This window comes from Kitasatospora sp. NPDC059812 (assembly GCF_042732075.1).
GTDB lineage: Bacteria > Actinomycetota > Actinomycetes > Streptomycetales > Streptomycetaceae > Kitasatospora.
The window spans coordinates 1-47,620 of the sequence record NZ_JBHWIO010000009.1; the positions used below are offsets into that span (position 1 = coordinate 1).

Annotated in this window: 55 protein-coding genes; 49 read left to right on the top strand and 6 right to left on the bottom strand. The window is 70.1% G+C overall.

The genetic code is table 11. From position 1 onward, the window contains the following. Nucleotides 1-395 precede the first annotated feature (395 nt). From ACFV6D_RS06955 to ACFV6D_RS06965, 3 genes are all read left to right on the top strand, one after another. Nucleotides 396-1,583, top strand: coding sequence for a sensor histidine kinase (locus ACFV6D_RS06955; protein WP_380423803.1), 1,188 nt, complete (start codon nucleotides 396-398; stop codon nucleotides 1,581-1,583). Then, entirely contained in the window at nucleotides 1,580-2,260 is a 681-nt protein-coding gene (locus tag ACFV6D_RS06960; protein WP_063348943.1) for a response regulator transcription factor, read from the top strand. The genes ACFV6D_RS06955 and ACFV6D_RS06960 overlap by 4 nt, the downstream gene beginning before the upstream one ends. Before the next feature lie 189 nt (nucleotides 2,261-2,449). Beyond that, nucleotides 2,450-3,061 (top strand): hypothetical protein, encoded by a 612-nt coding sequence (locus tag ACFV6D_RS06965; protein ID WP_380558797.1) that lies wholly within the window; start codon nucleotides 2,450-2,452, stop codon nucleotides 3,059-3,061. Between the two features lie 111 nt (nucleotides 3,062-3,172). Here ACFV6D_RS06965 and ACFV6D_RS06970 read toward each other — a convergent pair whose 3' ends face one another. Both ACFV6D_RS06970 and ACFV6D_RS06975 read right to left on the bottom strand, forming a co-directional pair. Further along, nucleotides 3,173-4,972, bottom strand: coding sequence for a hypothetical protein (locus ACFV6D_RS06970; protein WP_380369592.1), 1,800 nt, complete (start codon nucleotides 4,970-4,972; stop codon nucleotides 3,173-3,175). Further along, complete coding sequence (locus ACFV6D_RS06975) at nucleotides 4,969-6,033, bottom strand: ATP-binding protein (RefSeq protein WP_380489264.1); 1,065 nt, start codon at nucleotides 6,031-6,033, stop codon at nucleotides 4,969-4,971. Before ACFV6D_RS06975 ends, ACFV6D_RS06970 begins: the two co-directional genes overlap by 4 nt. A 177-nt stretch (nucleotides 6,034-6,210) precedes the next feature. Here ACFV6D_RS06975 and ACFV6D_RS06980 point away from each other — a divergent pair, with 177 nt between their 5' ends. From ACFV6D_RS06980 to ACFV6D_RS06990, 3 genes are all read left to right on the top strand, one after another. Continuing rightward, entirely contained in the window at nucleotides 6,211-7,425 is a 1,215-nt protein-coding gene (locus ACFV6D_RS06980; protein ID WP_063348948.1) for a cytochrome P450, read from the top strand. Nucleotides 7,426-7,474: 49 nt separating this feature from the next. Continuing rightward, on the top strand, nucleotides 7,475-8,473 hold the full coding sequence (locus ACFV6D_RS06985) for an ADP-ribosylglycohydrolase family protein (RefSeq protein ID WP_380489262.1): 999 nt from the start codon (nucleotides 7,475-7,477) through the stop codon (nucleotides 8,471-8,473). Between the two features lie 62 nt (nucleotides 8,474-8,535). Further along, nucleotides 8,536-9,864 (top strand): serpin family protein, encoded by a 1,329-nt coding sequence (locus ACFV6D_RS06990; RefSeq protein ID WP_380489260.1) that lies wholly within the window; start codon nucleotides 8,536-8,538, stop codon nucleotides 9,862-9,864. A gap of 108 nt (nucleotides 9,865-9,972) precedes the next feature. Here ACFV6D_RS06990 and ACFV6D_RS06995 read toward each other — a convergent pair whose 3' ends face one another. From ACFV6D_RS06995 to ACFV6D_RS07010, 4 genes are all read right to left on the bottom strand, one after another. Beyond that, the gene (locus tag ACFV6D_RS06995; protein WP_380489258.1) at nucleotides 9,973-11,085 is read right to left on the bottom strand and encodes an ADP-ribosylglycohydrolase family protein; all 1,113 of its coding nucleotides are present in this window, start codon (nucleotides 11,083-11,085) and stop codon (nucleotides 9,973-9,975) included. 42 nt (nucleotides 11,086-11,127) lie between these two features. Then, on the bottom strand, nucleotides 11,128-12,432 hold the full coding sequence (locus ACFV6D_RS07000; protein WP_380338826.1) for a DUF2786 domain-containing protein: 1,305 nt from the start codon (nucleotides 12,430-12,432) through the stop codon (nucleotides 11,128-11,130). A gap of 102 nt (nucleotides 12,433-12,534) precedes the next feature. Further along, nucleotides 12,535-14,166: a hypothetical protein gene (locus tag ACFV6D_RS07005; RefSeq protein ID WP_063348952.1), complete on the bottom strand. Its 1,632-nt coding sequence runs from the start codon at nucleotides 14,164-14,166 to the stop codon at nucleotides 12,535-12,537. After that, the gene (locus ACFV6D_RS07010) at nucleotides 14,163-15,050 is read right to left on the bottom strand and encodes an ABC transporter ATP-binding protein (protein ID WP_380423800.1); all 888 of its coding nucleotides are present in this window, start codon (nucleotides 15,048-15,050) and stop codon (nucleotides 14,163-14,165) included. The genes ACFV6D_RS07005 and ACFV6D_RS07010 overlap by 4 nt, the downstream gene beginning before the upstream one ends. A gap of 253 nt (nucleotides 15,051-15,303) precedes the next feature. On the opposite strand from ACFV6D_RS07010, the gene ACFV6D_RS07015 reads away from it, so the two are divergent. From ACFV6D_RS07015 to ACFV6D_RS07225, 43 genes are all read left to right on the top strand, one after another. Further along, nucleotides 15,304-15,885: a DUF1707 and DUF4190 domain-containing protein gene (locus ACFV6D_RS07015; RefSeq protein WP_380423799.1), complete on the top strand. Its 582-nt coding sequence runs from the start codon at nucleotides 15,304-15,306 to the stop codon at nucleotides 15,883-15,885. Between the two features lie 421 nt (nucleotides 15,886-16,306). After that, nucleotides 16,307-16,678 (top strand): 30S ribosomal protein S12, encoded by a 372-nt coding sequence (gene rpsL, locus ACFV6D_RS07020; protein WP_014144289.1) that lies wholly within the window; start codon nucleotides 16,307-16,309, stop codon nucleotides 16,676-16,678. A 2-nt stretch (nucleotides 16,679-16,680) separates the two neighbouring features. Then, nucleotides 16,681-17,151, top strand: a complete 471-nt coding sequence (gene rpsG / locus ACFV6D_RS07025; RefSeq protein ID WP_030055803.1) for a 30S ribosomal protein S7 — start codon at nucleotides 16,681-16,683, stop codon at nucleotides 17,149-17,151. Between the two features lie 39 nt (nucleotides 17,152-17,190). Continuing rightward, nucleotides 17,191-19,296, top strand: a complete 2,106-nt coding sequence (fusA, locus tag ACFV6D_RS07030; protein WP_363369328.1) for an elongation factor G — start codon at nucleotides 17,191-17,193, stop codon at nucleotides 19,294-19,296. A gap of 236 nt (nucleotides 19,297-19,532) precedes the next feature. After that, nucleotides 19,533-20,726 (top strand): elongation factor Tu, encoded by a 1,194-nt coding sequence (gene tuf / locus ACFV6D_RS07035; protein ID WP_063348956.1) that lies wholly within the window; start codon nucleotides 19,533-19,535, stop codon nucleotides 20,724-20,726. A 175-nt stretch (nucleotides 20,727-20,901) separates the two neighbouring features. Next, the gene (locus ACFV6D_RS07040) at nucleotides 20,902-21,891 is read left to right on the top strand and encodes a glycosyltransferase family 2 protein (RefSeq protein ID WP_380338817.1); all 990 of its coding nucleotides are present in this window, start codon (nucleotides 20,902-20,904) and stop codon (nucleotides 21,889-21,891) included. After that, the gene (locus ACFV6D_RS07045) at nucleotides 21,888-22,319 is read left to right on the top strand and encodes a GtrA family protein (protein WP_380423798.1); all 432 of its coding nucleotides are present in this window, start codon (nucleotides 21,888-21,890) and stop codon (nucleotides 22,317-22,319) included. Before ACFV6D_RS07040 ends, ACFV6D_RS07045 begins: the two co-directional genes overlap by 4 nt. A 182-nt stretch (nucleotides 22,320-22,501) precedes the next feature. Then, nucleotides 22,502-24,568: a hypothetical protein gene (locus ACFV6D_RS07050; protein WP_380423797.1), complete on the top strand. Its 2,067-nt coding sequence runs from the start codon at nucleotides 22,502-22,504 to the stop codon at nucleotides 24,566-24,568. Nucleotides 24,569-24,692: 124 nt separating this feature from the next. Further along, nucleotides 24,693-26,027, top strand: a complete 1,335-nt coding sequence (locus tag ACFV6D_RS07055; protein WP_380423796.1) for a hypothetical protein — start codon at nucleotides 24,693-24,695, stop codon at nucleotides 26,025-26,027. A gap of 103 nt (nucleotides 26,028-26,130) precedes the next feature. Further along, nucleotides 26,131-26,820 (top strand): glycosyltransferase family 2 protein, encoded by a 690-nt coding sequence (locus tag ACFV6D_RS07060; RefSeq protein ID WP_063348961.1) that lies wholly within the window; start codon nucleotides 26,131-26,133, stop codon nucleotides 26,818-26,820. Next, nucleotides 26,817-27,194 (top strand): DUF2304 domain-containing protein, encoded by a 378-nt coding sequence (locus ACFV6D_RS07065; protein ID WP_063348962.1) that lies wholly within the window; start codon nucleotides 26,817-26,819, stop codon nucleotides 27,192-27,194. Before ACFV6D_RS07060 ends, ACFV6D_RS07065 begins: the two co-directional genes overlap by 4 nt. Before the next feature lie 438 nt (nucleotides 27,195-27,632). Further along, on the top strand, nucleotides 27,633-28,526 hold the full coding sequence (locus ACFV6D_RS07070; RefSeq protein WP_063348963.1) for a glycosyltransferase: 894 nt from the start codon (nucleotides 27,633-27,635) through the stop codon (nucleotides 28,524-28,526). 333 nt (nucleotides 28,527-28,859) lie between these two features. Beyond that, nucleotides 28,860-30,680, top strand: coding sequence for a hypothetical protein (locus tag ACFV6D_RS07075; protein ID WP_380489246.1), 1,821 nt, complete (start codon nucleotides 28,860-28,862; stop codon nucleotides 30,678-30,680). 420 nt (nucleotides 30,681-31,100) lie between these two features. Next, a complete protein-coding gene (rpsJ, locus tag ACFV6D_RS07080) occupies nucleotides 31,101-31,409 on the top strand; it encodes a 30S ribosomal protein S10 (protein WP_012785157.1) in 309 nt (102 codons plus the stop codon). Nucleotides 31,410-31,423: 14 nt separating this feature from the next. Then, nucleotides 31,424-32,071 carry a 50S ribosomal protein L3 gene (rplC, locus tag ACFV6D_RS07085; RefSeq protein WP_063348965.1) on the top strand — a complete coding sequence of 216 codons (648 nt, stop codon included), beginning with the start codon at nucleotides 31,424-31,426 and terminating at the stop codon, nucleotides 32,069-32,071. A gap of 4 nt (nucleotides 32,072-32,075) precedes the next feature. Next, complete coding sequence (rplD, locus tag ACFV6D_RS07090) at nucleotides 32,076-32,753, top strand: 50S ribosomal protein L4 (RefSeq protein WP_063348966.1); 678 nt, start codon at nucleotides 32,076-32,078, stop codon at nucleotides 32,751-32,753. Then, a complete protein-coding gene (gene rplW / locus ACFV6D_RS07095; protein ID WP_063348967.1) occupies nucleotides 32,753-33,073 on the top strand; it encodes a 50S ribosomal protein L23 in 321 nt (106 codons plus the stop codon). Before rplD ends, rplW begins: the two co-directional genes overlap by 1 nt. Nucleotides 33,074-33,116: 43 nt before the next feature. Further along, nucleotides 33,117-33,953 (top strand): 50S ribosomal protein L2, encoded by an 837-nt coding sequence (rplB, locus tag ACFV6D_RS07100; RefSeq protein ID WP_063348968.1) that lies wholly within the window; start codon nucleotides 33,117-33,119, stop codon nucleotides 33,951-33,953. An 11-nt stretch (nucleotides 33,954-33,964) separates the two neighbouring features. Further along, on the top strand, nucleotides 33,965-34,246 hold the full coding sequence (gene rpsS / locus ACFV6D_RS07105; protein ID WP_030055821.1) for a 30S ribosomal protein S19: 282 nt from the start codon (nucleotides 33,965-33,967) through the stop codon (nucleotides 34,244-34,246). 50 nt (nucleotides 34,247-34,296) lie between these two features. After that, entirely contained in the window at nucleotides 34,297-34,644 is a 348-nt protein-coding gene (gene rplV / locus ACFV6D_RS07110; protein ID WP_030055822.1) for a 50S ribosomal protein L22, read from the top strand. Beyond that, nucleotides 34,644-35,468 carry a 30S ribosomal protein S3 gene (rpsC, locus tag ACFV6D_RS07115; protein WP_063348969.1) on the top strand — a complete coding sequence of 275 codons (825 nt, stop codon included), beginning with the start codon at nucleotides 34,644-34,646 and terminating at the stop codon, nucleotides 35,466-35,468. Before rplV ends, rpsC begins: the two co-directional genes overlap by 1 nt. Nucleotides 35,469-35,473: 5 nt before the next feature. After that, complete coding sequence (gene rplP, locus ACFV6D_RS07120; protein WP_030055824.1) at nucleotides 35,474-35,893, top strand: 50S ribosomal protein L16; 420 nt, start codon at nucleotides 35,474-35,476, stop codon at nucleotides 35,891-35,893. Continuing rightward, nucleotides 35,893-36,117 (top strand): 50S ribosomal protein L29, encoded by a 225-nt coding sequence (rpmC, locus tag ACFV6D_RS07125; RefSeq protein ID WP_063348970.1) that lies wholly within the window; start codon nucleotides 35,893-35,895, stop codon nucleotides 36,115-36,117. The genes rplP and rpmC overlap by 1 nt, the downstream gene beginning before the upstream one ends. Further along, nucleotides 36,117-36,389, top strand: a complete 273-nt coding sequence (gene rpsQ, locus ACFV6D_RS07130) for a 30S ribosomal protein S17 (RefSeq protein ID WP_030055826.1) — start codon at nucleotides 36,117-36,119, stop codon at nucleotides 36,387-36,389. The genes rpmC and rpsQ overlap by 1 nt, the downstream gene beginning before the upstream one ends. A gap of 102 nt (nucleotides 36,390-36,491) precedes the next feature. Beyond that, nucleotides 36,492-36,863 carry a 50S ribosomal protein L14 gene (gene rplN / locus ACFV6D_RS07135; protein ID WP_030393301.1) on the top strand — a complete coding sequence of 124 codons (372 nt, stop codon included), beginning with the start codon at nucleotides 36,492-36,494 and terminating at the stop codon, nucleotides 36,861-36,863. 15 nt (nucleotides 36,864-36,878) lie between these two features. Then, nucleotides 36,879-37,190, top strand: coding sequence for a 50S ribosomal protein L24 (gene rplX / locus ACFV6D_RS07140; RefSeq protein WP_030055828.1), 312 nt, complete (start codon nucleotides 36,879-36,881; stop codon nucleotides 37,188-37,190). After that, a complete protein-coding gene (gene rplE / locus ACFV6D_RS07145; RefSeq protein ID WP_030393302.1) occupies nucleotides 37,190-37,759 on the top strand; it encodes a 50S ribosomal protein L5 in 570 nt (189 codons plus the stop codon). Before rplX ends, rplE begins: the two co-directional genes overlap by 1 nt. A gap of 4 nt (nucleotides 37,760-37,763) precedes the next feature. Continuing rightward, nucleotides 37,764-37,949: a type Z 30S ribosomal protein S14 gene (locus ACFV6D_RS07150; protein ID WP_030393303.1), complete on the top strand. Its 186-nt coding sequence runs from the start codon at nucleotides 37,764-37,766 to the stop codon at nucleotides 37,947-37,949. Between the two features lie 270 nt (nucleotides 37,950-38,219). Then, on the top strand, nucleotides 38,220-38,627 hold the full coding sequence (rpsH, locus tag ACFV6D_RS07155) for a 30S ribosomal protein S8 (RefSeq protein ID WP_030055831.1): 408 nt from the start codon (nucleotides 38,220-38,222) through the stop codon (nucleotides 38,625-38,627). A gap of 22 nt (nucleotides 38,628-38,649) precedes the next feature. Continuing rightward, the gene (rplF, locus tag ACFV6D_RS07160; protein ID WP_063348971.1) at nucleotides 38,650-39,189 is read left to right on the top strand and encodes a 50S ribosomal protein L6; all 540 of its coding nucleotides are present in this window, start codon (nucleotides 38,650-38,652) and stop codon (nucleotides 39,187-39,189) included. A 3-nt stretch (nucleotides 39,190-39,192) separates the two neighbouring features. Continuing rightward, nucleotides 39,193-39,576 (top strand): 50S ribosomal protein L18, encoded by a 384-nt coding sequence (rplR, locus tag ACFV6D_RS07165; protein WP_030280785.1) that lies wholly within the window; start codon nucleotides 39,193-39,195, stop codon nucleotides 39,574-39,576. A 48-nt stretch (nucleotides 39,577-39,624) separates the two neighbouring features. Further along, entirely contained in the window at nucleotides 39,625-40,248 is a 624-nt protein-coding gene (rpsE, locus tag ACFV6D_RS07170) for a 30S ribosomal protein S5 (protein WP_030055834.1), read from the top strand. Beyond that, the gene (gene rpmD, locus ACFV6D_RS07175; protein ID WP_030251557.1) at nucleotides 40,248-40,430 is read left to right on the top strand and encodes a 50S ribosomal protein L30; all 183 of its coding nucleotides are present in this window, start codon (nucleotides 40,248-40,250) and stop codon (nucleotides 40,428-40,430) included. Before rpsE ends, rpmD begins: the two co-directional genes overlap by 1 nt. 2 nt (nucleotides 40,431-40,432) lie before the next feature. After that, a complete protein-coding gene (gene rplO, locus ACFV6D_RS07180) occupies nucleotides 40,433-40,885 on the top strand; it encodes a 50S ribosomal protein L15 (RefSeq protein ID WP_063348972.1) in 453 nt (150 codons plus the stop codon). Nucleotides 40,886-41,207: 322 nt separating this feature from the next. After that, nucleotides 41,208-42,518 carry a preprotein translocase subunit SecY gene (gene secY, locus ACFV6D_RS07185; RefSeq protein WP_063348973.1) on the top strand — a complete coding sequence of 437 codons (1,311 nt, stop codon included), beginning with the start codon at nucleotides 41,208-41,210 and terminating at the stop codon, nucleotides 42,516-42,518. Further along, complete coding sequence (locus tag ACFV6D_RS07190) at nucleotides 42,518-43,171, top strand: adenylate kinase (RefSeq protein WP_063348974.1); 654 nt, start codon at nucleotides 42,518-42,520, stop codon at nucleotides 43,169-43,171. The genes secY and ACFV6D_RS07190 overlap by 1 nt, the downstream gene beginning before the upstream one ends. A 108-nt stretch (nucleotides 43,172-43,279) precedes the next feature. After that, nucleotides 43,280-44,119, top strand: a complete 840-nt coding sequence (gene map / locus ACFV6D_RS07195) for a type I methionyl aminopeptidase (RefSeq protein ID WP_063348975.1) — start codon at nucleotides 43,280-43,282, stop codon at nucleotides 44,117-44,119. A gap of 152 nt (nucleotides 44,120-44,271) precedes the next feature. Further along, entirely contained in the window at nucleotides 44,272-44,697 is a 426-nt protein-coding gene (mscL, locus tag ACFV6D_RS07200; protein ID WP_380423795.1) for a large conductance mechanosensitive channel protein MscL, read from the top strand. 205 nt (nucleotides 44,698-44,902) lie between these two features. Continuing rightward, the gene (gene infA, locus ACFV6D_RS07205; RefSeq protein ID WP_014047798.1) at nucleotides 44,903-45,124 is read left to right on the top strand and encodes a translation initiation factor IF-1; all 222 of its coding nucleotides are present in this window, start codon (nucleotides 44,903-44,905) and stop codon (nucleotides 45,122-45,124) included. 32 nt (nucleotides 45,125-45,156) lie between these two features. Then, nucleotides 45,157-45,270, top strand: a complete 114-nt coding sequence (gene rpmJ, locus ACFV6D_RS07210; RefSeq protein WP_003956441.1) for a 50S ribosomal protein L36 — start codon at nucleotides 45,157-45,159, stop codon at nucleotides 45,268-45,270. Nucleotides 45,271-45,448: 178 nt separating this feature from the next. After that, nucleotides 45,449-45,829, top strand: coding sequence for a 30S ribosomal protein S13 (gene rpsM, locus ACFV6D_RS07215; protein WP_063348977.1), 381 nt, complete (start codon nucleotides 45,449-45,451; stop codon nucleotides 45,827-45,829). A 72-nt stretch (nucleotides 45,830-45,901) separates the two neighbouring features. Further along, nucleotides 45,902-46,309 carry a 30S ribosomal protein S11 gene (gene rpsK / locus ACFV6D_RS07220; protein WP_030232513.1) on the top strand — a complete coding sequence of 136 codons (408 nt, stop codon included), beginning with the start codon at nucleotides 45,902-45,904 and terminating at the stop codon, nucleotides 46,307-46,309. A gap of 145 nt (nucleotides 46,310-46,454) precedes the next feature. Further along, nucleotides 46,455-47,477 carry a DNA-directed RNA polymerase subunit alpha gene (locus tag ACFV6D_RS07225; RefSeq protein WP_030232516.1) on the top strand — a complete coding sequence of 341 codons (1,023 nt, stop codon included), beginning with the start codon at nucleotides 46,455-46,457 and terminating at the stop codon, nucleotides 47,475-47,477. The last annotated feature ends 143 nt before the right edge of the window (nucleotides 47,478-47,620 follow it).

Here is a 47,620-nt window from a genome sequence, read left to right on the forward strand (position 1 = left end):
CATAACCCAGAGGTCGCAGGTTCAAATCCTGTCCCCGCTACTCAGTAGCAACGAAGGGCCCGGAGGCATCAAGCCTCCGGGCCCTTCGTCGTTCCCGGGAGTCGTCCCCGGGAGCGGCCCCTCCCTCGTGCGGGGGAGGGGCCGGAACCGCTCTGGTGAGGGAGGCGGGGGAGGAGGCGGCCGGGGGAGGCTTCGCGTGTCGGGACGACGGGGCTTTCGAAGGGGGCCGGGCATGAAGCGGGTACTGGGCGCGGTGGCGATCACGGAGGCGGTGCGTTCGGGCGCCGGCGGGGTGTCGGTCGACGGTGTCTGACCGGGCCGTTCCGGAGGTCCTGCCGGTAGGGCATGATCTTCTCCGCGGGGGCGGCGCCCCCGGACACGGGGGAGGGGCTGCGGTGGTGCGAGCGGCGCGCTGGCGGAGCTGGTCGGCCGGGCTGAGTCCGTACGTGCTGGACTCGCTGCTGGCCGTGGCATCGGCCGGGATCTCGGTCTGGGCGGTCGGCAACGACGACAGGGCCTGGCCGTGGTGGGTCTACCTGGTGGCGGTGTCCACCTCGCTGTCGCTGCCCTGGCGGCGCCGGGCGCCGCTGGCCGCGCTGGCGGCGGGCAGCGTGGCCTTCATGACGCTGTCCGTGGTGGCGCACTCGGCGAGTCCGCAGGTGCCGCTGGCCGGTGTGATCGGCATCTACACGGTGGCGGAGCGCTCCCCGGACCGGCAGCGCTGGACGGTACTGGCGGTGGTGGTGGTCGCCAACGTGATCGGCACCCACTCGCCCAACGGCATGCTGTTCAGCCTGCTCACCTCGGTCGGCTCGTTCGTCTTCGGCTCGCTGGTGCGCGCCCAGCGGCGGCTGGCCCGGCTGGAGGCCGAGCGGGCCCGCGAGGCCGGGGAACGGGCGGCCAGTGAGGCGGGCCGCGCGGTGGTGGAGGAGCGGGCCCGGATCGCCCGGGAGATGCACGACATCCTGGCGCACGCCGTCTCGCTGATGATCATCCAGGCCGAGGCCGGGCCGCTGGTGGTGCACGCCAACCCGGACCGGGCGATCCGCGCCTTCGACACCATCGCCGACGCGGGCCGCGACGCGATGGTCCAACTGCGGCGCGTCCTCGGAGTGCTGAAGGAGGAGGGGGCCGGTCCTGAGCTGGCCCCGCAGCCCCGGCTGGCCGAACTCGCCGACGTGGCCGAGCGGGTGCGCCGGGCCGGACCGGCGGTGGAGCTCGAACTGGCCGACGGGCTGGGCGCGGTGCCCGCCGACCTCCAGGCCGCGGCGTACCGGATCGTGCAGGAGGCGCTGACCAACACGGTCAAGCACTCCGGCGCCGACCGGGTGGCGGTCCGGGTGCGGCGGTCCGGGGACACCCTGGAGGTCGTGGTGTCCGACAACGGGCGCGGGCTGCCGGTGACCGTCGGCGGCGTGGTGAACGGCTGGTCCGGCGGCCGCGGGCTGGTCGGCATCCGGGAGCGGGCGGCGGCCTGCGGCGGGCGGGCCGAGGCCGGACCCGGACCGGAGGGCAAGGGCTTCCTGGTGAGTGCCCGGCTGCCGTTGGGGGTGGCGGGCTTGGTGGAGAAGGCGGGCGGATGAAGCCGATTCGGGTGGTCGTCGCGGACGACCAGGAGCTGGTGCGGGCGGGGTTCGGGATGATCCTGGACGCGCAGCCCGACATCGAGGTGGTGGCCGAGGCCTGCGACGGCGCCGAGGCGGTCGAGGCGGTCCGCGCCCACGGCCCGGACGTCCTGCTGCTGGACGTCCGGATGCCGGTCATGGACGGGCTGGAGGCGGCCCGCCGGGTCTGCGCCGAGTTCCCGTCCACCAAGGTGATCATGCTGACCACCTTCGACGCCGACGACTACGTCTTCGACGCGCTGTACGCGGGCGCCAGCGGCTTCCTGCTCAAGGACGTCCGGCGGGACGACCTGGCGCACGGGGTGCGGATGGTGGCCTCCGGGGAGGCGCTGCTCGCGCCCTCGGTGACCAGGCGGCTGATCGGCGAGTTCGCCGCCCGCCGCCCGGGCTCGCCCGAGCGGGCGCTGCGACCGCCGTCCAAGCTGCTGGAGCAGCTCACCCTGCGTGAGCAGGAGACCCTGCGGCTGCTGGCGCGCGGGCTCTCCAACGCGGAGATCGCGGCCGAGCTGGTGGTCAGCGAGCACACGGTGAAGACGCACGTCAGCAATGTGCTGAGCAAGCTGGGGCTGCGGGACCGGGTGCACGCGGTGGTGTTCGCGTACGAGGCCGGCGCGGTGGTGGCGGGGGAGGCGTAGGGGCTCTCTTGCGGATCACGCCGGGCGCGGGGCCCCTGGTCGGGGCTCCCCCGTGCGGGGGAGGCGGCGGGTTCGCCGGTGCGGGCGATCCGCGACGAGGGGTGCGGCGGACAGCATCTGTGGTGTCGGAACGGACCACGGGCCACCAGCTACCTGCCGGGGCCGCGGATCACCACAGGAGATCGTCGGATGAACACCCCGCAGGAGAACCGCCGCACCGCCTACGCCGTCGTCGGCGCCCCCGCCCTGATGGCCCTCTACGGGGGGATCCGGCTGATCCCGGGCTCCCGGGAACCCGGCCTCGGCTGGACGGCCGGCCACACCGCGATGTTCGCCGGGCTGCTGCTGTTCGCCCCGGTCCTGCTCGCCCTGCGCGGGCTGCTCGCCCCGCGCGGCACCACGGCCGGGCGGCTCGCGGCCGGTGCCGCGCTCGGGACGGCGTTCGCCGGCCTGGCGGCCTCGCTGGTGCAGATCGGGATCGATCTGTACGTCGGCCTGGCGGCGGTGGACAAGGCCGGGCAGTCGCGGATGTTCGACCGCGTCCAGGGCGTCCCCGGGGTGCTGCCGGCGGTCTACCAGATCGGCCCGCTGCTGTTCTACGTCGGCCTGCTGGCCCTGCTGGTCGCCGCCGCGGTGGGTGCGGCCCGGACGCTGCCCTGGTGGAGCCCGGTGCTGATGCTGGTCGGCACCGCTGCCTCGGGGGCCGACCTGGCGCTGATCCCGGTGGCCGCGGTCTGCTACCTGGCGGCGCTGGCCCCGCTGGCCCGCCGCGCCGCCGGGCCCCGCCCGGCACTGGTCTGACCGGTACTGGTCTGACCGGTGCTGGTCTGACCGGTGCTGGTCCGCCCGGTGCTGGTCTGGCTGGGCGGTACGGACGGGCGGCCGCTCCCGCAGGGGAGGGGCGGGCGCCCGTCAGCTCATCCGGAACACCGGTCCGCGCGGGGTGAACGGCAGCCCGGCGCCCCGGGGGACCAGGAAGGCGTGCTCGCGGCGTACCCGCAGCACGTCGCACGCGCCATCGGTGATCACCAGCACGGGCGCCCCGCGCGGGAAGTCCTCGGCCCGCTCCAGCAGGTCGACGCCCGGCTGCAGCTCGGTGCCGCCGCGCCCGCGCACCCGGACCCGGCCGGCGATCTCGCCGACCGGGACGTACCCAGCGTCGTGCGGCGCGGCGTCGCAGTGCACCACCCGGGCCGCGGGCACGTCCCGGGCGGCCGCGTACGAGGCGATCGCGCCGAGCGCCTTGCCGAGCAGGACCCGGTTCATCGAGCCGGAGGTGTCCAGGACGACGCCGAAGGTGCAGCGCGGCACCTCCTCCGGCGGGTGGTAGCGGCCGGCCCGGGGGATGTCCGGGGTGGCGGACTGCCGACGGGCCGGGCGGGAGTAGCTGCGGACCGGCTCCGGACGGGGCACGAACTCGTCGAACCAGCGGGCCAGCCGGGCGTCCCAGGGCAGCGGCGGGTGGGCGAGGGCGCGGATCTCCTCGACCAGTCCGGCGGGCAGCAGCCCGCGGTCGCGCTGGTGCAGCTCGAAGCCCTGCTGGAGACCGCGGCGGTAGAAGTCGTCGAGGTCCACGTAGTCGCGCGGGCCGCGGTCCAGCGGTGCGCCGAGGATGTCCGGGCGGTTCTTGCCGGCCAGAGTGGCGAGCCGGCGGATCCGGCGCTCGTCGCGGACGATCCGGTCGTACACCTCCTCGGCCGACAGCCCCTTCAGCTGCGGGTCGTGCAGCAGGCCTTCCGGCATGTCGCCGACGCCCATCTCCAGCAGCCAGCCGTTGATGACGTAGTCGGCGGCGACGTTGAAGAGGAACGGGTCCCGGCCGCCGCGGCGCTCGCCGTGCCGCAGGGCGGCGTGCAGCATCTCGTGGCCGAGGATGAACCGCCACTCCTCGTCGGTCTGCTGGCGCAGCGGGTTGATGTAGACCTCGCCGGCCTCGGCGTTGACGGCGGCGATGGAGATGCCGTGGGCGCGGGCCAGTTCGGCGTCGGCGACGACGGTGAGGCCGGCCGCGATGCCGCCGAGCAGCGGGTAGGAGGAGACGAACCAGCCGAGCGCCCTGGTCCACGGCCGTACGGGCAGGCGTTCGCCGGTCTCCCGGTCGAAACGGCCGCCGGCCCGGTCCATCGCGGCGGACATGGTGCGGGTGAGGGCGGCGGCGAAGGCCGCCGACCAGTCCTTCGGGGTGTGGCCGTAGTCCTGCCACTCGACCAGCAGCTGGTCGTGGTCGGCGGTGCCGGCCGTCCCGGCGGTGACGGCGGGCGGCAGGCCGTCGCGGCGCCAGCGGGCGGCCAGCTCCTCCTCGTCGCCGCCCGGGTACTCCTGCGGGAGGGCGACCGGGGGGCGGCCGACGGGGAAGGTCGCGAGGAAACGGTTCACCACCGCGCAGCGGGCCGCCTCCTCGTAGGCGTCGGGCTGGACCCGGACACCCTTGGCGGCCGGGACGTGGCCGAAGCCCAGGTGCAGCAGGCAGTGCGCCAGCACCCAGGCCCACTCGTCCGGCTCGGCCCGGCGGCGCGGGTTGACGTGCACGGTGCCGTCGGAGTCGACCACCGCCCAGCCGCCGGTCGGGGCCAGCCCGCAGTCGTCCCGGCGGCAGAAATCGGCGGGCACGGCGTCGAAGGCCGGGTTCTGGCGCAGCAGCCGGACCCCCTCGGCGAAGACCTCCGCGCCCGGGTCCGGCTTCTTCGCACCCTTCTGGACGGAAGGGCTCACCGGCGGGCCTCGACCAGCCGGGGCATGTCCCGGGCCGCCTCGATCAGGAACCAGGAGGGCAGCACCGGATTGCCGTCCGCGCCGTCGGCGATCACCGTCTGGGCGACCTCCACCGAGATCTCGGCCAGCTGCACCAGCAGCGACTTGGCCCGGAAGGCGGTCTGCCGCTGCGTCCCCGAGGCGTGCTCCTTGCTGGCCGGAAGCTCCTTGACGAGGCGGCCGCGGAAGGCGTCGGCCAGGTAGTAGAGCAGGTCGCGGTCCTCCAGCCGGTGCGGCCAGCGGGCGTCGCCCTTGAGGATCGCCTCCAGGCCGTAGGCGTTGCGGACGATCTTGGCGTAGCCGCAGAAGGCGATCGCGTGCTGCGGGGTGAGCAGCCCGTACGCGAGCACCTTGAGGGTCTCCTCGTCCAGGGTGGGGCCGAAGGAGTGCAGCGCGTCGGAGAGCATGTGCCAGGCGCGCGGGGTGGAGAACGGCTCCTCGGTCTTCGGCGGGGCGGACCACAGGTGGTCGGGGCGGTCGGTGACGTAGTCGACGACCCAGGGGTGGATGCCGGCGCCGGCCGCCCAGCCCAGCCAGTCCGCGGCGCTGGCCCGCAGGTGCACGTGGACCATGCGGTTGACCAGCGCGGACGCCATCGGTCGGGCGAGCGCGCCGTCGGTGGCGCGGTTCCCGGCGCCGATCACGATCGAGCCGGGCGGCAGCTCGTACGAGCCGATCCGGCGGTCCAGGATCAGCGAGTAGAACGCCTTCTGGACGTCCGGGGTCGCCGCGTTGAGCTCGTCCAGGAACAGGCAGTACGGCTCATCGCGGGCGATCTGCTCGGGCGGGCAGAACCGGGAACGGCCCTCCGGGGTCAGCTGCGGGACACCGATCAGGTCCTCCGGGGCGAGCTGGGTACCGACCAGGCTCACGCACTCCAGGCCGAGCGACTCGGCGAACTCCCTTACCAGCGAGGACTTTCCGATCCCGGGCGCGCCCCAGAGGAACACCGGCCGGACGGTGGCCAGCCCGAGCAGCAACTCGGGAATCTGGACGGGCGAGACGCTGACTGCTCCCTGCACGGGGCTCCTTGGCAAGTGGTGGGGTGACCGGCCCAGTCTGCGGCGGGAGTTGACGCGGCGCACCCGGATTTTCGGGTGGTCGCCGGGAGGCCTGAGGAAAGGGGCTTAAAAACGGGTGAACCGCATGCGTACGATGATCCTTCCGGCTCCCCCCTCATGGCCTGGAGTGATCGAGCGATGACGACGACGGCGAAGTTCGACCCCTGGTCGGCGGCGTTCGTGGCCCACCCGTACGACGCGTACGCCGAGTTGCGCGAGCACGCGCCGGTGACGTACTTCGAGCCGACCGGGCAGTGGCTCGTCTCGCGGCACGAGGACGTCAGCGCGCTCCTGCGCGACCGGCGGCTCGGGCGCACCTACACCCACCGCTTCAGCCACCAGGAGTTCGGCCGGCCCGAACCCGACCCGGCGCACGAGCCCTTCCACACCCTCAACGACTTCGGGCTGCTCGACCTGGAGGCCCCCGACCACACCCGGATCCGCCGGCTGGTCTCCAAGGCCTTCACCCCGCGCATGGTCGAGGGCCTGCGGCCGACCGTCCAGCGGCTCGCCGGAGAACTCGTCGACGGCCTGCTCGCGGCCGGCGGCGGCGACCTGATAGCCGCCGTCGCCGAGCCGCTGCCGGTCGCCGTGATCGCCGAGATGCTCGGCGTGCCGGAGAGCGACCGGCACCTGCTGCGGCCCTGGTCCGCCGACATCACCGGCATGTACGAGCTCAACCCGAGCGAGGAGGCCGCCCGCAAGGCCGTCACCGCGAGCACCGAGTTCTCCGACTACCTGCGCGCCCTCATCCGCGAACGCCGCACCGCCCCCGGCACCGACCTGATCAGCGCGCTGATCCAGGCCCAGGAGGGCTCCGACGCGCTCAGCGAGCAGGAGATGATCTCCACCTGCGTGCTGCTGCTCAACGCCGGCCACGAGGCGACCGTCAACACCACCGGCAACGGCTGGTGGGCGCTGTTCCGCAACCCCGGTGAACTCGCCCGGCTGCGCGGCGCGACCGACGCGCTCCTGCCCACCGCCATCGAGGAACTGATGCGCTGGGACACCCCGCTGCAGCTGTTCGAACGGTGGGTCCTGGAGGACATCGAGCTGCGCGGCGTCACCATCCCGCGCGGCTCCGAGGTCGCCCTCCTCTTCGGCTCCGCCAACCGCGACCCCGAGCGCTTCACCGACCCCGACCGCCTCGACCTCGGCCGCACCGACAACCCCCACATCACCTTCGGCGCCGGAATCCACTTCTGTCTCGGCGCCCCGCTCGCCAGACTGGAACTCACCGAGTCCTACGGCGCCCTCCTGCGCCGCGCCCCCGGCCTGCGCCTGGCCCGCGAACCCGAGTGGAATCCGGGCTACGTGATCCGGGGCCTCAGGGAACTGGTGGTCGAGGTCTAGATCGAGGTCGGGGCCAGGTCGGGGTCGGTTCGAGGAACGGGGGAGAGCTGTGGGCAAGGCGACGGGGTCACTGCTGGGGCTGGCGATCGGGGATGCGATCGGCCGGGTGACCGAGTTCAAGACGGTAGAGATGATTGCCGACGACCACCCGGACTGGCGGCAACTTCCGCTGCCCCCAAGGGCGCTGGTCACCGACGACACCCAGATGACCCTCGCCCTCGGCCGTGGTCTGAGCATTGCCCTGGAGCGCGGGCCGCTCACCCCGCTACGGCTGGAGCGGCCCGTTCGCGAGGAGTTCGTCGACTGGTGGCGCTCCCCGCAGAACAACCGTGCTCCCGGCATGACCTGCCTGCGAGCCTGCGAGCGGCTGAGCCGCCCCGCGTACCGCTGGCAGCAGGCGAGCGACGTCGGTTCCAAGGGCTGCGGCGCCAACATGCGGGTCGCTCCGGTCGGACTGATCCGCGAACTCGACGCCCGCCAGCTCGCGGGCGCCGCGCAGCTGCAGTCCGCGCTCACCCACGGGCACCCGACCGCACTCGCCGCCAGTGACCTCACCGCGTACGCCATCCGCAAGCTCGCCGAGGGCGTTCCGCCGGCCGGCCTGCCCGCGGTGCTGCGGGCGTACGCGCTGGCGAGCCGCGAGCGGTACGACGAGTTCTGGCTCGGCGACCTCTCCGCGCGCTGGTACGGTCGCTCGCCGCAGGACGTCATCGCACGCGGCTGGGACGACTGCCTGGCCGTGCTCGACCAGTTGGACGCCGCGCTCGCCGCGCCCGACGTCGAAGCGGACCCGTGTCTGGCCACCGGTGAGGGCTGGGTCGCCGAGGAGGCCTTCGCCACCGGCCTGCTCTGCTTTCTGCTGCTGCCGGACGACCCGGTGTCCGCCGTCCGCCGGGCCGCCTACTCCAGCGGCGACTCGGACTCCCTGGCCTGTCTGACCGGCGCCTTCGCCGGGGCCCATCACGGGGAGTCGGTCTGGCCGCAGGAGTGGGTGGAGCGGATCGAGTACCGGGACGAGCTGCTCGCGCTCGGGGCGCTCTGGGACTGAGCTCCACACCTGCGTTCCGGGCCCGGGTGGAACCGGGTTCGGGGGTGGTGCGTCGAAGGGCCATGACGAAGCGCAGCACCGCAGGGCATCGCCGTTCCCGCCGTCGGGTGGGGCTGCTCCTCGCCGCCGGGTTGGCGGTCGGCCCGGCGCTGGCCGGGTGCGGGAGTGCGGCGGGCGGGGGGCCCGTGGTGGTGCGGGCCTCGGCGTCGGGGAGCCGGGCGGCGGTGGATCCGGGGCAGGTGGCGGCGGTGGCGGCCGGGACCAGCGCCTTCGGGCTGGACCTGCTGCACGCGCTGACCGCGACGCCGGACGGGGCGGGGCGCAACGTCGTGGTCTCGCCGGCCGGGCTGGCGAGCGTGCTCGGGATGCTGCTGCCGGGGGCGCGCGGTGCCACCGCCGAGGAGCTGGCCAAGGCCCTGCACACCGGGCTCGACCCGCGGCAGTACGCCCTCGCCGTCGGCGCGCCGGACCGCGGGAGCCGGGCCGGCGGCGACCAGGTCGTCCTGCGCCGCTCCGACGCCCTGTGGACGCAGCTGGGCCTGGCCGTCGCCCCGGAGTACCTGGACACGCTCGCCGCCGCCTTCGACACCGGCGTGCACCCCGTCGACTTCGCCAGGGACCCGGCCGGCGCCCGCGGGAGCATCAACGCGGCGGTGGAGAAGGCCACCGAGGGGCGGATCAAGGAGCTCTTCGGCCCGCGGCAGATCACCGCCGACACCCGGCTGGCACTCACCGACGCGCTCTACCTGAAGGCGGCGTGGGCCTCCGGGTTCAAGCCCGCGAACACCTCCGAGCGCCCCTTCCACCGGCTGGACGGCTCCACCCCGTCGGTGAGCACGATGAGCCGCACCGGCACCCTCCGGTACGCCGAGGGCTCCGGCGGCATCGTCGGCGAACCCTGGCAGGCCGTCGAACTCCCATACGTGGGAGGTGGGTTGGCGATGGATCTGATCGTCCCCGCGCAGGGCGGGTACGCGGCCTTCAGCAAGGGCCTGGACCAGGCCCAGCTCGACCGGATCCTCGGCGGGCTCGGCGAGCGGTCCGTCGACCTGACCCTGCCGCGGTTCCACTTCGACACGGCCAACGACCTCGTCCCCGCCCTGCGCTCACTCGGCGTCAAGGCGGCCTTCGACGCGCCCGACTTCACCGGCATCACCGCCAAGGAGCCGCTCGGCCTGGGCGCGGTGGTGCAGAAGGCCACCGTCGAGGTGAACGAGGACGGTACGGTCGCGGCGGCCGGCAGCGGCGCCGGGGTGGCGGCGATGGCGGCGCCGGCCGCGCCGGAGTCCGTCCAACTGCACATCGACCGGCCGTTCCTGTTCCTGATCCGCGACACCGCCGACGGGCGGCCGCTGTTCCTCGGCCAGGTCACCGACCCGCAGGCCTCCTGAGCCGACCCGCAGGCGCCCTGAGCCGACCCGCAGGCGCCCTGAGCCGACCCGCAGACGAAGCAGGCGAAGCGGACGAAGCAGGCGAAGCAGCCGGAGGAGGACCGGGCGTCACCAGGCCGGGTAGCGCCCGCCGAGCGCCGGGTGGGCCGGGTCGCGGCTGCCGAACAGCACCAGCAGGTCATCCGCGACCCGCAGCAGTTCGGCCCGGCCCTCGACCGCCCCCGCCCACTCGGCGGGCAGCGCCGAGGCGCCGTACGCGGCGCCGACCAGGTTGCCGCAGACCGCGCCGGTGGAGTCGCTGTCCCCGGAGTGGTTCACCGACAGCAGCAGCGCGCTGCGCACCGGGTCGGGTTCGAGGGTGGTCGCCAGCAGCGAGTACACCGCGATGGCCAGGCACTCCTCGGCGATCCAGCCGAGGCCGACCCGCTCCACGGACTCCGCCGTCGGCTGCGACTCCTGGGCCACCCGGACGGCCCGGGCCAGCGCCTGCACCGTCTCCTTGGACCCCGGCAGCTCGCGGATCTGCTCCACGGTCTCGCCGACCGCCGCCCACGGCTCGGTCCCGTTGGCGAGCCGCTCGACCAGTGCCGCGAAGGCGCCTGCCGAGAGGTAGCCGGTCGGGTGCCCGTGGGTGAGCTGGGCGCACTGCACGGCCAGCCCGAAGGACAGCTCGACGCCCAGCCGGGCCAGCCCGAACGGTGCCGAGCGCATCACCGTGCCGCAGCCCTTGGACTCCGGGTTGATCGGCCCCGGCTGCCCGATCACGGACGGCGACTCGAACTCCGGGTGCTCGGCCACCCCGCTCATGCAGGCGTTGCCGGGCGCCCGCGACGCGTACAGGAAGGGCCTGGTCAGCAGCCAGCCGTCGTACGGGCGGGGCTGCGGCGCGGTGTCCGGCGAGTCCTGGCGCTGGGTCAGCAGCCAGCGCCGGTACGCGGCGTGGACGGCCTCCGGCACCGAGCCGCCGCCGCCCGTCCAGCCGCGGACGAACGCGCGGATCAGGCCCTCGGCGGTGAACAGGGTCATCTGGGTGTCGTCGGTGACTTCGACCGGCCCGGTACCGGCCGGCAGCCCGGTCACGCCGTCCGGCCCGTACCGCTGCTGGATCTGGTGGAGCTGCTGGAACTCCACCGGCCAGCCCAGCGCATCGCCGACGGCCCCGCCGAGCAGCGCCCCGCGCACCCGGTCGCGGTATCCCGATTCGGCCGCCGACTCCGTCACGTCGATCCCCCTTGGTTCATGGCGGGATACGTTCTATCAGGTCTACCGGCGGATCTGCCCGGCGCGCCCGTGCAGCGCGGCGCGGTCGGCGGCGGCGCGCCCGGCCGCCCAGCCCACGCCGTCGCTCACCCGGACCCGCTGCGAGACCAGCTTGGGGAACAGCCGGCCGACCTCGTCGTCCACCGCCTCGGAGCGGGCGGCGAGCGCGGGCAGCAGCCGCTCGTCGGGCAGCAGCTGCTCCTCGGTGCCGTCCTCGCGCAGGTGCCGGCCGGCCGCGGCGGCGCTGGTCGCGCGCTCGGTGGCGGCGGTCAGCCGCTCGCGGATCCGCGCCGCGTACGCGACCAGGAAGGAGTGCCGGAACGCCTTGCTGCGCGAGTCCCGGCGGGAGCCGGCCTTGTTGAGCGCGTGGGTGGCCTGCACCAGCAGCGAGGTGTAGAGCAGCTCGACGCCGTCCAGGTCGCCGTCGAAGCCGACGACGGTGCAGAAGCCGAACTCCTTGGCCCACACAGCCCGGCACCGGTTGGCCGCCGCGACGGCGTCCAGCAGCATCGTCTTGGGGCTCTCGTACGGGTTGTCCACGCCGATCCGCAGCGCCGCCGGGGTGTTCCGGTCGTCGCCGGTGGCGGCCAGCAGCGCGTCGTCGATGCTGTGCTGGGCCATCAGCTGCTGGGCCTTGGTGGTGAGCGCCTCGGCCTCCTCCGGGTACTCGGTGGACTCGGCCTTGGCCAGCAGCGCCCGGATCCGGGCCAGCATCCGCGGCTCGCCGGTCAGCGGGCCGGCGGCGCGTTCGGCCTGCGGGCCCGTGGCGCGCTCGGTCTGCGGCCGCCGGCCGGGCGCGGGGCCGACCGGGGAGATCGGCGGCAGCCGGCCCCAGGTCCGCAGCAGCTCCAGGGCGGCGGTGGCGAGCGCGAAGCGGTCCAGCCGGTGCCGGTCGGCGAAGGCGCCGAGGTACTGCTCGTCACCGGGCCACCAGACCTCGGCCTCCAGCTCGCGCAGCTGCTCGTGCCAGCGCCGGTCGAGGGCGGCCGCGGGGTGCCGACGGCCCTCGGCGGCGATCAGGTCCACCGCGAGGGCCAGGTGGACGGGCTTCAGCCCGCGCCGGACCACCCGGGCCAGGTCGGCCGGGCGCCACCCGGCGGACCAGCAGCGGCCGACGGCGGTGTCCGCGTACCCCAGCAGCGCCCGGCTGACCGCCGGCCACTGCCCGGCCGAGGCGGCGAGCAGCGACGCCCCGGTGTCGAGGGCGAGGTCCAGCGTTTCGTCCGGGGCCGTCAGCACCGATCGCACCGCCTGCTCCAGCAGTGGGCCGGCGCCCCCGTCCCCGTCCTGCTGCGCGCGCTTGCCCACGGTGTGTCCCTGCTCTCCTCGACGGCCCGGCCCTCCCGCCCATGATGCCGGAGCGCCCGGCCCCTTCGACGGGACCGGGCGCTCCGGGGTGACGCAGGCGACTCAGCGCTCGACGGCCTTGGCCAGGATCTCCGGGGCGCGCTCCAGCAGCCGCCCGGCCGCGAAACGGATGCCGAGGGCGGCGATCAGGGCGCCGTAGAGCGGGCCGACCACCAGGACCGGCCAGGTCGGGCCGGCGGAGAGCAGCGCCCAGCCGAGGTAGCCGCTCACCGGCAGGGAGAGCAACGCCACACCGAACAGCGAGCCGAACTGGTTGACCAGCACCAGGCCGCCCTGCCCGGGGGCGGCGTTGCGCATCGGGTTGCTGTCGGCCGGCATGGTGTACGGCGCGAGCACGCTGAGCGTCGCGCCGAGCGCGACGCCGCAGCCGAGCAGGGCGAGCGCGAGGCCGAGTGCGGACGGCAGGCCGGCCCAGTCGCCGGTGGCGGCGGCCAGCACGGGCCCGAGCACCAGCGTCACCGGGATGGCGTACGACAGCACCGCGTAGGCCCGGCCGCGCAGCTCGTCCCGGGCGTCGGCCGGGGTGAGCAGGGTGGCGGCGACCATCCAGAACGCCGAGCCGTCCATGCCGAACAGGTTGAGCATCTGCAGCCCGAGGAACATCCCGGTCATCGCCAGCAGGTAGACGCTCGACCAGCCCTGGACCATCGACAGCACGCAGATCACCAGCGTCATGCCGATGCTGGTGAACACCGCGGCCTTGGCCCGCGGCTCCCGCCAGGCGTACCGGAGGTGGCGCTGCATCACCGCGCCGGCCCGGCCCTCGGGCAGGAAGCTCCAGCCGCGCGAGCTCTGCACGCCGCGGGCCACCTCCAGGGTGGAGGAGTCGGCGGTGACCATCAGCTCCTGGAGGCTGCCGCGCCACCAGCGCAGCAGCAGGGCGAGCAGCGCCGCGGCCGCGGCGAGCTGGAACAGCGCCAGCCCGTACCGCCCCTCGCCGGCGGTGCGGGCCGCGTCGGCCGCGCCGACCGGCGGCAGCCAGCGCAGCACGGAGGCGATCGGCGCCAGCGGGCTGAGGTCGAGGTGGTCCCCGGGCCGGCCGAAGACGCTCTGCGAGCCGACGTTGGCGGCCTGCACGAGCAGGGCGAACAGCAGTCCGCCGAAGATCGCGAAGTCCTTGCCGCGCCGGCTGGAGAGCATCCGGGCGTTGCCGGCGGCGACCGCCCGGGAGAGCGTGACCAGGCAGAGCACGGCCAGCGGGACGCCGACCAGTGCGGCCGCGGCCGAGGCCCCGCCGTTGGCGCCGGACAGCGCCGCGCCGGTCACCAGCACCAGGCTGACCAGCGGGCCGGGCCCGATCAGCGCGGCCAGCAGCGAGCCGCGCAGCAGCGGTCCGGGCCGCAGCGGGAGCATGGTGAGCCGGGTCGGGTCGGCGCTCTCGTCGCTGGAGAAGAGGAACAGCGGCAGCGCCGCCCAGCCGAGGGTGAGCACGCCGAGCAGCATCACCCCGGCGTCCCCGGAGCCGTCGAAGCGCCCGTTCATCATGGCGAGGGCGAAGGCGATGCCGGCCGCGAAGGCCAGGCCGAGGACGCCGCCGATGACGTACACGGCGGTCCGGCCGGGGCTGCGCCGCAGGCCGTTGCGCAGCAGCCGCAGCTTGAGTGCCACCAGGGCGCGGACCACCGTCCGCCCGTCGGGCACCGGGGTGCGGGCGGCTGCGGGGGCGGTGCTCACTGCCCGCCCCCGAGCTGCGCGCCGGCCTGCCCGCCGGCCTGTCCGCCGAGCTGCCCGCCGCCGGCCGGAGCGTTTCCGGCCGCTCCGCCGCCGAGCCAGCCGAGCGCCTGGCCGTCGTCCTCGCGGACGCCGATCAGGCCGAGGAAGGCCTCGTGGAGGCTGCGCCCGCCGCGCACGGTGTCCAGCGGGCCGTGGGCGATCACCCGGCCGGCGTTGACCACGGCGACCCAGTCGCAGAGCTGTTCGACCAGTTCCATCACGTGGCTGGAGAAGACCACCGTGGATCCGGCCGCCGCGTACCGCTTGAGCACGCCGCGGATGGTCTGCGCGGAGACCGGGTCGACGCCCTCGAAGGGCTCGTCGAGGAACAGCACGTCGGGGTTGTGCAGCAGCGCGGCGGCCAGACCGATCTTCTTGCGCATGCCGGTGGAGTAGTCGGCGACCAGCTTGTCGGCGTCGCGGGCGAGGTCCAGGACGGCCAGCAGCTCCTCGGCGCGGCGGTCCACCTCGGCGCCGGGCAGGCCGCGCAGCCGCCCGTTGTACTGCAGCAGTTCGCGGCCGCTGAGCCGCTCGAACATCCGCAGCCCCTCGGGCAGGATGCCGATCCGGGCCTTGACCGCGACCGGGTCGGCCCAGACGTCGCCGCCGTGGATGAGGACGGTGCCCTGGTCGGGCCGGAGCAGGCCGGTGGCCATGGACAGCGTGGTGGTCTTGCCGGCGCCGTTCGGGCCGACCAGGCCGATGAAGGAGCCGGCCGGCAGCTCCAGGCTGAGTCCGGCGACGGCGGCCTGGCCGCCGAAGTGCTTCCACAGCCCCTGGATGCTGACGGCGGAGGGGGGAACGGGTGCGGGGTGGTCGGACGGCGGCGGCGCTGACGCCTGCATGGCGGCCTTCTCTGTTCGCTGGCGGATGGGTGTCTCGGACTCAGCCTGTCACTGCGGAAACGGGCTGTCTCCCGAGTTGAGGATCCCCTGAGCGAGTGGGCCGAACGGGTGAGGCGCGCCGTCCGGACGGCGCGTTACGGCGGGTGCCGGGCTGGAATTGGCAACTACTCAGCTCCGCCGTTCGTCCTGCACTATGAGGGGCAGTGAGGGACAGCGAGGGGCGCGGGGCCGCGCCGGGTGCCGGGAGGTGCGGATGGCCGTTCAACCGTGGGGAGCCTCGGACCCCGGCGAGCCGGATCGCCGCCCGGCCGGGGGCTGGCAGCCCCAGCCCGTACCGCAGTCCGTCCCGCAGCCCGTCCCGCAGCCCGGGTTCCACGCGGGGATGCGTGCCGGGTACGCGGACCGGGACCGGACGATCGACGTGCTGAAGGCCGCGTTCGCCGAGGGCCGGCTCTCCGCCGAGGAGTACGAGCAGCGCCACGAGCAGGCCTCCGTCGCGCAGACCTACGGCCAGCTGGCCGGGCTGGTGTCCGACCTGCCCTCCGGCCCGATGCCGGCGCCGATGGCCTTCGCCGCCCCGCCCGTCCCGGCGACCTTCCTCCCGCCGCCTCCGCCGCCGGTTCGCTCCACCAACGGGCTGGCGGTCACCTCACTGGTCTTCGGTCTGACCGGCCTCTCGCTGCCCGCGGTGGTCGTCGGGCACGTCGCGAAGGCCCAGCTGAGCCGCCACGACCGGGCCGGCGACTGGGTCTCCACCCTCGGCCTGCTCTTCGGCTACGCGGGCTGCGCGCTCTGGACGCTGCTGCTCCTGGTGGTGCTGCAGGTGCCGGTCTGAGCGGGTCGCCCCGGGCGTGTCCCGCCCCGGTGGCGGCGGTCGGCGGGCTGTGGTAGAGCGGGTGGAGGGCGGTCCGACACCGGGTGGTCGCGTCCGGGACACTCCTGGGACATCCGGCCGAAGGTCGCGACCTGCGGCGTTGCATTTGTTTTGACCGCGCCCGATGCGCTAGGTACGCTCTGACCTTGTGCCTGGGGTGTCCCCGGGTCCTTGTGCGTGCATGCACACCGGTCGCCGCGCCGAGCCGGAGCGCCTTCCAGCGCCCCGCGCGTTGAGCGCCGTCGCTGTACATCAGCTCATGGGATTCCGTGTCGGAATAAGCCCAACACACCCGACCGCGTGGGTCGACCACGGGGCCGTGTGCGGGGGATCACCGCAGGTTAGTTTTACCAAGCCTTGGCACACAGAAAACGGAGAAACGGTGCCTACGATCCAGCAGCTGGTCCGAAAGGGCCGGCAGGACAAGGTCGAGAAGAACAAGACTCCCGCGCTGAAGGGTTCCCCGCAGCGTCGTGGGGTCTGCACGCGTGTGTACACGACCACCCCGAAGAAGCCGAACTCGGCTCTCCGCAAGGTCGCCCGTGTGCGCCTCACCAGCGGGATCGAGGTCACCGCTTACATCCCGGGCGAGGGCCACAATCTGCAGGAGCACTCCATCGTGCTGGTGCGCGGTGGTCGTGTGAAGGACCTTCCTGGTGTCCGCTACAAGATCATCCGCGGTTCGCTTGACACCCAGGGTGTCAAGAACCGCAAGCAGGCTCGCAGCCGCTACGGCGCCAAGAAGGAGAAGTAAGAATGCCTCGTAAGGGCCCCGCCCCGAAGCGCCCGGTCATCATCGACCCGGTTTACGGCTCCCCGGTCGTCACCCAGCTGGTCAACAAGATCCTGCTGCACGGCAAGCGCTCCACCGCCGAGCGGATCGTCTACGGCGCCCTTGAGGGCGTCCGTGAGAAGACCGGCTCGGACCCGGTCGTGACGCTGAAGCGCGCGCTGGAGAACGTCAAGCCGGCCCTCGAGGTCAAGTCCCGCCGTGTCGGTGGCGCGACCTACCAGGTTCCGGTCGAGGTCCGTCCGGGCCGCGCCAGCACCCTGGCGCTGCGCTGGATGGTCGGTTACTCCCGCGCCCGTCGCGAGAAGACCATGACCGAGCGCCTGATGAACGAGATCCTCGACGCCAGCAACGGCCTGGGCGCTTCCGTGAAGCGTCGCGAGGACACCCACAAGATGGCCGAGTCCAACAAGGCCTTCGCGCACTACCGCTGGTAGTCCCTACCCCGTCACTAGACAGAGAGAGAACGAGCCACCATGGCTGCAACCTCCCTTGACCTCGCCAGGGTCCGCAACATCGGGATCATGGCGCACATCGACGCGGGCAAGACCACCACCACCGAGCGGATCCTGTTCTACACCGGCGTCTCGTACAAGATCGGTGAGGTCCACGATGGCGCTGCCACCATGGACTGGATGGAGCAGGAGCAGGAGCGCGGCATCACGATCACGTCGGCCGCGACGACCTGTCACTGGACGGTCGACGACGTCGACAACACCATCAACATCATCGACACCCCGGGTCACGTCGACTTCACCGTAGAGGTGGAGCGTTCGCTGCGCGTCCTCGACGGTGCCGTGACGGTGTTCGACGGTGTCGCCGGTGTCGAGCCCCAGTCCGAGACCGTGTGGCGGCAGGCTGACCGCTACGGCGTCCCGCGCATCTGCTTCATCAACAAGCTGGACCGCACGGGCGCGAACTTCTTCTTCTGCGTCAAGACCATCGTGGACCGCCTCGGCGCGACCCCGCTGGTCATGCAGCTCCCGATCGGTGCCGAGGCGGACTTCAAGGGCGTTGTCGACCTTGTCCGCATGAAGGCGCTGGTCTGGTCCGCCGAGGCCGCCAAGGGCGAGATGTACGACATCGTCGACATCCCGGCCGAGCTGCAGGAGCAGGCGAACGAGTACCGCGAGATGCTCCTGGACGAGGTGTCGAACGTCAGCGATGACGTGATGATGCTCGCCATGGAGGGCGAGGACGTCCCCGAGGAGCTGCTGTACGAGGCGATCCGCAAGGGCACCCTGGAGTCGGCCTTCACGCCGATCTTCTGCGGTACCGCGTTCAAGAACAAGGGCGTTCAGCCCCTGCTCGACGCGGTCGTCAAGTACCTCCCGTCGCCGCTGGACATCGAGTCGGTTGAGGGCACCAAGCCCAACGACCCGGAGACCAAGATCACCCGCAAGGCCTCGGACGACGAGCCCCTGGCCGCGCTGGCGTTCAAGATCATGTCCGACCCGCACCTGGGCAAGCTCACCTTCGTCCGGATCTACTCCGGCCGCCTGGAGTCCGGCACCTCGGTGCTGAACGCCGTGAAGGGCAAGAAGGAGCGCATCGGCAAGATCTACCGCATGCACGCGAACAAGCGTGAGGAGATCGAGTCGGTGGGCGCCGGCGACATCGTCGCCGTCATGGGCCTGAAGCAGACCACCACCGGTGAGACGCTGTCCGACGAGAAGAACCCGGTCATCCTGGAGTCCATGGACTTCCCGGCCCCGGTCATCCGCGTCGCGATCGAGCCCAAGTCCAAGGGTGACCAGGAGAAGCTGGGTGTTGCCATCCAGCGTCTCGCCGAGGAGGACCCGTCCTTCCAGGTCAACACGGACGAGGAGACCGGCCAGACCATCATCGCGGGTATGGGCGAGCTGCACCTTGAGGTGCTGGTCGACCGTATGAAGCGTGAGTTCAAGGTCGAGGCCAACGTCGGCAAGCCGCAGGTCGCGTACCGCGAGACGATCCGTCAGGCCGTCGAGCGCATCGACTACACCCACAAGAAGCAGACCGGTGGTTCCGGTCAGTTCGCCAAGGTGCAGATCGCGATCGAGCCGCTCGAGCAGGCCGAGGGCTACGAGTTCGTCAACCAGGTCACCGGTGGCCGCGTGCCGCGGGAGTACATCCCGTCGGTCGACGCCGGTTGCCAGGAGGCCATGGAGTTCGGCATCCTCGCCGGCTACCCGCTGCAGGGTGTCCGCGTGAAGCTGCTCGACGGCCAGGCGCACGACGTCGACTCGTCCGAGCTCGCGTTCAAGATCGCCGGTTCGATGGCGTTCAAGGAAGGCGCGCGGAAGGCCAAGCCGGTCCTCCTCGAGCCGATGATGGCCGTCGAGGTCACCACGCCCGAGGACTACATGGGCGACGTGATCGGTGACATCAACTCTCGCCGTGGCCAGATCCGGTCCATGGACGAGCGTCACGGTGCCCGCGTCGTCACGGCGCTGGTGCCGCTCTCCGAGATGTTCGGCTACGTCGGTGATCTGCGCAGCAAGACCTCTGGTCGCGCGAGCTACTCGATGCAGTTCGACTCGTACGCCGAGGTTCCGAAGGCCGTGGCGGAGGAGATCATCGCCAAGGCCAAGGGCGAGTAAGGACCGGCTCCAGCCGGTTCCCTACGAGGCCGCGGCCGTCCCGATATTTCGGGACGATTGTGAACCCTTAGGCTATTAGGAGGCGTCCCGGGAGAATCCGGTCGGATTCTCCCGGGGGGCCTCCGGCCCCCACCCCGCGGGACGGTGCGAGGTGCTTCCGGCACCTCGGGCCCAAACCCGATCAAAGACCAACTGACGTCAGCACGGCGTACAGAACTGTCCTCAGGAGGACTGCAGTGGCGAAGGCGAAGTTCGAGCGGACGAAGCCCCACGTCAACATCGGCACCATTGGTCACATTGACCACGGTAAGACGACCCTTACCGCGGCCATCACCAAGGTGCTGCACGACGCTCACCCGGAGATCAACCCCTTCACGCCGTTCGACCAGATCGACAAGGCGCCGGAGGAGCGGCAGCGCGGTATCACCATCTCGATCGCGCACGTCGAGTACCAGACCGAGGCGCGTCACTACGCCCACGTCGACTGCCCGGGTCACGCGGACTACATCAAGAACATGATCACCGGTGCGGCCCAGATGGACGGTGCGATCCTCGTCGTCGCCGCCACCGACGGCCCGATGCCGCAGACCAAGGAGCACGTCCTCCTGGCCCGCCAGGTCGGCGTCCCCTACATCGTCGTCGCCCTGAACAAGGCCGACATGGTGGACGACGAGGAGATCCTGGAGCTCGTCGAGCTCGAGGTCCGCGAGCTCCTCTCGGAGTACGAGTTCCCGGGTGACGACCTGCCGGTCGTCCGCGTCTCCGCGCTGAAGGCGCTGGAGGGCGACAAGGAGTGGGGCGAGAAGCTCCTCGGCCTCATGGCCGCCGTGGACGAGGCCATCCCGACCCCGGCCCGCGCCGTGGACCAGCCGTTCCTGATGCCGATCGAGGACGTCTTCACGATCACCGGTCGTGGCACCGTCGTCACCGGTCGTATCGAGCGTGGCATCCTCAAGGTCAACGAGACTGTCGACATCATCGGCATCAAGGAGACCAAGACCACCACCACGGTCACCGGCATCGAGATGTTCCGCAAGCTGCTCGACGAGGGCCAGGCCGGTGAGAACGTCGGTCTGCTCCTCCGTGGCATCAAGCGCGAGGACGTCGAGCGCGGCCAGGTCATCATCAAGCCGGGTTCGGTCACGCCGCACACCGACTTCGAGGCCCAGTCCTACATCCTGTCGAAGGACGAGGGTGGCCGTCACACCCCGTTCTTCAACAACTACCGCCCGCAGTTCTACTTCCGTACCACGGACGTGACCGGCGTCGTGACCCTCCCCGAGGGCACCGAGATGGTCATGCCGGGCGACAACACCGCCATGACGGTCGCGCTGATCCAGCCGATCGCCATGGAGGAGGGCCTGAAGTTCGCCATCCGTGAGGGTGGCCGCACCGTGGGCGCCGGCCAGGTCACCAAGATCATCAAGTAATTGATGTTCTGACCTGTCTGTCCCGCACAGGCGAACCGAAGGGCTCCGCACACCCAGGTGTGCGGAGCCCTTCGGCCTTCATCAGGCCTTCACCCGCTCTCACAGCCTGCTCATGGCCGGCTGTTATTGTCGGGCGACCGTCCAGCCCGCCGTCGCGGAAAGTGGGATCCAACGCATGCCAACGGCACCACTGTTGTCGGTCGTGATGCCGATCTACAACGAGCAGGAGGCGCTCCCGCTGACCGTCGAGCGGCTGCGGCCGATCCTGGACGGGCTCGCGGTCGACTACGAGGTCGTGGGCGTCGACGACGGCAGTACGGACGCCACCCCCGTCGTCCTGCAGAAGGTCCGGCAGGACTGGCCGGAGTTCCGCATCGTCCGCTTCGCCCGCAACTCGGGACACCAGGCCGCGCTCACCGCCGGCATCCACCGGGCGCGCGGCGACTACGTGGTGAGCATCGACGCCGACCTCCAGGACCCGCCGGAGAAGATCCCGGAGATGCTCGACCTGGCCCGCGAGCAGGGCTTCGACGTCGTCTACGGCGTGCGCGGGGACCGCGCCACCGACACCGCCTTCAAGCGCCGGACGGCCGGCGCCTACTACTGGCTGATGCGCAAGCTGGTCGGCAAGCGGATGCCCAACCAGGCCGGCGACTTCCGCCTGCTCAGCCGTGCGGCCGTGGAGGCCCTCAAGCAGCTGCCCGAGCACCAGCCGGTCTACCGGCTGCTGGTGCCGTGGCTCGGCTTCCCCAGCGGCGAGGTGGTGTACGTCCGGGAGGAGCGGGTGGCTGGCGGCACCCACTACCCGCTGTCCAAGATGGTCCGGCTCGCACTGGACAGCGTGACCAACTTCTCCGCCGCCCCGCTGCGGCTGGCCACCTGGCTGGGCCTGGTGAGCTTCGTGGTCTGCCTGGCCCTCGCGGTCTACACCACTCTCTCGTACGCGCTCGGTGCGACCGTGCCCGGCTGGTCCTCGCTGTTCATCGGCATGCTCTTCATCGGCGCCGTGCAGCTGATCTGCGTCGGACTGTTGGGGGAGTACGTCGGCCGGATCTACTCGGCGGTGCAGGCCCGCCCGACCTACTTCGTCGGCTACGACTCGGCCGACGACGAACTGGCGCAGGACGACGCGGCGCACGGCGACGCGCGGGGCCCGGGCCGGTGACCGTCACCGAGGAACCGGCGGAGCCCGCCGAGCCGGCCCCGTCGACCCGCCGCCAGCTGCCGTCCTTCCTGGTCATCGGCGTGCTCAGCACCGTCTTCTACCTGGTGCTGTTCGTCGCCGCGCGATGGTTCACCGACCCGCAGGCGGCGAACCTGATCGCGCTGGCCGTCAGCGCGGTGGCCAACACCGCGGCCAACCGCCGCTTCACCTTCGGGGTCACCGGCTCGCAGGGCATGGTCCGGCACCAGCTGCAGGGCGCGGTGGCCTTCCTGATCGGGCTCGGCCTCAGCGCGGGCGTGCTCGCCCTGCTGGACCAGGTGGCGCCGAACGCCTCCCGGCCGGTGGAGGTCGCCGGACTGGTCGCCGCCAACGGCCTGGCCACGGTGGCCCGGTTCGTGCTGCTGAAGATCTGGGTCTTCCGGGGCTGAACCGGCGCTCGACGGCGCCCGTTACCGGCCGTTCGCGGACCGTCCACCCGGCCCCCTCAGCCCGTCGTGCCGACGGGCCCCTCGGTATGCTGTGGCTCGTAGCCTGCCCGCTGACGGTAGTGGAAGTCCGCACCCGGCCGGGGAGACGGGCGGCAGGGACTTGACCGAAGGGGCACGGCACCGTGTCGACCGTACATTCCTCGCCTGAGCGCGAGCTTCAACGTCCGACCGCACCGCCGGGGCCGCCGCCCGAGCCGATCACCAGTGGACGGTCCAGGCGCAACCCGCTCGTCCTGGCCGGGGGGCTGGCCCTGTCCTGGCTGGTGCCGACCGGGCTGGTCGCGCTGGACCTGGGCGTCCTGCTGCTGCCGCTGCTGCTGTTCTCCATAGCCGCCGTGCTCCGGGTCGGCGGCGTGCTGCTCGACCGGCTGTTCGTCGCCGGGCTGGTGCTCGCCGGTTCGGTGCTGACGTTCGGCCTGCTCTTCTCGCTCTGGCCGTGGGGCCTCTCGCCGGTCGCCACCAGCGGCCTGATGTTCAGCGTGGTGACGGTCGCCGCCTGGGCCGCCCGCCGCGGCCCGCGCCTGCCGTTGCGCTTCCGCTGGTCCGACCTGCTGGTCCTGGGCACCGGCTACGGCGTCTGGCACTACCTGTTCCACCCGATCGCGGGAACGTCGGCGGCCGAGCGGGTCGCCTACTTCGCCACGTCGGAGGACCGGCTCGCGCACTTCTCCTTCTTCTCCGGCATCCAGAACGTCGGCGGCTTCAACTTCCTCCACCAGGAGGCGGCCCGGTCCTACCTGATACCGCCGTCCGAGGTGACGTACCCGCAGGGCTCCCACTTCCTGCTGGCCTGGACGGACACCCTCGTCCACTCCGCCGCCGACTCCGGCGACATGCTCTACACCATGAACCGGTACTTCCTGTACCTGCTGGTGGGGTACGCGCTGTTCTGCGCCGCACTGGTCTGGGCGGCCCGGTGGATCGGCGGGCCGCGGCTGCGCGGCTGGCGCTGCGCGGCGGTGTGCGCGACCGTCGGCGCGATCATGTTCGCGAGCAACTACATGGACCTGATGGTCCACGGCTTCGACTCGACCTTCATCGGGCTGCTGCTGATAGCACTCGCGCTGGCCGTGATGATCCGGCCGGCGATGGGCACCACCGAGTTCGTGCTGGCCGCGTCGGCCGGGCTGATCACCGTCACCTACGCGTACAACATCTACGGCGCCTTCGTCGGCGTGGCACTGCTGGGCGCGCTGGTGGCGCACCGGCGCAAGTTCGCCGGGCGCTGGTGGTGGACCGCCGGCGCGCTGGCGTGCGCGCTGGGCGTGGCCGCGCTGCCGAGCGTCCTGTCCGTGCTGGGCAACCTCGACGTGGCCAGTGCCTCGAACATGAACGGCCCGAGCGTCGGGGCCGACCGCTCCATACTCATCGGCGGCGGGCTGCTCGGCCTGCTGGCCGCGGTCATGCCGCGCAACCGCCGGACGGCCGTCGGCCAGGCGCACCTCGCGGTCCTGCTCGGCACCGGCGGGCTGCTCAGCGCCTTCGCCGCCTACCAGCTGCACACCATCGGCAAGTACTCGTACTACTTCCACAAGATGACGGCCGTGGGCGTCGTGGTCAGCCTGATATCCCTCGGCGCCGTCGGGGTCATGCTGCAGAGCCCGTACCGGGGGACGGGCCGCACGCTGCCGAGCCGCCTCGGCGAGCTGGCGATATCCGGCCTCGCCGTCGCCGCCGCGCTCAGCCTCTTCGCCAACGTGCAGTGGGGCTTCCTGACCACCAAGGACAACCCGTCCGCCTGGTCCGGCAACCCGCTGGTGGCCTGGGGACGCGGCGAGTTCAAGGGGGACATGGGCCCCAAGGGCGCGCAGGCGCTCGACATATCGAGCAAGGGCCCGGTGATCGCGCTCTTCGCCAACGACGACTACAAGAACCTCAAGGCCACCTGGCTCGCCTCGCTGCTGAACCGGCGCGGGGGCGACATGACGGCGCTGTACGACATCCACTGGGTGTCCATCGGCGGCCCCCAGGTGAAGGAGGAGGACTACCAGAAGTCTCTGGGCCGCCTCAAGGGAGCCATCGACAAGCTCCCGGCCGCGCCCGTCCCGCCGACCGTCCTGACCGCCGACCGCTCCGTGGGCGACCGGATCAAGCGGGACCTGGCGGCGCAGGGTGTCACGGTGACGGTGCTGAGCGATCCTCAGAACCTGTGGACGGAGCCGTGGTCCCGTACCTTCCCGGGGGTCTGAGGGTGGGGCCCACCGTCATCGGACGTTCACGGCTACCCGCTACTATTCACAGCAATCGCACGGCCGGGCCGGCCTCGTGCGGAGACGTGTGGCAAGGTCGGCCGGTTAATTCGGTGATCATGTGATGAAGAACCCGATCGCCAAGCTGCTCGGGGTGCTACCCCCGGGGGCCCGGCTCGTGGTCGGTGGGACGGTCGTACTCGGGGCCTCGGCGTACGTCTACATGGCGCTCGTGGGCTACAGCCTGGGCACGGCCGGCGCAGCCAGGGTGACGATGCTCTGGACGATCGTGATGTCCGTCGGGTGGGGCCTGTTCCAGCCCGTCGAACTGGAGCTGACGCGGCTGGTCGCCGCCCGCAAGGTGTCCGGGGCGGGGGCACTGCCCGCGGTACGGCGGATGCTGCTGCTCGCCCTGGCGATCCTGGCCGCGGCCTGCGCCGTGCTGGCGGCCGCCGCCGGCCCGATCGCCGACCAGCTGTTCGGCGGCGACCGGACCCTCGTGGTGGCCCTCGCCGGCGGCATGGCGGGCCTCGCGGTGAGCTCGGTCTCCCGCGGTGCGCTGGCCGGCCTCGGGCTGTTCGGCCCCTACGGCACCCAGCTGGCCGTCGACGGTGCCCTGCGCATCGGGCTGGCCGCGCTGACCGCCGTCCTCGGGCTGCACTCGGCACTGGCCTTCGGCCTGATCCTGGTGGTCGCCCCGGTCGCCGCCTCGCTGATCGGCCTGCGCGGCATCCTCGCCGACCGCGCCCCCGGGCCGGAGGTGTCCTGGCGCCAGCTCACCAGCGGGCTCGGCCTGCTGATCGGCTCCGTGATGCTCAGCCAGCTGGTGGTGAACGCGACCGTCGTCTGCGTGCGCCTGCTCGCGCCGAAGCACTCCGAGGCGTCCGACGCCCTGGTCTTCGCCCTCGGCCAGGCCGTGGTGATGGCCCGCGTGCCGCTCTTCGCCTACAGCGCCCTCCAGGCCTCCATGGTCTCCGCGCTCTCGGGTGCCACCGCGGCCGGCGACCACGCCGAGTTCCGCAAGGTGCTGACCCGCACCACGGCGATCGTCGCCGCCATGTGCATCGGCGGCGGGCTGCCGGTCATCGCGCTCGGCGCCTGGCTCAACCCGCTGCTCTTCAACGCCAAGGACCTGCTCAACCCGCTGGACTTCACCTGGCTCGTCCTCGGCACGCTCTGCTACGTCCTCGCGACGGTCTTCGGCCAGGCGCTGATGTCGAGCGCCCAGCACCGCCGACAGCTGGTGGGCTGGACGGCCGGTTCCGTAGCATTGGTTGCGGTCGCCCTCTCCCCGGGCGACGTCGGTCTCCGTGCCGAGCTCGCGTACCTGGCCGGCGCGCTGATCAGCGCCGTCCTGATGCTGTGGGCGCTGTACCGCGCGTTCCCCTCCAGCCCTGCCGCCTCCGGGCGCTCCGGGCTGGACAACAGGAGCGCGGCCGAGCCGCTGCGGACCTCGTGACGGTGGGGGACCGGACTGTGATTGGCCGACGACGCCCGTGATCACCACCGACAGACAGACCGAGGCACGCGACGCCGTGCCGTTCGCCAAGCATGGAGCCCCTGTGTCCGACTATGACAACGTCTGGCTGGTGATCCCGGCCTACAACGAAGGCCAGGTGATCGCCGAGGTCGTGGAGGGGGCACGCAAGACCTTCCCCAACATCGTGGTGATCGACGACGGCTGCACCGACGACACGGCGAAGCACGTCATGACGACCGGCGCCCACCTGGTGCGGCACCCGGTCAACCTGGGCCAGGGCGCAGCGCTGCAGACCGGCCTGAAGTACGCGCTGGAGCAGGAGGGCGCCGAGTACTTCGCCACCTTCGACGCGGACGGCCAGCACCAGACCGCCGACGTGGAGAAGATGGTGGCGCTGCTGCGCCAGGACGAGGCCGACATCGTGCTCGGCTCCCGCTTCATCGAGCAGACCGGCCAGGTGCCGTGGATCAAGCGGGTCGTGCTCCGCACCGCCGCCGCGGTCAGCCCGACCGCCCGCAAGCTCAAGCTCACCGACGCGCACAACGGTCTGCGCGTGATGAACCGGGAGGCGGCCAGCCGCATCCGGATCACCATGAACGGCATGGCCCACGCTTCGGAGATCGTCTCCTTCCTCGCCGGCTCGGACCTCCGGGTGGCAGAGGTGCCGGTGGACATCCTCTACACCGACTACTCGCGCGCCAAGGGCCAGTCCCTGATCAACGGCGTGAACATCCTCTTCGACATCTCGCTGCGGGAGCGTAACCGCCGATGAATCACCTCTGGATCCAGCTGATCCTCGTCCTGGCCGCCGTGGGCATGGCCCTCCTGTTCGTCCGGCGCTGGGACGCCGCGAACACCCGGGCGTGGAAGCGCATCGCCTTCTCGCTCTTCGTCGTCGCCAACGTCATCGCGATCCTGTGGCCGGCCGGCGTGACCAAGCTGGCCACCGCGCTGGGCGTCGGCCGTGGCACGGACCTGGTGCTCTACCTGATGGTCATCGCCATGGGCTTCCTCACGCTCAACACCTACCTGCGCTTCCGGTCGCTGGAGAAGAAGCTCACCGACCTGGCCCGTACGGTCGCCATCACCGAGGGCGTCCGTCACAACAACGACCGCCTCGACGCTCCGGTCGGCTCCGACCACTGATCGCGCTCCACGCGACAGGGCACGAGGCCTGAGGGCCGGCACCCCCGACGGGGTGCCGGCCCTCAGCCGTGCGTGCGGGCGAGCGCGCCGCCGGAGAGGCCGGCGAACGATCCCGTCGACCGTCGGCCACCGAGCCGAACGGTGACGCCCGTTCATCCGTTGTGGAAGAAGGGGGCGCCAATAGGTGCCGCCTTTTTGGGCTCCGGAAAATCCGGACATTACCGAGTTCATTCATCCCCCGGCCGCCCGGCGGACGTATTTCCTTGTGTCAGAATTTCCGATTGGCGGCCTCTGTACACCCGATCTCCGCCCCCCGGAGCCGGTGTGGGCCGACCGGCTGACGCACGGGCCCGGCAAAGCTGGTTGACTTGGGGCGCCCGCTGGCCGCGGCCGGGCGGCACCGAAGCGTGATCCAGGACCAGGAGGTGCGGCGCCGTCATGAGCGTCGATTTCGTCATCCCGTACTACGGCGATCCGGAGTACCTGTTCGCCACCATCGACAGCATCCGGGCCCAGCACCAGCAGGACTGGCGGCTGACCATCGTGGACGACCAGTACCCGGGCTTCCGGGCGCCCCAGTACATCGAGAGCCTGAACGACGAGCGGATCCGGTACATCCGCAACGCGGAGCGGCTGGGGCCCAACGGCAACACCTACAAGGCCTCCACCCTGGCCGAGCGCGAGTTCGTCTCGATGATGGGCGCCGACGACCTGCTGGAGCCCGACTACCTGGACGTCGTCCTGGAGCGCCTGCGGGCCGACCCGAACGCGATCGCCGTCCAGCCGGGCGTGCGGGTGATGGACAGCGACGGGACCCTGGTGCCCTCGCTCGGCATCGGCGACAAGGTCAAGCGCCGGATCAGCGCGCCGGCCCGCAAGGCCGGGGTGATCAGCGGCGAGGCCGCGGTGAAGAGCCTGCTGTCCGGCAACTGGCTGTACACGCCGTCGCTCACGTACCGCCAGTCCGCGCTGTCGAAGATCCCGTACCGCCCGGACATCGACGCCATCCACGACCTGGCGTTCATGGTCGACATGCTGATGGAGGGCGGCAACCTGCTGGTCGACGAGCGCGAGGTGTTCCGCTACCGGCGCCACCAGGCCAGCGACTCCTCGAACCGGGTCAAGGACGGCAAGCGCTTCGACGAGGAGCTGCGGTACTACTCGCTGATCTCCAAGGAACTGCGCGCCAAGGGCTGGACCAACGCTGCGCGCTCGGCCGACCTGCACCTCTCGTCCCGCCTGCACGCCCTGATGGTCGCCGCCGGCCGGCTCGGCGCGGGTGACTTCTCCCACGCCGGCGCCATGGTCGGCCGCGCGGTCCGCAGCAGCTGACCCGAGCGGGTCCGAGGGCGGTGCCGGCAGCCGGCCGGACGCCCCCGGGTCACGGCGCCCCCGAGGCGCCCGGCCGAATTCGACGGGGCGGGAGTAAGCGCTTCGGTCGGCCGCTGGGCTCTGGATGGGTGAGGGGGTGCTCATGGGGAGCACCGACGACCGACCGGGCGGATCCTGCTGAACCACCACGCCCCAGCCCCGACACGGCCGGAACGGGGTTCTTGCCCGAGGCCTCGGCTTCTGGTAAGCGCCCTATGATGGCCGCTGATCGCCGGTCCACTGCGCCATTCTTCGCCACTCATCGGACGTGGCCACTGCACGGAAGTGACTGACATGACTGATCTGGCCACCAGCCCGGTCGGCGGCTCCCGCAAGGGGTCGCTCGAACCGGAGGGCGCGATCGCGCCCCGCCCCGGACGGCTCGACGGCCTGCTGGAGCGCCCCTGGGCGGTCCGCTCGGCCGAGGCCCTGGTCTCGATCGTGGCGGCGTTCGGCTTCGCGCTGCTCTGCACCCGCATCGACGTCAACCCGCTGAACCGGGTGGGCCAGGTCAGCGGTCTGGCCATGCTCCAGAAGTACGCCGCCATCGTGGGCCTGCCCATCCTGGCGGTGCTGCTGTACGCCGCCTACCGGGGCAGCCTGGCCCGGTACCAGCTGGCCCAGCGGCTGGTCTGCGCGGCCGTCGCGGGACTGGCCACCGGCGCGGTCGCGGGCGGGATCGCGGTGGCGCTGAACGGCACCCAGTGGGGCCTCGGCGGTCAGGAGGGCGACCCGGGCAACCTCATGGGCATGGCCAACGACATGCTGCGCGGCAAGGGCCTGCCCGGCGTCTACCCGCCCGGCTTCCCGGCGCTGCTGGCGGTCTGGTCGAAGCTGTTCTACGGCGGCGTCGGCGGCGTCGGCTACGCCATGAAGGACGTCCAGCTGATCTGCAGCGCACTGGTCGGCCCGATGGCGTACCTCTCCTGGCGGCTGATGCTGCGGCCGGTCTGGGCGCTGCTGATCGCCGTCCCGTCGGCGATCCTCTTCCTCGACCCGATCCGGCCGTACAGCCACGTCACGATGCTGGTCATGGTGCCGATGCTGGCCGCCGCCCTGCGGGAGCTGCGCCGGTCGCACGAGCTGTCGACCCGGTCCACGGTGCTGCGCGGCCTCGGCTTCGGCGTCTCGTTCGGCCTGATGTTCCTCTGGTACTCGGGCTGGTTCGTCTGGGCCGCGCCCGGCGTCCTCGTCCTGACGCTGTTCGTCATCCCGTGGCGCCAGGGCGCCGCCCGGATCAAGCGGGTGCTGCTGTTCCTCGGCGTGACGCTGGTGAGCGCCGGCGTGGTCGGCTCGCCGCTGCTGTACGAGCTGGTGCGGCTGGGCGCCCAGGCCAAGGACCGGTACGCGTACCTCTCGGTGTACATCGACCCGGCGTACATCATGGGCTGGGCCTCGGACCGCAACGGCGACCTGAACTACCACGACTTCCCGTGGCACGGTGAGCTCGCCGGGCAGAGCGCCTACACCCTGCTGCTGCTCGCCGGGGTCGCGCTGGCGCTGGGCCTCGGACTGCGCAGCATCACCGTCCGGACCGTGACGGCCACCCTGATCAGCGCCTGGCTGCTGCGCTTCTGGTTCGCCTCCCAGATGGCCCAGACCAAGTCCATCCAGCTGTACCCGCGGACGACCTGGATCATCCTGTACGCGCTGATGATCCTCGCGGTGCTCGGCCTGATGTTCCTCGTCCAGCGGGGCGCCGGCTGGCTGCGCACGGTGCAGCGGGTAGGCACCGACGGGCGGCCGGCGCCGCTCACCCTGCGGCCCGCGGTCACCGGCCGGCTGGTCGCCGGCGCGGTCTGCGCGGTGGCGCTGTTCGCCACCATGGCCGCCTCCTGGTCGGCGGACCGCTACATGCCGACCACGAAGCCCGAGTACGTGCCGGTCGCCGGGGCCAAGGGCATCGACATGGGCGCGGACGCCTGGCGCGCCCACATCCTGGTGAACCGCGACGGCAAGTGCCCGAAGTACGACCCGGCCGGGCCGACCGACTGCGCGCCGGTGAACAAGGAGCTCAAGGAGTACAACAACGAGCCCGACAAGGGTCAGCTGTGGTGCGCCAACGTGACCGGCGACGAGTGGGCGCTGACCTGCGGGAGCAAGCGACCCTGGTGACGCGGGTCCGCGGCGGTGCGCGCCGCGGGTGAGGACGGTCACCCGATCGGGGCCGGTGAGGGCGACCTCACCGGCCCCGATTGGCATCAGGGCTGCTCCATGTGGCAGTATGTCCAAGTTGCTCGGTTGAGTTGCCGATGCTGTGCGCCTCCCGCCGGGAGGACTGGAAGCGAGTCCCAGGTACTCGTCGTTCCCGTGATGGCCGTTAAGCGTGAAGTCGACGCCACGGCAGCTGCGGGGCGAAAGTACGGGAATCTTCCGGGAAGTGCATGCGGGGCCTCGGCCCGGCCCCCCCACCCCGAAAGTTTGAAACCGACGAGCTTTTCGCCGGTTTTTTGCAAGCGCGAGCGCGACACGCCCGAGCGCGGGGGTCGGAGGGTGGTCGTGCAGTGACTAAGGACAAAGGACTACTGAGTAGCCATGGCGGGACAGAAGATCCGCATCCGGCTCAAGGCCTACGACCACGAGGTCATCGATTCCTCGGCGAAGAAGATCGTCGAGACGGTGATCCGAACTGGTGCGCAGGTCGCAGGCCCGGTGCCGCTGCCCACTGAGAAGAACGTGTACTGCGTCATCCGCTCGCCGCACAAGTACAAGGACTCGCGCGAGCACTTCGAGATGCGTACTCACAAGCGTCTGATCGACATCCTCGACCCCACGCCGAAGACGGTTGACTCGCTCATGCGTCTCGACCTGCCGGCTGGCGTCGACATCGAGATCAAGCTCTGAGAGGCGCACCGAAGATGGCTAAGCAGATTAAGGGCATCCTGGGCGAGAAGCTCGGCATGACCCAGGTCTGGGACGAGAACAACCGGATCGTTCCGGTGACCGTCGTCAAGGCTGGGCCCAATGTCGTGACCCAGGTCCACACCGCCGACAGTCCGGCCGGCTACGACGCCGTCCAGATCGGCTTCGGCGAGATCGACCCCCGCAAGGTGAACAAGCCCCTCGCGGGCCACTTCGCCAAGGCCGGTGTCACCCCGCGCCGCCACCTGGTCGAGCTCCGTACCTCGGACGCGTCCGAGTACACCCTCGGCCAGGAGATCACCGCGGAGCTGTTCGAGGCGGGTGTCAAGGTCGACGTGACCGGCACCTCCAAGGGCAAGGGCTTCGCCGGTGTCATGAAGCGCCACAACTTCCGGGGCCTCGGCGCCGGTCACGGTGTGCAGCGCAAGCACCGCTCGCCCGGCTCGATCGGTGGCTGCGCCACCCCGGGTCGCGTGTTCAAGGGCATGAGGATGGCCGGCCGGATGGGCCACGAGCGCGTGACCACCCAGAACCTGACCGTCCATGCCGTTGACGCGGAGAAGGGGCTGCTCCTGATCAAGGGCGCAATCCCGGGTCCGAACGGCGGCCTCGTCCTCGTCCGCACCGCGGCGAAGGGGCTGTGAGGATATGAGCACCATTGACATCCTGTCGCCCTCGGGCGACAAGACCGGCAGCCTCGAGCTGCCGGCCGAGATCTTCGACGCGAAGGTCAGCGTTCCGCTGATGCACCAGGTCGTCGTGGCGCAGCTCGCTGCGGCCCGTCAGGGCACCCACAAGACCAAGACTCGTGCCGAGGTCCGCGGTGGCGGCCGTAAGCCGTACCGCCAGAAGGGCACCGGCCGCGCCCGTCAGGGCTCGACCCGCGCCCCGCAGTTCGCCGGCGGTGGCGTCGTGCACGGTCCCGTGCCGCGCGACTACTCGCAGCGGACCCCGAAGAAGATGATCGCCGCCGCCCTGCGCGGTGCGCTCACCGACCGGGCCCGCCACAACCGCATCCACGTCGTCACCGACGTGATCGCGGCCGAGGCGCCGTCGACCAAGGCCGCCAAGGGTCTGTTCGGCAAGATCACCGAGCGCAAGAACATCCTCCTCGTCGTCGAGCGTGCCGACGAGCTGGGTCTGAAGAGCGCCCGCAACCTGCCGCACGTGCACATCCTGGACGCCGGTCAGCTGAACACCTACGACGTGCTCGTCTCCGACGATGTGGTCTTCACCCAGGCCGCCTTCGAGCGTTTCGTGGCGGGTCCCGCCGCGTCCGCCAAGGCCGTGGCTGCTGAGGGCGAGCTCGAAGGGAGCGCCGCCTGATGGCTGCAGAGATCACGAGCAAGACGTTCACGGACCCCCGTGACGTCCTGGTGAAGCCGGTCATCTCGGAGAAGAGCTACTCGCTCCTCGACGAGAACAAGTACACGTTCGTCGTGTCGCCCGGTGCCAACAAGACCCAGATCAAGCAGGCCGTCGAGGCGGTCTTCTCGGTCAAGGTCGAGTCCGTCAACACGCTCAACCGTCAGGGCAAGCGCAAGCGCTCCAAGACGGGCTTTGGCAAGCGCAAGGACACCAAGCGCGCCATCGTGACGCTGGCTGAGGGCAACCGCATCGACATCTTCGGTGGTCCGGTCTCCTAACGGAGATCGTGATCGTCGATAAGGACGAGGACGAGAGAGCCAAATGGGCATCCGCAAGTACAAGCCGACTACGCCGGGCCGTCGTGGCTCCAGCGTGGCCGACTTCGTAGAGATCACGCGGTCCACGCCGGAGAAGTCGCTGGTTCGCCCCCTGCACAGCAAGGGCGGCCGTAACAACGCCGGTCGGATCACCGTTCGCCACCAGGGTGGCGGGCACAAGCGCGCCTACCGCGTGATCGACTTCCGTCGTCACGACAAGGACGGCGTGCCGGCCAAGGTCGCGCACATCGAGTACGACCCGAACCGCACCGCGCGCATCGCGCTCCTGCACTACGCGGACGGCGAGAAGCGCTACATCATCGCGCCGCGCGGCATCGCGCAGGGTGACCGGATCGAGAACGGCGCTGGCGCCGACATCAAGCCGGGCAACAACCTGCCGCTGCGCAACATCCCGGTCGGTACCACCATCCACGCGGTGGAGCTGCGTCCCGGTGGCGGTGCCAAGATGGCCCGCTCCGCCGGTGCCGGCATCCAGCTGCTGGCGCGTGAGGGCAAGATGGCGCACCTGCGCATGCCCTCCGGTGAGATCCGCCTGGTGGACGCGCGCTGCCGCGCCACCGTCGGCGAGGTCGGCAACGCCGAGCAGTCGAACATCAACTGGGGCAAGGCCGGCCGTATGCGCTGGAAGGGCGTTCGCCCGACCGTGCGTGGTGTCGCCATGAACCCGATCGACCACCCGCACGGTGGTGGTGAGGGTAAGACCTCTGGTGGCCGCCACCCGGTCTCGCCGTGGGGCCAGAAGGAGGGTCGCACTCGTAGCCCGAAGAAGGCTTCGAACGCCCTCATCGTGCGCCGCCGCAAGACCAACAAGAAGCGCTAGGAGCAGGTCAGATGCCGCGCAGTCTCAAGAAGGGCCCCTTCATCGACGGCCACCTTCTCAAGAAGGTGGACGCGCAGAACGAGGCGGGTACCCAGAACGTCATCAAGACCTGGTCCCGTCGCTCCGTGATCTTCCCGGCCATGCTCGGCCACACGATCGCGGTGCACGATGGCCGTAAGCACGTCCCGGTGTTCGTCACCGAGTCGATGGTCGGCCACAAGCTCGGCGAGTTCGCGCCGACGCGTACCTTCCGCGGTCACGTCAAGGACGACCGCAAGTCGAAGCGTCGCTAGTCGCCAGCGAGATTACCGACTCAATGACTTACACCAGCAAGGGGACAACCATGGAAGCCAGGGCCCAGGCGCGGTACATCCGCGTCACGCCCATGAAGGCCCGCCGCGTGGTGGACCTCATCCGTGGCCTTCCGGCCACGGAGGCCCAGGCCGTCCTGCGTTTCGCTCCGCAGGCCGCCACCGTGCCCGTCGGCAAGGTGCTCGACAGCGCCATTGCCAACGCCGCGCACAACTACAACCACTCCAACGTGGACGACCTCGTCATCAGCGAGGCGTACGTTGACGAGGGCCCGACCCTGAAGCGGTTCCGTCCGCGTGCGCAGGGTCGTGCCTACCGGATCCGCAAGCGGACCAGCCACATCACCGTGGTCGTCAGCAGCAAGGAAGGGACCCGGTAATGGGCCAGAAGGTTAACCCGCACGGGTTCCGCCTCGGCATCAGCACGGACTTCAAGTCCCGCTGGTACGCCGACAAGCTGTACAAGGACTACGTCAAGGAAGACGTTGCCATTCGTCGCATGATGACGAAGGGCATGGAGCGCGCCGGCATCTCCAAGGTCGAGATCGAGCGCACCCGCGACCGCGTCCGCGTTGACATCCACACCGCCCGCCCCGGCATCGTCATCGGCCGCCGTGGCACCGAGGCCGACCGCATCCGCGGCGACCTCGAGAAGCTGACCGGCAAGCAGGTCCAGCTGAACATCCTCGAGGTCAAGAACCCCGAGCTGGACGCCCAGCTCGTGGCTCAGGGCGTCGCGGAGCAGCTGTCCTCCCGCGTCTCCTTCCGCCGTGCCATGCGCAAGTCGATGCAGGGCACCATGAAGTCCGGCGCCAAGGGCATCAAGGTCCAGTGCTCCGGTCGTCTCGGCGGCGCCGAGATGAGCCGCTCGGAGTTCTACCGCGAGGGCCGTGTGCCGCTGCACACCCTGCGCGCGAACGTCGACTACGGCTTCTTCGAGGCCAAGACGACCTTCGGCCGCATCGGTGTGAAGGTCTGGATCTACAAGGGCGACGTCAAGAACATCGCCGAGGTCCGCGCTGAGAACGCCGCTGCCCGCTCGGGTAACCGCCCGGCCCGTCCCGAGGGTGGTCGTCCCGCCCGCGGTGGCGAGCGCCGTGGTGGCGAGCGCGGTGGCCGCGGCCGTCGCCCCGCCGCGTCCGAGGCCCCCGCGGCCGCGGCCGCGGAGGCTCCGGCTGCCGAGAACACCGGAACGGAGGCCTGACTCCAATGCTGATCCCCCGTCGGGTCAAGCACCGCAAGCAGCACCACCCCAAGCGCCGTGGCGCTGCCAAGGGTGGCACCGAGCTCGCCTTCGGCGAGTACGGCATCCAGGCCGTCACCCCGGCCTACGTGACGAACCGGCAGATCGAGTCCGCTCGTATCGCCGTCACCCGTCACATCAAGCGTGGCGGCAAGGTCTGGATCAACATCTACCCGGACCGTCCGCTCACCAAGAAGCCGGCCGAGACCCGCATGGGTTCCGGTAAGGGTTCGCCCGAGTGGTGGATCGCGAACGTGCACCCGGGTCGGGTCATGTTCGAGCTGTCGTACCCCAACGAGAAGGTGGCTCGTGAGGCGCTGACCCGCGCAGCTCACAAGCTCCCGATGAAGTGCCGGATCATCCGGCGCGAGGCAGGTGAGAGCTGATGTCGGCCGGCACCAAGGCTGCTGACCTCCGCGAGCTGGACAACGAGGGTCTCGTTGCCAAGCTCCGTGAGGCCAAGGAGGAGCTGTTCAACCTCCGCTTCCAGGCGGCGACCGGGCAGCTCGACAACCACGGACGGCTCAAGCTCGTCCGTAAGGACATCGCGCGGATCTACACCCTGATGCGCGAGCGCGAGCTGGGCATCGAGACGGTGGAGAACGCCTGATGACTGAGAACACCAACGAGACGCGCGGTTTCCGCAAGACCCGTGAGGGTCTCGTCGTCAGCGACAAGATGGACAAGACCGTCGTCGTCGCCGTCGAGGACCGCGTCAAGCACGCTCTGTACGGCAAGGTCATCCGCCGTACGAACAAGCTGAAGGCGCACGACGAGGCGAACGCCTGCGGCATCGGCGACCGGGTCCTCCTCGCGGAGACCCGCCCGCTGTCCGCGACGAAGCGCTGGCGCGTCGTCGAGATCCTCGAGAAGGCCAAGTAACGAAGTTGATGCGGTACGGCCGTATGTGCACCAGGCCCCTCGCGGGCGCTGGTGTGAGCAGCGGCCGGCCCGTCAGCTCTCGTTGACGATCAGGAGAAAGCTGTGATCCAGCAGGAGTCGCGACTGCGAGTCGCCGACAACACGGGCGCGAAGGAAATCCTTTGCATCCGCGTTCTCGGTGGTTCCGGTCGCCGCTACGCCGGCATCGGGGACGTCATCGTCGCGACCGTCAAGGACGCGATCCCCGGCGGTTCGGTGAAGAAGGGTGACGTCGTCAAGTGCGTCGTCGTCCGTACCGTGAAGTCGCGTCGTCGTCCGGATGGCTCGTACATCCGCTTCGACGAGAACGCCGCGGTCGTTCTGAAGAACACCGATGGTGACCCCCGTGGTACCCGCATCTTCGGCCCGGTGGGCCGCGAGCTGCGTGACAAGAAGTTCATGAAGATCATCTCGCTTGCGCCGGAGGTGCTCTAACCCATGGCGAACAGCATGAAGATCAAGAAGGGTGACCTGGTTCAGGTCATCACCGGCAAGGACCGCGGCAAGCAGGGCAAGGTCATTCAGGCCATGCCCGCCGAGAACAAGGTCCTGGTCGAGGGTGTGAACCGGGTCAAGAAGCACACCAAGCCGGGCCCGGGCACTCAGGGTGGCATCGTCACCGTCGAGGCCCCGGTGCACGTCTCCAACGTCCAGCTGGTCGTGGAGAAGGACGGCAAGAAGGTCGTCACCCGCGTTGGCTACCGCTTCGATGACGAGGGCAACAAGATCCGCGTTGCCAAGCGAACCGGTGAGGACATCTGATGTCTGAGACGACTGTTGAGAAGGTGACCCCCCGTCTCAAGGAGCGTTACAACTCCGAGATCAAGGGTCAGCTGCAGGAGCAGTTCTCGTACGAGAACGTCATGCTGACGCCCGGCCTGGTCAAGGTCGTCGTCAACATGGGTGTCGGCGAGGCCGCCCGTGACAGCAAGCTGATCGAGGGCGCGATCCGCGACCTCACCGCCATCACCGGTCAGAAGCCGGCGGTGACGAAGGCTCGCAAGTCCATCGCGCAGTTCAAGCTGCGTGAGGGCCAGCCGATCGGCACCCACGTCACCCTCCGCGGTGACCGCATGTGGGAGTTCCTGGACCGTCTGGTGTCGCTGGCCCTGCCGCGTATCCGTGACTTCCGTGGCCTCTCCCCGAAGCAGTTCGACGGCCGTGGCAACTACACCTTCGGTCTGACCGAGCAGGTCATGTTCCACGAGATCGACCAGGACAAGGTCGACCGTCAGCGCGGTATGGACATCACCGTCGTGACCACCGCCCAGACCGACGACGAGGGCCGGGCGCTCCTGCGCGCTCTGGGCTTCCCGTTCAAGGAGGCGTAACCACATGGCGAAGAAGTCCCTCATCGCGAAGGCCGAGCGCAAGCCGAAGTTCGGCGTCCGGGCCTACACCCGGTGCCAGCGCTGCGGCCGTCCGCACTCGGTGTACCGCAAGTTCGGCCTCTGCCGTGTGTGCCTTCGTGAGATGGCGCACCGCGGCGAGCTGCCGGGCGTGACCAAGAGCTCCTGGTAGTCCAGGACCTCGCGGTAATGCCATAGCGAAGCAGGTGTGCCCGACCCCACAGCGCCCCTTTTTTGGGGCTGCGTACGGAATCCCGTAGGGTAGTGAGGTCGGGCCCCCTGTCGCGGGAGCTCCATAGCTGCCGTCGACCCTCTTCGGAGGGCTCGCACCCAGTCTTACGACGCCGCAGGTCCCCTGCGTCTGTGCCCCTGCCGCACTCCTCGGAGTGCGGCGGGGGGACCTGGCGCGGAGAAACCACGGCGAGAGAGGCCTGAGGCCATCATGACCATGACCGACCCCATCGCAGACATGCTCACGCGTCTGCGTAACGCTAACTCGGCGTACCACGATTCCGTGGCGATGCCGGCCAGCAAGATCAAGGCGCACGTCGCCGAGATCCTGCAGCAGGAGGGGTACATCTCCTCCTACAAGGTTGAGGAGCCCGTTGAGGGCGAGGTCGGCAAGAAGCTGACCATCGAGCTCAAGTTCGGCCCCAACCGTGAGCGCTCGATCGCTGGCATCAAGCGGATCAGCAAGCCGGGCCTGCGGGTCTACGCAAAGTCCACCAACCTGCCGAAGGTGCTCGGCGGCCTGGGCGTGGCGATCATCTCCACGTCCTCGGGTCTCCTCACCGACAAGCAGGCCGCCAAGAAGGGCGTAGGCGGAGAAGTTCTCGCCTACGTCTGGTAATTCGGGAAACGGAGGTACAGCAATGTCGCGCATTGGACGGCTGCCCATCCAGGTCCCCGCTGGCGTGGACGTCACCATCGATGGCCGGGCGGTCTCGGTGAAGGGCCCCAAGGGCTCCCTCACCCACGTTGTCGCCGCGCCGATCGAGATCGGTAAGGGCGAGGACGGCACGCTGCTCGTCACCCGCCCCAACGACGAGCGTCTGTCGAAGGCCCTGCACGGCCTTTCCCGCACGCTGGTGGCGAACATGATCACCGGCGTGACCGCGGGCTACCGCAAGTCGCTGGAGATCAGCGGTGTCGGCTACCGAGTTCTGGCGAAGGGCTCCGACATGGAGTTCCAGCTGGGCTACAGCCACCCGATCCTGGTCGAGGCCCCTGAGGGCATTTCCTTCGTCGTCGAGTCGGCCACCAAGTTCCACGTGGACGGCATCGACAAGCAGAAGGTCGGCGAGGTCGCCGCGAAGATCCGCAAGCTGCGCAAGCCCGACCCGTACAAGGCCAAGGGCGTCAAGTACGCGGGCGAGGTCATCCGCCGCAAGGTCGGAAAGAGTGGTAAGTAAGCGATGAGCGTCTCTGTCAAGATCGGCAAGGGCAACGCCTACAAGAGCGCCGCTCGCAAGCGCCGCGCGATCCGCGTTCGCAAGCGCGTCGTCGGCACCGAGGTGCGTCCGCGCCTCGTCGTGACGCGCTCGAACCGTCACATGGTCGCCCAGGTCATCGACGACGCCAAGGGTCACACCCTGGCGTCGGCGTCCACCCTCGACGTGTCCATCAAGGGCGCCGAGGGCGACAAGACCGAGCTGGCCAAGAAGGTCGGGAGCCTGGTCGCCGAGCGCGCCAAGGCCGCCGGCATCGAGTCGGTCGTCTTCGACCGCGCGGGCAACCGGTACGCCGGCCGCATCGCCGCCCTGGCGGACGCGGCTCGCGAGGCCGGGCTCGACTTCTAAGCCGCTCGTCGACTCAGTCGACGGACGTAATCGAGAGAGGTAATTCCAATGGCTGGACCCCAGCGCCGCGGTAGCGGCGCCGGCGGTGGCACCGGCGGTGGCGAGCGGCGCGACCGTAAGCGTGACGACCGGGGCAACGCCCCCGCCGTCGAGAAGACCGCTTACGTCGAGCGCGTTGTCGCGATCAACCGTGTCGCCAAGGTTGTCAAGGGTGGTCGTCGTTTCAGCTTCACCGCGCTGGTCGTGGTGGGCGACGGTGACGGCACCGTGGGTGTCGGTTACGGGAAGGCGAAGGAGGTTCCGGCCGCCATCGCCAAGGGTGTTGAGGAGGCCAAGAAGAACTTCTTCAAGGTCCCCCGTATCCAGGGCACCATCCCGCACCCGATCCAGGGTGAGAAGGCCGCCGGCGTCGTGCTCCTGAAGCCCGCCGCCCCCGGTACCGGTGTTATCGCCGGTGGTCCGGTGCGCGCCGTCCTGGAGTGCGCCGGCATTCACGACATCCTGTCGAAGTCGCTCGGCTCGGACAACGCGATCAACATCGTGCACGCCACCGTGGCTGCTCTGAAGGGCCTCGTGCGCCCCGAGGAGATCGCCGCTCGTCGTGGCCTGCCGCTGGAGGACGTGGCTCCCGCTGCTCTGCTGCGGGCGCGTGCTGCAGGGGTGAGCGCCTGATGGCTCGCCTGAAGATCACGCAGACCAAGTCGTACATCGGCAGCAAGCAGAATCACCGTGACACCCTGCGTTCGCTTGGTCTCAAGCGCATGCACGACGTCGTGGTGAAGGAGGACCGTCCCGAGATTCGCGGGATGGCCCAAACGGTCCGTCACCTGGTGACGGTTGAGGAGGTGGACTGATCATGGGCGACAACCCGATCAAGATCCACAACCTGCGTCCCGCCCCGGGTGCCAAGACCGACAAGATCCGCGTGGGTCGTGGTGAGGCCTCCAAGGGTAAGACCGCCGGTCGTGGTACCAAGGGCACCAAGGCCCGCTACCAGGTTCCGCAGCGCTTCGAGGGTGGCCAGATGCCGCTCCACATGCGCCTGCCGAAGCTGAAGGGCTTCAAGAACCCGTTCAAGATCACGTTCCAGGTCGTCAACCTCGACAAGCTGGCCGAGCTCTACCCGCAGGGTGGAGAGGTCACCGTCGAGGACCTGGTCGCCAAGGGCGCGGTTCGCAAGAACTCCCTCGTCAAGGTGCTCGGCACCGGCGAGATCTCGGTTGCGCTGCAGGTGACGGTCGACGCCGTCTCCGGCTCCGCCACCGAGAAGATCACCGCCGCCGGCGGTACCGTCACCGAGCTCGTCTGAGCCCGCTGACTTCCGTGCGAGCCCCGCACCTCCTTCGGGAGGTGCGGGGCTCGCGCGTTTTCCGGGCATCGCGTTTTCCGGGCATTCCGTTGACGTGTCCTCGTTCTTTTGTGTGGCAAACCCGGGCATCCCGTACCCCGTGAGTGGGGGAGGGGCGGTACGCGCTTCTTCCGAGTGGCTGCGCACTGTTAGAGTCCGTGGAGTTCCCTTGTAGGCTGCGCGTAGGCTCGCCTGTGCCGTCTGTACGGGAGCCCGTACCGCCAAAACTCCCATTCAGGACCGACCCTCCCGCCGACGACGCGCGGGAGGCGCAGGAGGCACCGTGCTCAGTGCGTTCGCGCGGGCGTTCCAGACGCCCGACCTGCGCAAGAAGCTGCTGTTCACGCTGGGCATCATGGTGCTGTTCCGCCTGGGCTCACACATTCCGATCCCCGGCGTGAGCTTCACGGCCGTGAACGAGTGTGTGAAGGACACCAAGAACAACGGCCTCTTCGGGCTCGTCAACCTGTTCAGCGGTGGCGCGCTCCTCCAGCTGACGATCTTCGCGCTCGGCATCATGCCGTACATCACCGCGAGCATCATCCTCCAGCTCCTCACGGTCGTGATCCCGCGACTGGAAGCGCTGAAGAAGGAGGGCCAGGCCGGCCAGACGAAGATCACCCAGTACACCCGCTACCTGACCATCGCGCTCGCCGTGCTCCAGGGCACCGGCATCGTGGCGACGGCCTCCAGCGGCGCGCTGTTCTCCGGCTGCCCGGTGGGCAACCAGATCGTCCCGGACACGAGCGTGTTCCGGATCGCCGTCATGGTGATCACGATGACCGCCGGCACCACGGTGATCATGTGGCTGGGCGAGCTGATCACGGACCGCGGCATCGGCAACGGCATGTCGCTGCTGATCTTCACCTCGATCGCCGCGCAGTTCCCGTCCTCGATGTGGGCGATCAAGGGCTCCGGCACCATCGGTGGCGGCTGGGTCGAGTTCCTGTCCGTGGTCGCGGTCGGCATCATCGTTGTGATGCTGGTCATCTTCGTCGAGCAGGCCCAGCGCCGGATCCCGGTGCAGTACGCGAAGCGGATGATCGGCCGGCGGGCGTTCGGCGGCACGTCGACCTACATCCCGCTCAAGGTGAACCAGGCCGGTGTCATCCCGGTCATCTTCGCCTCGTCGCTGCTGTACATCCCGGCCCTGGTGGTCCAGCTGACCGGTAGCCAGTCGGGCTGGGCGGTGTGGGTCACCCAGCACTTCGTCAAGGGCGACCACCCGATCTACATGGCGACCTACTTCCTGCTGATCGTCTTCTTCGCCTTCTTCTACGTCGCGATCTCCTTCAACCCCGAAGAAGTTGCCGACAATATGAAGAAGTATGGTGGCTTCATCCCGGGCATCCGGGCCGGCCGACCGACGGCCGAGTACCTGAACTACGTGCTGACCCGAATCACGTGGCCGGGTTCGCTCTACCTGGGCCTGATCGCGTTGATCCCGATGATCGCCCTGGTCGCCTTCGGACAGCAGACCAACTTCCCGTTCGGCGGCACCAGCGTGCTCATCGTCGTCGGCGTCGGACTCGAAACTGTGAAGCAGATCGAGAGCCAGCTCCAGCAGCGCAATTACGAAGGGTTCCTCCGCTGATGCGTATCGTCCTCGTTGGTCCTCCCGGGGCCGGGAAGGGTACTCAGGCGCACCTGCTCGCCAAGACCCTGTCCATTCCCCACATCTCCACCGGCGACCTGTTCCGCGCCAACATCGGTCAGGGCACCCCGCTGGGGCTCGAGGCCAAGAGCTACATGGACGCGGGCCGTCTGGTGCCGGATGAGGTCACCATCGGGATGGCCAAGGACCGCATGCTCCAGGAGGACGCCGCAGGCGGCTTCCTGCTCGACGGCTTCCCCCGCAACCTCGGCCAGGCCAAGGCGCTCGACGAGTTCCTCGTCGAGCAGGGGATCAAGCTGGACGGCGTGCTGGACCTGGAGGTCCCCGAGGACGAGGTGGTCCGCCGGATCGCCGGCCGCCGCCTGTGCCGCAACGACGGGGGCCACGTCTTCCACGTGGACTACAACCCGCCGAAGGCCGCGGGCGTCTGCGACGAGTGCGGCGGCGAGCTGTACCAGCGCTCGGACGACACCGAGGACAAGGTGCGCACCCGGCTGGAGGTCTACCACACGGAGACCGAGCCGATCATCGACTACTACGTCCAGCAGGGCCTGGTGGCGACCATCTCGGCCCTCGGCAAGGTGGACGAGGTCACCCGGCGCGCGATCGAGGCGCTGAAGCAGGACAACTGAGTTTCCCGGCGACGCCGTACGGCCGCGCTCCCCGATCCCGGGCGGCGCGGCCGTACGGCGTCGTACGGTGGTAGGCAGTGGCAAACAGAACGTGGAAGGCGTGACCAGATGGTGGAGATCAAGACCCCCGAGCAGATCGCGAAGATGCGAGCGGCCGGGCTGGTCGTCGCCGAGGCGCTGAAGGCCTGCCGGGAGGCGGTCGCCCCGGGGGTGACCACCCAGGAGCTCAACGACATCGCGGACAAGGTCATCACCGACCACGGTGCGACCTCCAACTTCCGCGCCGACCACGGCGGTCTGTGGTTCCCCGGGGTGATCTGCGCCTCGGTGAACAACGAGGTCGTGCACGGCATCCCCGGTGACCGGGTGCTCCAGGAGGGCGACGTCATCTCGATCGACTGCGGCGCCATCCTGGACGGCTGGCACGGCGACGCGGCGATCACCGTGGCGGTCGGCGAGGTCCGCCCCGAGGTCGAGATGCTGAGCCGGGTGACCGAGGGCTCGATGTGGGCCGGCATCGCCCAGATGAAGAAGAACAACCGCCTGGTCGACGTCTCCAAGGCGATCGAGGGCTTCATCCGCCGCCAGCCGCTGCCCCCCAAGGGCAAGTGGGGCATCACCGAGGGCTACGGCGGCCACGGCATCGGCACCGCGATGCACATGGAGCCGCACGTGCTGAACTACGTCGAGCGCGGCCGCGGCAAGGGCCCGAAGCTGATCCCCGGCACCGTGCTGGCGATCGAGCCGATGGTCTCGCTGGGCACCCCGCACACCGCCGTGCTGGAGGACGACTGGACGGTCGTCACCAACGACGGCACCTGGGCCTCGCACTGGGAGCACTCGGTGGCCGTCACCGAGCAGGGCCCGCTGGTCCTGACGGCCTTCGACGGCGGCAAGGCGGAGCTCGCGAAGCTGGGCATCACCGCCGCCCCGGACCCGCTCGGTTAGTCTCACGACGGTCGGCTGAGCGGCCAACTTCCGCTGCTGACAAGGGATCAGGGCCCTGGGGGTTTGGACCTCCAGGGCTTTTGTCCTATTTTTATCGGCTGGCAGTGGCTTCAGTAGCGGCTTCAGCAGCTTCGATCGATCGGGAGAGTGCAGTGCTCAAGGGATTCCGCGACTTCATGATGCGCGGCAACGTGGTCGACATGGCGGTCGGTGTCGTCATCGGCGCCGCGTTCACCGGCGTGGTGACCGGCTTCGTGTCGGCCTTCCTCACCCCGCTGGTCGGCGTCGGGGTCGGCGCGGCCGGCGACTTCAGCTCGTACAAGGCGACGGTGGCCGGGGTCACCTTCCCGTACGGCCAGTTCCTCAACGTGCTGATCGCCTTCGTGATGACCGCGGCGGTGCTGTACTTCTGCGTCGTGCTGCCGGTCACCAAGGCGACCGCGCGATACCTGCCGAAGAAGGCGAAGACCCCCAAGCGGCCCTGCCCCGAGTGCCTGACCGAGATCCCCGAGGCCGCCCGCCGCTGCGCGGCCTGCACCGCCCACGTCGAGCCGCTGAAGGTCACCGCCGGGTTCTGACCCGCCGGGACCAGCCGGAACGTCACGGTGGCCGCCTTCGGGGGATCTCGTTTTGGCCCACCGGACGCGCTGGCGTAGGATGGACCGTCGGCTCACTCGTAGCGTGCTTCAGCACGCCCTCTTCCCTTCGGGGGCGGGGTGAACCCAGGTTCGCACGAGCGTGCCGCATACGGTAGCCGGTCCCGGAAGGTGGATCTCGCAGTTCATGGCTAAGAAGCAAGGCGCCATTGAGATCGAGGGCACCGTGATCGAGTCTCTTCCGAACGCGATGTTCAGGGTCGAGCTGCAGAACGGTCACAAGGTCCTCGCGCACATCAGTGGCAAGATGCGCATGCACTACATCCGCATCCTGCCGGACGACCGGGTCGTCGTGGAGCTCAGCCCCTACGACCTCACGCGCGGGCGGATCGTCTACCGCTACAAGTAAGAACGTCAGATCTAGACCCGGAGAACCTGAACATGAAGGTCAAGCCGAGCGTCAAGAAGATCTGCGACAAGTGCAAGGTGATCCGCCGCCACGGCCGGGTCATGGTGATCTGCGACAACCTGCGCCACAAGCAGCGCCAGGGCTGATCTCTCCCCAGCATTTCTCGTAGTACTTCGCGCGACGCGAAAACGTCATAAGCGGGCTACCCGATCCGTCCCCACGAAGGGACGGACTGCCACCCCCGGTCAGAGGCCGGGGCTCCATCGTCGAGAGGCGAAGGAGTAGGTAGCACGCAAGACCTCTGAAAAAGCACAGGAGCCTTGAATGGCACGCCTCGCCGGCGTTGATCTCCCCCGTGAGAAGCGGATCGAGATCGCCCTTACCTACGTGTACGGCATCGGCCGTACCCGCGCCCAGCAGACCCTGGTCGAGACCGGTGTCAACCCGGATGTCCGCGTTCGCGACATCTCCGAGGAAGACCTCGTGAAGCTGGGCCAGTACATCGACGCCAACTACACGGTCGAGGGTGACCTCCGCCGTGAGGTGGCCGCCGACATCCGCCGCAAGGTCGAGATCGGCTGCTACGAGGGTCTGCGTCACCGCCGCGGCCTGCCGGTCCGCGGTCAGCGCACCCACACCAACGCGCGTACCCGCAAGGGCCCGCGTCGCGCGATCGCCGGCAAGAAGAAGCCGGGCAAGAAGTAGTCCGTCCCGTAACCGGACATCCCTCCGGCCCGCGGGTCAGCGGACCGACCACCTCAGTAGGAGAACAGACTTATGCCCCCCAAGGGTCGTCAGGCTGCCGGCGCGAAGAAGATCCGCCGCAAGGAAAAGAAGAACGTCGCTCACGGCCACGCGCACATCAAGAGCACGTTCAACAACACCATCGTTTCGATCACCGACCCCGCGGGCAACGTGATCTCCTGGGCCTCCGCCGGTCACGTCGGCTTCAAGGGCTCGCGCAAGTCCACCCCGTTCGCCGCGCAGATGGCCGCCGAGGCCGCTGCCCGTCGCGCGCAGGAGCACGGCATGCGCAAGGTTGACGTCTTCGTCAAGGGTCCGGGCTCCGGCCGCGAGACCGCGATCCGCTCGCTCCAGGCCACCGGCCTGGAGGTCGGCTCGATCCAGGACGTCACCCCCACCCCGCACAACGGCTGCCGTCCGCCGAAGCGCCGCCGCGTCTGACGCAGCGCCTTCGGGCTCGCAGTACCTGCTTTGAACCTTCGTACGGGGTCCCACGCGGTGATTCGTCGCTGTTCGCGGGACCCCGTACGCTTGGTCCTGTCGGCATCAAATAGTGGGTGCCGAAGACAACTGGAGGAATCCCCCCATGCTTATCGCTCAGCGCCCCTCGCTGACCGAAGAGGTCGTCGACGAGTTCCGCTCGCGGTTCGTGATCGAGCCGCTGGAGCCGGGCTTCGGCTACACCCTCGGCAACTCCCTGCGCCGCACGCTCCTGTCGTCGATCCCGGGTGCCGCTGTCACCAGCATCCGCGTCGACGGCGTCCTGCACGAGTTCACCACCGTGCCGGGCGTCAAGGAGGACGTGACCGACCTCATCCTCAACATCAAGCAGCTGGTCGTCTCCTCGGAGCACGACGAGCCGGTCGTGATGTACCTGCGCAAGCAGGGCCCGGGTGTCGTCACCGCCGCCGACATCGCCCCGCCGGCGGGTGTCGAGGTGCACAACCCGGAGCTGGTCCTCGCCACGCTGAACGGCAAGGGCAAGCTGGAGATGGAGCTGACCGTCGAGCGCGGTCGCGGCTACGTCTCCGCCGTCCAGAACAAGGCCTCCGGCCAGGAGATCGGCCGCATCCCGGTCGACTCGATCTACAGCCCCGTGCTGAAGGTCACCTACAAGGTCGAGGCCACCCGTGTCGAGCAGCGGACCGACTTCGACAAGCTGATCGTCGACGTCGAGACCAAGCCCGCCATGCGTCCGCGTGACGCCATGGCCTCGGCCGGCAAGACCCTGGTGGAGCTGTTCGGTCTCGCCCGCGAGCTGAACATCGACGCCGAGGGCATCGACATGGGCCCGTCCCCGACGGACGCCGCCCTGGCCGCCGACCTGGCGCTGCCGATCGAGGAGCTGGAACTCACCGTCCGCTCCTACAACTGCCTCAAGCGCGAGGGCATCCACACCGTGGGTGAGCTCGTCGCCCGCTCCGAGGCCGACCTGCTCGACATCCGCAACTTCGGTGCGAAGTCGATCGACGAGGTCAAGGCGAAGCTGGCCGGCATGGGCCTGGCCCTCAAGGACAGCCCGCCTGGGTTCGACCCGACCGCCGCCGCCGACGCCTTCGGCGCCGACGACCTGGACGACGCGGGTTACGCCGAGACCGAGCAGTACTAAGAGATTTGGCCGCGGGGGCGGTTCCACCGGACCGCCCCCGTCGTCGGGCAAGTAGTCCGGGCACCCCGGCCCGGACTGTCGAGTGTACACAACGGTCGCGGCCGACGACCAAGCCACGTGAGGTCTCGGGGGGGGGAGGAGCA

Coding starts and splice junctions, on each gene's coding strand:
- ACFV6D_RS06960 (WP_063348943.1), top strand. CDS start 1,580: ATGAAGCCGATTCGGGTGGTCGTCGCGGACGACCAGGAGCTGGTGCGG.
- ACFV6D_RS06965 (WP_380558797.1), top strand. CDS start 2,450: ATGAACACCCCGCAGGAGAACCGCCGCACCGCCTACGCCGTCGTCGGC.
- ACFV6D_RS06980 (WP_063348948.1), top strand. CDS start 6,211: ATGACGACGACGGCGAAGTTCGACCCCTGGTCGGCGGCGTTCGTGGCC.
- ACFV6D_RS06990 (WP_380489260.1), top strand. CDS start 8,536: ATGACGAAGCGCAGCACCGCAGGGCATCGCCGTTCCCGCCGTCGGGTG.
- ACFV6D_RS07010 (WP_380423800.1), bottom strand. CDS start 15,050: ATGCAGGCGTCAGCGCCGCCGCCGTCCGACCACCCCGCACCCGTTCCC.
- ACFV6D_RS07015 (WP_380423799.1), top strand. CDS start 15,304: ATGGCCGTTCAACCGTGGGGAGCCTCGGACCCCGGCGAGCCGGATCGC.
- rpsG (WP_030055803.1), top strand. CDS start 16,681: ATGCCTCGTAAGGGCCCCGCCCCGAAGCGCCCGGTCATCATCGACCCG.
- fusA (WP_363369328.1), top strand. CDS start 17,191: ATGGCTGCAACCTCCCTTGACCTCGCCAGGGTCCGCAACATCGGGATC.
- ACFV6D_RS07040 (WP_380338817.1), top strand. CDS start 20,902: ATGCCAACGGCACCACTGTTGTCGGTCGTGATGCCGATCTACAACGAG.
- ACFV6D_RS07055 (WP_380423796.1), top strand. CDS start 24,693: ATGAAGAACCCGATCGCCAAGCTGCTCGGGGTGCTACCCCCGGGGGCC.
- ACFV6D_RS07065 (WP_063348962.1), top strand. CDS start 26,817: ATGAATCACCTCTGGATCCAGCTGATCCTCGTCCTGGCCGCCGTGGGC.
- ACFV6D_RS07070 (WP_063348963.1), top strand. CDS start 27,633: ATGAGCGTCGATTTCGTCATCCCGTACTACGGCGATCCGGAGTACCTG.
- ACFV6D_RS07075 (WP_380489246.1), top strand. CDS start 28,860: ATGACTGATCTGGCCACCAGCCCGGTCGGCGGCTCCCGCAAGGGGTCG.
- rpsJ (WP_012785157.1), top strand. CDS start 31,101: ATGGCGGGACAGAAGATCCGCATCCGGCTCAAGGCCTACGACCACGAG.
- rplC (WP_063348965.1), top strand. CDS start 31,424: ATGGCTAAGCAGATTAAGGGCATCCTGGGCGAGAAGCTCGGCATGACC.
- rplD (WP_063348966.1), top strand. CDS start 32,076: ATGAGCACCATTGACATCCTGTCGCCCTCGGGCGACAAGACCGGCAGC.
- rplW (WP_063348967.1), top strand. CDS start 32,753: ATGGCTGCAGAGATCACGAGCAAGACGTTCACGGACCCCCGTGACGTC.
- rplB (WP_063348968.1), top strand. CDS start 33,117: ATGGGCATCCGCAAGTACAAGCCGACTACGCCGGGCCGTCGTGGCTCC.
- rpsS (WP_030055821.1), top strand. CDS start 33,965: ATGCCGCGCAGTCTCAAGAAGGGCCCCTTCATCGACGGCCACCTTCTC.
- rplV (WP_030055822.1), top strand. CDS start 34,297: ATGGAAGCCAGGGCCCAGGCGCGGTACATCCGCGTCACGCCCATGAAG.
- rpsC (WP_063348969.1), top strand. CDS start 34,644: ATGGGCCAGAAGGTTAACCCGCACGGGTTCCGCCTCGGCATCAGCACG.
- rplP (WP_030055824.1), top strand. CDS start 35,474: ATGCTGATCCCCCGTCGGGTCAAGCACCGCAAGCAGCACCACCCCAAG.
- rpmC (WP_063348970.1), top strand. CDS start 35,893: ATGTCGGCCGGCACCAAGGCTGCTGACCTCCGCGAGCTGGACAACGAG.
- rpsQ (WP_030055826.1), top strand. CDS start 36,117: ATGACTGAGAACACCAACGAGACGCGCGGTTTCCGCAAGACCCGTGAG.
- rplX (WP_030055828.1), top strand. CDS start 36,879: ATGAAGATCAAGAAGGGTGACCTGGTTCAGGTCATCACCGGCAAGGAC.
- rplE (WP_030393302.1), top strand. CDS start 37,190: ATGTCTGAGACGACTGTTGAGAAGGTGACCCCCCGTCTCAAGGAGCGT.
- ACFV6D_RS07150 (WP_030393303.1), top strand. CDS start 37,764: ATGGCGAAGAAGTCCCTCATCGCGAAGGCCGAGCGCAAGCCGAAGTTC.
- rpsH (WP_030055831.1), top strand. CDS start 38,220: ATGACCATGACCGACCCCATCGCAGACATGCTCACGCGTCTGCGTAAC.
- rplF (WP_063348971.1), top strand. CDS start 38,650: ATGTCGCGCATTGGACGGCTGCCCATCCAGGTCCCCGCTGGCGTGGAC.
- rplR (WP_030280785.1), top strand. CDS start 39,193: ATGAGCGTCTCTGTCAAGATCGGCAAGGGCAACGCCTACAAGAGCGCC.
- rpsE (WP_030055834.1), top strand. CDS start 39,625: ATGGCTGGACCCCAGCGCCGCGGTAGCGGCGCCGGCGGTGGCACCGGC.
- rpmD (WP_030251557.1), top strand. CDS start 40,248: ATGGCTCGCCTGAAGATCACGCAGACCAAGTCGTACATCGGCAGCAAG.
- rplO (WP_063348972.1), top strand. CDS start 40,433: ATGGGCGACAACCCGATCAAGATCCACAACCTGCGTCCCGCCCCGGGT.
- ACFV6D_RS07190 (WP_063348974.1), top strand. CDS start 42,518: ATGCGTATCGTCCTCGTTGGTCCTCCCGGGGCCGGGAAGGGTACTCAG.
- map (WP_063348975.1), top strand. CDS start 43,280: ATGGTGGAGATCAAGACCCCCGAGCAGATCGCGAAGATGCGAGCGGCC.
- infA (WP_014047798.1), top strand. CDS start 44,903: ATGGCTAAGAAGCAAGGCGCCATTGAGATCGAGGGCACCGTGATCGAG.
- rpmJ (WP_003956441.1), top strand. CDS start 45,157: ATGAAGGTCAAGCCGAGCGTCAAGAAGATCTGCGACAAGTGCAAGGTG.
- rpsM (WP_063348977.1), top strand. CDS start 45,449: ATGGCACGCCTCGCCGGCGTTGATCTCCCCCGTGAGAAGCGGATCGAG.
- rpsK (WP_030232513.1), top strand. CDS start 45,902: ATGCCCCCCAAGGGTCGTCAGGCTGCCGGCGCGAAGAAGATCCGCCGC.
- ACFV6D_RS07225 (WP_030232516.1), top strand. CDS start 46,455: ATGCTTATCGCTCAGCGCCCCTCGCTGACCGAAGAGGTCGTCGACGAG.